At 57.3% G+C, this 57526-nt stretch carries 52 protein-coding genes and 2 pseudogenes (2 of these 54 running past the window's edge); 30 read left to right on the top strand and 24 right to left on the bottom strand.

Translation table 11 applies throughout. The features are described from left to right. The 3 genes in view from MUY35_RS04390 to MUY35_RS04380 are tightly spaced (at most 2 nt apart) and all read left to right on the top strand, a layout consistent with a single transcriptional unit that may run on beyond the window. On the top strand, nucleotides 1-472 hold the 3' end of the coding sequence (locus MUY35_RS04390) for a multicopper oxidase family protein (RefSeq protein ID WP_248364194.1). 920 nt of this gene lie to the left of the window's left edge; the window shows 472 of its 1392 coding nt (coding positions 921-1392); its start codon lies beyond the left edge, outside the window; its stop codon occupies nucleotides 470-472. Continuing rightward, entirely contained in the window at nucleotides 469-948 is a 480-nt protein-coding gene (locus MUY35_RS04385) for a cytochrome c (protein WP_248364193.1), read from the top strand. Before MUY35_RS04390 ends, MUY35_RS04385 begins: the two co-directional genes overlap by 4 nt. Nucleotides 949-950: 2 nt before the next feature. Continuing rightward, a complete protein-coding gene (locus tag MUY35_RS04380) occupies nucleotides 951-1679 on the top strand; it encodes a DsbA family protein (RefSeq protein ID WP_247034221.1) in 729 nt (242 codons plus the stop codon). Nucleotides 1680-1738: 59 nt separating this feature from the next. On the opposite strand, the gene MUY35_RS04375 is transcribed toward MUY35_RS04380, so the two are convergent. Continuing rightward, on the bottom strand, nucleotides 1739-1945 hold the full coding sequence (locus MUY35_RS04375; protein WP_248364192.1) for a heavy-metal-associated domain-containing protein: 207 nt from the start codon (nucleotides 1943-1945) through the stop codon (nucleotides 1739-1741). 139 nt (nucleotides 1946-2084) lie between these two features. On the opposite strand from MUY35_RS04375, the gene MUY35_RS04370 reads away from it, so the two are divergent. The 6 genes and pseudogenes from MUY35_RS04370 to MUY35_RS04345 form a co-directional block, all read left to right on the top strand. After that, entirely contained in the window at nucleotides 2085-4592 is a 2508-nt protein-coding gene (locus tag MUY35_RS04370; protein WP_248364191.1) for a heavy metal translocating P-type ATPase, read from the top strand. A gap of 13 nt (nucleotides 4593-4605) precedes the next feature. Next, nucleotides 4606-5025, top strand: coding sequence for a Cu(I)-responsive transcriptional regulator (gene cueR / locus MUY35_RS04365; protein WP_247038660.1), 420 nt, complete (start codon nucleotides 4606-4608; stop codon nucleotides 5023-5025). A 678-nt stretch (nucleotides 5026-5703) separates the two neighbouring features. Then, nucleotides 5704-6213, top strand: coding sequence for a hypothetical protein (locus tag MUY35_RS04360; RefSeq protein WP_248364190.1), 510 nt, complete (start codon nucleotides 5704-5706; stop codon nucleotides 6211-6213). Between the two features lies 1 nt (nucleotide 6214). Continuing rightward, the gene (locus MUY35_RS04355) at nucleotides 6215-6649 is read left to right on the top strand and encodes a hypothetical protein (RefSeq protein ID WP_248364189.1); all 435 of its coding nucleotides are present in this window, start codon (nucleotides 6215-6217) and stop codon (nucleotides 6647-6649) included. A 348-nt stretch (nucleotides 6650-6997) separates the two neighbouring features. Beyond that, nucleotides 6998-7870 (top strand): site-specific integrase, encoded by an 873-nt coding sequence (locus tag MUY35_RS04350; RefSeq protein ID WP_248364188.1) that lies wholly within the window; start codon nucleotides 6998-7000, stop codon nucleotides 7868-7870. 11 nt (nucleotides 7871-7881) lie between these two features. Beyond that, a pseudogene (locus MUY35_RS04345) lies at nucleotides 7882-9060 on the top strand (IS91 family transposase); the annotation flags it as partial. Between the two features lie 471 nt (nucleotides 9061-9531). Here MUY35_RS04345 and MUY35_RS04340 read toward each other — a convergent pair. Continuing rightward, nucleotides 9532-10935 carry a hypothetical protein gene (locus MUY35_RS04340; protein ID WP_248364186.1) on the bottom strand — a complete coding sequence of 468 codons (1404 nt, stop codon included), beginning with the start codon at nucleotides 10933-10935 and terminating at the stop codon, nucleotides 9532-9534. Nucleotides 10936-11046: 111 nt separating this feature from the next. On the opposite strand from MUY35_RS04340, the gene MUY35_RS04335 reads away from it, so the two are divergent. From MUY35_RS04335 to MUY35_RS04305, 7 genes are all read left to right on the top strand, one after another. Continuing rightward, entirely contained in the window at nucleotides 11047-12432 is a 1386-nt protein-coding gene (locus MUY35_RS04335) for an IS1182 family transposase (RefSeq protein WP_248364184.1), read from the top strand. A 139-nt stretch (nucleotides 12433-12571) separates the two neighbouring features. Next, entirely contained in the window at nucleotides 12572-13585 is a 1014-nt protein-coding gene (locus MUY35_RS04330) for an IS110 family transposase (protein ID WP_248364183.1), read from the top strand. A 356-nt stretch (nucleotides 13586-13941) separates the two neighbouring features. Next, nucleotides 13942-14517 carry a transposase gene (locus MUY35_RS04325; protein WP_248364182.1) on the top strand — a complete coding sequence of 192 codons (576 nt, stop codon included), beginning with the start codon at nucleotides 13942-13944 and terminating at the stop codon, nucleotides 14515-14517. 666 nt (nucleotides 14518-15183) lie between these two features. Continuing rightward, nucleotides 15184-15867, top strand: a complete 684-nt coding sequence (locus MUY35_RS04320; protein WP_248364181.1) for a hypothetical protein — start codon at nucleotides 15184-15186, stop codon at nucleotides 15865-15867. Further along, entirely contained in the window at nucleotides 15867-18062 is a 2196-nt protein-coding gene (locus tag MUY35_RS04315; protein ID WP_248364180.1) for a hypothetical protein, read from the top strand. Before MUY35_RS04320 ends, MUY35_RS04315 begins: the two co-directional genes overlap by 1 nt. Before the next feature lie 2 nt (nucleotides 18063-18064). Beyond that, nucleotides 18065-19042, top strand: a complete 978-nt coding sequence (locus MUY35_RS04310; RefSeq protein WP_248364179.1) for a TniB family NTP-binding protein — start codon at nucleotides 18065-18067, stop codon at nucleotides 19040-19042. Beyond that, a complete protein-coding gene (locus MUY35_RS04305) occupies nucleotides 19039-20511 on the top strand; it encodes a TniQ family protein (RefSeq protein ID WP_248364178.1) in 1473 nt (490 codons plus the stop codon). Before MUY35_RS04310 ends, MUY35_RS04305 begins: the two co-directional genes overlap by 4 nt. Before the next feature lie 241 nt (nucleotides 20512-20752). On the opposite strand, the gene MUY35_RS04300 is transcribed toward MUY35_RS04305, so the two are convergent. Beyond that, complete coding sequence (locus MUY35_RS04300) at nucleotides 20753-21511, bottom strand: alpha/beta fold hydrolase (protein ID WP_248364177.1); 759 nt, start codon at nucleotides 21509-21511, stop codon at nucleotides 20753-20755. Between the two features lie 123 nt (nucleotides 21512-21634). Between MUY35_RS04300 and MUY35_RS04295 the strand changes: the two genes are divergently transcribed. Next, nucleotides 21635-21997: a hypothetical protein gene (locus MUY35_RS04295; protein ID WP_248364175.1), complete on the top strand. Its 363-nt coding sequence runs from the start codon at nucleotides 21635-21637 to the stop codon at nucleotides 21995-21997. A gap of 122 nt (nucleotides 21998-22119) precedes the next feature. Here the strand turns inward: MUY35_RS04295 and glyA are convergent, their stop codons facing one another. Further along, a complete protein-coding gene (glyA, locus tag MUY35_RS04290) occupies nucleotides 22120-23412 on the bottom strand; it encodes a serine hydroxymethyltransferase (RefSeq protein WP_248364173.1) in 1293 nt (430 codons plus the stop codon). Nucleotides 23413-23580: 168 nt separating this feature from the next. Here glyA and MUY35_RS04285 point away from each other — a divergent pair, with 168 nt between their 5' ends. Continuing rightward, entirely contained in the window at nucleotides 23581-24342 is a 762-nt protein-coding gene (locus MUY35_RS04285; RefSeq protein ID WP_248364171.1) for an NAD kinase, read from the top strand. 9 nt (nucleotides 24343-24351) lie between these two features. Here the strand turns inward: MUY35_RS04285 and MUY35_RS04280 are convergent, their stop codons facing one another. The 3 genes from MUY35_RS04280 to MUY35_RS04270 form a co-directional block, all read right to left on the bottom strand. After that, nucleotides 24352-25833, bottom strand: a complete 1482-nt coding sequence (locus MUY35_RS04280; RefSeq protein ID WP_248364169.1) for a sigma-54 dependent transcriptional regulator — start codon at nucleotides 25831-25833, stop codon at nucleotides 24352-24354. Nucleotides 25834-25964: 131 nt separating this feature from the next. Beyond that, a complete protein-coding gene (locus tag MUY35_RS04275; RefSeq protein ID WP_248364168.1) occupies nucleotides 25965-27854 on the bottom strand; it encodes a propionyl-CoA synthetase in 1890 nt (629 codons plus the stop codon). A 230-nt stretch (nucleotides 27855-28084) separates the two neighbouring features. Then, nucleotides 28085-30385, bottom strand: coding sequence for an NADP-dependent malic enzyme (locus tag MUY35_RS04270; RefSeq protein ID WP_248364167.1), 2301 nt, complete (start codon nucleotides 30383-30385; stop codon nucleotides 28085-28087). A 180-nt stretch (nucleotides 30386-30565) separates the two neighbouring features. Between MUY35_RS04270 and MUY35_RS04265 the strand changes: the two genes are divergently transcribed. The 4 genes from MUY35_RS04265 to upp are packed head-to-tail and all read left to right on the top strand — an operon-like array spanning nucleotide 30566 to nucleotide 33783. After that, entirely contained in the window at nucleotides 30566-30958 is a 393-nt protein-coding gene (locus MUY35_RS04265; protein WP_248364166.1) for a cytidine deaminase, read from the top strand. Then, nucleotides 30955-32169, top strand: coding sequence for a phosphopentomutase (locus tag MUY35_RS04260; RefSeq protein ID WP_248364165.1), 1215 nt, complete (start codon nucleotides 30955-30957; stop codon nucleotides 32167-32169). Before MUY35_RS04265 ends, MUY35_RS04260 begins: the two co-directional genes overlap by 4 nt. After that, nucleotides 32166-33158: an adenosine deaminase gene (locus MUY35_RS04255; protein ID WP_248364164.1), complete on the top strand. Its 993-nt coding sequence runs from the start codon at nucleotides 32166-32168 to the stop codon at nucleotides 33156-33158. The genes MUY35_RS04260 and MUY35_RS04255 overlap by 4 nt, the downstream gene beginning before the upstream one ends. Next, nucleotides 33151-33783 (top strand): uracil phosphoribosyltransferase, encoded by a 633-nt coding sequence (upp, locus tag MUY35_RS04250; protein ID WP_248364163.1) that lies wholly within the window; start codon nucleotides 33151-33153, stop codon nucleotides 33781-33783. Before MUY35_RS04255 ends, upp begins: the two co-directional genes overlap by 8 nt. A gap of 24 nt (nucleotides 33784-33807) precedes the next feature. Here upp and MUY35_RS04245 read toward each other — a convergent pair whose 3' ends face one another. Both MUY35_RS04245 and MUY35_RS04240 read right to left on the bottom strand, forming a co-directional pair. Further along, a complete protein-coding gene (locus MUY35_RS04245; RefSeq protein WP_248364161.1) occupies nucleotides 33808-34824 on the bottom strand; it encodes a hypothetical protein in 1017 nt (338 codons plus the stop codon). An 81-nt stretch (nucleotides 34825-34905) separates the two neighbouring features. Further along, complete coding sequence (locus tag MUY35_RS04240; protein WP_248364159.1) at nucleotides 34906-36552, bottom strand: AMP-binding protein; 1647 nt, start codon at nucleotides 36550-36552, stop codon at nucleotides 34906-34908. A gap of 118 nt (nucleotides 36553-36670) precedes the next feature. Between MUY35_RS04240 and MUY35_RS04235 the strand changes: the two genes are divergently transcribed. Together MUY35_RS04235 and MUY35_RS04230 are read left to right on the top strand one after the other, a co-directional pair. After that, entirely contained in the window at nucleotides 36671-37576 is a 906-nt protein-coding gene (locus MUY35_RS04235) for a DMT family transporter (protein WP_248364157.1), read from the top strand. Nucleotides 37577-37596: 20 nt separating this feature from the next. After that, nucleotides 37597-38244, top strand: a complete 648-nt coding sequence (locus tag MUY35_RS04230; protein WP_248364155.1) for a sulfotransferase family 2 domain-containing protein — start codon at nucleotides 37597-37599, stop codon at nucleotides 38242-38244. Between the two features lie 80 nt (nucleotides 38245-38324). Here MUY35_RS04230 and MUY35_RS04225 read toward each other — a convergent pair whose 3' ends face one another. The 7 genes from MUY35_RS04225 to MUY35_RS04195 all read right to left on the bottom strand — a co-directional run bounded on the left by MUY35_RS04225 (nucleotide 38325) and on the right by MUY35_RS04195 (nucleotide 45476). Further along, on the bottom strand, nucleotides 38325-40529 hold the full coding sequence (locus MUY35_RS04225; RefSeq protein ID WP_248364154.1) for a 3-hydroxyacyl-CoA dehydrogenase NAD-binding domain-containing protein: 2205 nt from the start codon (nucleotides 40527-40529) through the stop codon (nucleotides 38325-38327). Nucleotides 40530-40544: 15 nt separating this feature from the next. Further along, the gene (locus tag MUY35_RS04220; RefSeq protein ID WP_248364153.1) at nucleotides 40545-41750 is read right to left on the bottom strand and encodes an acetyl-CoA C-acetyltransferase; all 1206 of its coding nucleotides are present in this window, start codon (nucleotides 41748-41750) and stop codon (nucleotides 40545-40547) included. Nucleotides 41751-41767: 17 nt separating this feature from the next. Beyond that, complete coding sequence (locus tag MUY35_RS04215) at nucleotides 41768-42403, bottom strand: glutathione S-transferase family protein (protein ID WP_248364152.1); 636 nt, start codon at nucleotides 42401-42403, stop codon at nucleotides 41768-41770. Between the two features lie 28 nt (nucleotides 42404-42431). Continuing rightward, nucleotides 42432-42644: a hypothetical protein gene (locus tag MUY35_RS04210; RefSeq protein WP_248364151.1), complete on the bottom strand. Its 213-nt coding sequence runs from the start codon at nucleotides 42642-42644 to the stop codon at nucleotides 42432-42434. Nucleotides 42645-42671: 27 nt separating this feature from the next. Beyond that, complete coding sequence (locus MUY35_RS04205) at nucleotides 42672-44444, bottom strand: acyl-CoA dehydrogenase C-terminal domain-containing protein (RefSeq protein WP_248364150.1); 1773 nt, start codon at nucleotides 44442-44444, stop codon at nucleotides 42672-42674. Nucleotides 44445-44455: 11 nt separating this feature from the next. Beyond that, entirely contained in the window at nucleotides 44456-44857 is a 402-nt protein-coding gene (locus MUY35_RS04200) for a MerR family DNA-binding transcriptional regulator (protein ID WP_248364149.1), read from the bottom strand. A 250-nt stretch (nucleotides 44858-45107) separates the two neighbouring features. Beyond that, complete coding sequence (locus MUY35_RS04195; protein WP_248364148.1) at nucleotides 45108-45476, bottom strand: MerR family DNA-binding transcriptional regulator; 369 nt, start codon at nucleotides 45474-45476, stop codon at nucleotides 45108-45110. A 190-nt stretch (nucleotides 45477-45666) separates the two neighbouring features. Between MUY35_RS04195 and MUY35_RS04190 the strand changes: the two genes are divergently transcribed. From MUY35_RS04190 to MUY35_RS04180, 3 genes are read left to right on the top strand one after another with little or no spacing between them, the layout of a single operon-like run. Beyond that, entirely contained in the window at nucleotides 45667-46158 is a 492-nt protein-coding gene (locus MUY35_RS04190; protein WP_248364146.1) for a PaaI family thioesterase, read from the top strand. A gap of 8 nt (nucleotides 46159-46166) precedes the next feature. Then, on the top strand, nucleotides 46167-46670 hold the full coding sequence (locus tag MUY35_RS04185) for a PaaI family thioesterase (RefSeq protein ID WP_248364310.1): 504 nt from the start codon (nucleotides 46167-46169) through the stop codon (nucleotides 46668-46670). Then, nucleotides 46667-47980 carry an MATE family efflux transporter gene (locus MUY35_RS04180; protein WP_248364144.1) on the top strand — a complete coding sequence of 438 codons (1314 nt, stop codon included), beginning with the start codon at nucleotides 46667-46669 and terminating at the stop codon, nucleotides 47978-47980. Before MUY35_RS04185 ends, MUY35_RS04180 begins: the two co-directional genes overlap by 4 nt. On the opposite strand, the gene arsC is transcribed toward MUY35_RS04180, so the two are convergent. The 3 genes from arsC to MUY35_RS04165 are packed head-to-tail and all read right to left on the bottom strand — an operon-like array spanning nucleotide 47977 to nucleotide 49714. Further along, the gene (arsC, locus tag MUY35_RS04175; RefSeq protein ID WP_248364142.1) at nucleotides 47977-48318 is read right to left on the bottom strand and encodes an arsenate reductase (glutaredoxin); all 342 of its coding nucleotides are present in this window, start codon (nucleotides 48316-48318) and stop codon (nucleotides 47977-47979) included. The genes MUY35_RS04180 and arsC overlap by 4 nt on opposite strands. Then, a complete protein-coding gene (locus MUY35_RS04170) occupies nucleotides 48315-49379 on the bottom strand; it encodes a quinone-dependent dihydroorotate dehydrogenase (RefSeq protein WP_248364141.1) in 1065 nt (354 codons plus the stop codon). Before MUY35_RS04170 ends, arsC begins: the two co-directional genes overlap by 4 nt. Then, a complete protein-coding gene (locus tag MUY35_RS04165) occupies nucleotides 49376-49714 on the bottom strand; it encodes a DUF952 domain-containing protein (RefSeq protein ID WP_248364140.1) in 339 nt (112 codons plus the stop codon). Before MUY35_RS04165 ends, MUY35_RS04170 begins: the two co-directional genes overlap by 4 nt. A 179-nt stretch (nucleotides 49715-49893) precedes the next feature. Between MUY35_RS04165 and MUY35_RS04160 the strand changes: the two genes are divergently transcribed. Beyond that, nucleotides 49894-51453: a bifunctional metallophosphatase/5'-nucleotidase gene (locus MUY35_RS04160; protein ID WP_248364139.1), complete on the top strand. Its 1560-nt coding sequence runs from the start codon at nucleotides 49894-49896 to the stop codon at nucleotides 51451-51453. 78 nt (nucleotides 51454-51531) lie between these two features. On the opposite strand, the gene MUY35_RS04155 is transcribed toward MUY35_RS04160, so the two are convergent. Beyond that, nucleotides 51532-52074: a flavodoxin domain-containing protein gene (locus tag MUY35_RS04155; protein ID WP_248364138.1), complete on the bottom strand. Its 543-nt coding sequence runs from the start codon at nucleotides 52072-52074 to the stop codon at nucleotides 51532-51534. A 66-nt stretch (nucleotides 52075-52140) separates the two neighbouring features. Between MUY35_RS04155 and MUY35_RS04150 the strand changes: the two are divergent. Both MUY35_RS04150 and MUY35_RS04145 read left to right on the top strand, forming a co-directional pair. Beyond that, nucleotides 52141-52242: pseudogene (locus tag MUY35_RS04150) on the top strand (SOS response-associated peptidase); the annotation flags it as partial. Between the two features lie 47 nt (nucleotides 52243-52289). Beyond that, entirely contained in the window at nucleotides 52290-53816 is a 1527-nt protein-coding gene (locus MUY35_RS04145) for a malonyl-CoA synthase (RefSeq protein ID WP_248364137.1), read from the top strand. On the opposite strand, the gene MUY35_RS04140 is transcribed toward MUY35_RS04145, so the two are convergent. The 4 genes in view from MUY35_RS04140 to MUY35_RS04125 are tightly spaced (at most 5 nt apart) and all read right to left on the bottom strand, a layout consistent with a single transcriptional unit that may run on beyond the window. Further along, complete coding sequence (locus MUY35_RS04140; RefSeq protein WP_248364136.1) at nucleotides 53813-55141, bottom strand: FAD-dependent oxidoreductase; 1329 nt, start codon at nucleotides 55139-55141, stop codon at nucleotides 53813-53815. The genes MUY35_RS04145 and MUY35_RS04140 overlap by 4 nt on opposite strands. Before the next feature lie 5 nt (nucleotides 55142-55146). Continuing rightward, nucleotides 55147-56493, bottom strand: a complete 1347-nt coding sequence (locus MUY35_RS04135; RefSeq protein ID WP_248364135.1) for a glutamine synthetase family protein — start codon at nucleotides 56491-56493, stop codon at nucleotides 55147-55149. Beyond that, nucleotides 56490-57302 (bottom strand): ABC transporter permease, encoded by an 813-nt coding sequence (locus tag MUY35_RS04130; protein ID WP_248364133.1) that lies wholly within the window; start codon nucleotides 57300-57302, stop codon nucleotides 56490-56492. The genes MUY35_RS04135 and MUY35_RS04130 overlap by 4 nt, the downstream gene beginning before the upstream one ends. Next, nucleotides 57299-57526: the 3' portion of an ABC transporter permease subunit gene (locus MUY35_RS04125; protein ID WP_248364131.1), read on the bottom strand. It continues 663 nt past the right edge of the window; only the last 228 of its 891 coding nucleotides appear in the window; its start codon lies off the right edge, out of view — the gene reads right to left on this strand; its stop codon occupies nucleotides 57299-57301. Before MUY35_RS04125 ends, MUY35_RS04130 begins: the two co-directional genes overlap by 4 nt.

The raw sequence follows: 57526 nt of genomic DNA, 5'->3' as shown, positions 1-57526 counted from the left end.
ACCACCGCGTCCCTTGCCTCCGAACCCGGGAATGGATGTGTCCGGCACCAAAAAGGCCGTGACGGCGCGTCTTAACATGCAGGGCGGCGCAATGGGTACGCTGGATGCGGCCATTCTGAATGGCGAACGCAAGAGCTTCCGCCAACTGATCGAGGCGAACCAGTTCTGGTCCTTCAACGGAACGATAGGGATGACCGATGTACCGCTCGTGAGCGTTTCAAAGGGTGAGACAATTAAGCTGGATATCTACAATGACACCTCATTTCCCCATGCAATGCACCTGCACGGAATGCATTTCCGCGAGGTGACCAAGGACGCGGGCCTTGGTCACCTCCGTGACACCCTGCTAATGTTCGGCGGCGAGACTCGAACCATCGCCTTCACCGCAGACAATCCGGGAAAATGGCTTTTCCACTGTCATATGTTGAGCCACGCTGCTTCCGGTATGATGACCTGGCTTGAGGTGACATGATGCGGAAATACTTGATCCTTTCTGCCGGACTTATGTGCTCAATCGCGGCTGGCGCATGGTTGATGACGCAAGCTGTTGCGCAAACGAATGATCTTTCTGCGAGTGTTGATCTGGCGCAGGGCGAGCAATACTATCAGGACTACTGTGCCTCCTGCCACGGCGCGAACCTCGAGGGTCAACCCGATTGGCGTTCACCCGGACCGGATGGCGTGTTGCCCGCTCCACCGCATGACGAGACGGGCCATACATGGCATCATCCAGACAGCGTGCTCTTCGATTACACCAAGCTTGGCGGCAAGGCCGCCCTTGCCGCACAGGGCGTCGATTTTGAAAGCGGCATGCCCGGCTTCGGCGATCAACTGACCGACGATCAGATCTGGAACATACTCGCCTATATCAAATCAACATGGCCAGACCGGCAGCGCGAGTTGCAGGCTGGGCGCAGCGCCGCCGATCGCCAGAGACAAGGAAATTGAGAATGCACCGAACGAAAAGCACCGCCTTGGCGCTTGGCTTGGCCATTGCGCCGATCGCCAGCTTCGCACAGGAGTTGAGCGATGCGCGGATCAAAGAGCTGGCGCTGGAAGCGATCCGTGAAAACCCTCAGATCATCATGGAAGCAGTCCAGTTGCTCGAACAGGCGCAGGCGGCCTCCCAGGCTGAGACGGCAGCGGACGTTCTTAAAAACCAGCGCCAGTTGCTCGAGCATGATCCGAACGCGCCAATTCTGGGAAATCCCGAGGGCGATGTAACCGTCGTGGAGTTCTTCGACTACAACTGCCCTTACTGCAAGCGGGCCATGTCCGAAGTTCAAGGACTGCTCGACGCCGACCCGAATGTCCGGCTCGTCTATCGTGAATGGCCCATTCTCAGCGATGGTTCGGTATTTGCAGCCAAAGCCGCACTGGCGGCAAGAGAGCAGGGCAAATACGATGAGCTTCACTGGGCGTTGATGGGCATGAAAGAACGCGCCGAAGAAGCGTCAGTCATGCGCTTGGCCGAGGAAATCGGGCTTGATGTCGAGCAGCTTCGTGTCGATATGGAAGCACCCGAGGTGCAGGAGCATATCGACGTGTCAATGCGTCTGACACAAGCGCTTGGCTTCAACGGAACGCCATCTTTCGTGATTGGCGAAGACCTCGTGCCCGGCTTTGTCGAGCAGGAGCAACTTGAGGCTCTGGTCGACAAGACACGGGAAAGCGACTGATCTCGCGCCTCAGATCACGTGATGAAATGGCGCCGAACTCATCGGCGCCAATTTCCGTATCAGGTCGCGGCCGGTGCCTTTACGTCATATCCGGCATCGCGAATTGCTTCGGAAACGGCTCGCTCGCTCAAGAAGCTCTCCACCTCCACAATATGCGCCCTAAGGTCACAGGAAACCTTGGCGGTTGGGTCGATTGTCTTGATTGCCTTTTCGATGGCAGCGGTGCAGTGCCCGCAGTTCATATCCGGAATGCTCAATCTGGTCATGTCTGTCTCCTCTGAATGTTCCTTTAAGTGAGGTCTTCCACCGCGGGAAGGTCAAGGGCCGAGGAAATACCCGCAACCCTATTGACCTTCCAGTAAGTGGAACCCCTATCTATGGGTTAAACATACTCAGGAGTCGTCCATGTCAACCTCTCAAACCCTTCGGCTTTCCGTGCAAAACATGACCTGCGCCTCCTGCGTCGGACGGGTCGAGCGAACCCTGTCGGCGCTTCCGGGTGTTAATGACGTCCATGTGAATCTCGCCAGCGAGACCGTGCAGGCGACGGTCGATGCACCTGAGCGGTTATCCGACATCATGTTGGCGCTCGACGGGGTGGGCTATCCTGCGCGGACCGAAAGTGTGCGTCTGAATGTGGCCTCAATGTCCTGCGCCTCTTGTGTAGGGCGGGTGGACAAGGCGTTGGCGGCGGTGCCGGGCGTCCTGGATGTCAACGTTAACCTCGCCTCGGAAACCGCGACCGTCAGCTACGCCGAAGGTGTCGTGGCGCTGGCCGATCTGCTGAAGGCGGCCGAGGAGGCGGGCTATCCGGCGGAACCGGCAGAAGAGACCGTTGCCGAGGATCGCAGCGCCCGCAAAGACATCGAGGCCAGGGCGATGGCGCGAAAAACCGCGCTGGCCGCCGCCTTTGCCATGCCGGTCTTTTTACTGGAAATGGGCGCGCATGTGGTGCCGGGGGCGCATGACCTGATCGGGCGCACCATCGGGCATCAGACAAGCTGGCTGATTCAGTTCGTACTGACCTCGGTTGTTTTGGCCTGGCCGGGTCGCGCCTTCTACACCAAGGGCTTTCCGGCTCTCTTCAAGGGCGCGCCGGACATGAACAGCCTTGTCGCGGTCGGCACCTCGGCGGCATATCTCTATTCGTTGGTGGCGCTGTTTGCCCCGGATCTGCTGCCCGAAGCCTCGCGGGCCGTCTATTTCGAAGCGGCGGCAGTGATTGTGGTGTTGATCCTTCTGGGTCGCTGGATGGAGGCCCGCGCAAAGGGACGCACCGGGGCCGCGATCCAGAAGCTGCTGGGCCTGCAGGCGCGTACCGCGCGGGTTCTGGTGGATGGGGAACCGCAGGATGTTGCCATCGAACGTATCCGCGCGGGCGATATCCTTGTCGTGCGCCCCGGCGAGCGGATTGCCGTGGACGGCGAAGTGACTGAAGGCAGTGCCCATGTCGACGAAAGCATGATTACCGGCGAACCTGTGCCGGTGGCAAAGTCCGCGGGCGATCCGGTCACCGGCGGTACCGTCAACGGCACCGGCAGCTTCCAGTTCCGGGCCACCCGCGTCGGCGCCGATACCACTTTGGCGCAGATCATCCGCATGGTCGAAGAGGCGCAGGGGGCCAAGCTGCCGATTCAGGGAATGGTGGACCGGATCACGCTGTGGTTCGTGCCTGCAGTGATGGTATTTGCGGCGCTGACCGTTCTGGTCTGGCTGGTCGTCGGCCCTTCCCCAGCGCTTTCCTATGCTCTTGTGGCCGGCGTGTCCGTGCTGATCATCGCTTGCCCCTGTGCGATGGGTTTGGCCACGCCGACCTCGATCATGGTCGGCACCGGACGTGCGGCGCAGATGGGAGTGCTGTTTCGCAAGGGTGATGCGCTGCAGCAATTGCCCAACGTCAGCGTTGTGGCCGTCGACAAGACCGGCACCGTGACCGAGGGCCGCCCCGAACTGACCGATCTGGTTTTGTCCGACGGGTTCGAGAGGGCCGAGGTCTTGGCGCTTATCGCCGCGGTCGAAGAGCAGTCGGAACATCCTGTCGCCGATGCTATCGTTCGGGCCGCGCGTGCTGAAAACGTCGCACGACATGAGATCGAAAAATTCAAATCTATCACCGGACACGGCGTACGTGCAGATGTGGCTGGACGTGACGTCTTGGTCGGGGCCGACCGCTTGATGACACGCGAAGGGGTGGAAATTGGCCTGCTGGCCGATGAAGAACGGCGTCTCGCAGAACAAGGCCGCACCGCGCTTTTCGCAGCCATCGACGGGCGTTTGGCCGCCGTGATTGCTGTGGCCGACCCCGTGAAACCTGCCAGTGCTGCGGCCATCCGCGCGCTGCACGATTTGGGGCTGAAGGTCGCCATGATCACTGGTGACAAACGCGAAACCGCAGAAACAATCGCACGAGAAACAGGCATCGACCACGTGATTGCAGGCGTATTGCCGGATGGCAAAGTCGCAGCACTGGACGAATTGCGCGGGAACGGGCGGCAAATCGCCTTCGTCGGCGACGGGATCAACGATGCCCCGGCTCTCGCCCATGCAGATGTAGGCATCGCCATCGGAACCGGAACCGATGTGGCCATCGAATCCGCCGACGTTGTGCTGATGTCGGGCGATCTGCGCGGTGTGGTTAATGCGTTCGAAGTCTCCACCCGCACCATGCGCAACATTCGGCAAAACCTGTTCTGGGCCTTCGGCTACAATGTCGCGCTGATCCCCGTGGCGGCGGGTGTCCTTTATCCGGTAGCCGGTCTGTTGCTGTCGCCCGTCTTGGCTGCGGGAGCGATGGCGCTCTCCTCGGTCTTTGTTCTGACCAACGCATTGCGGCTTCGCAGCGTTCGCCCCGCCATGGACGAGACTAAGAATGTTCACCCCGCAGCCAGCCTTTCCCCTGTTCCAGCCGAATAAGAAGGATATCAAAATGAATATCGGAGATGTCGCAAACCGATCTGGATTACCAGCCAAGACAATCCGCTACTATGAGGATATCGGATTGGTAACGCCGTTGCGCAGCGCCAATGGCTATCGCAGCTTTCGTGACCGCGACGTACACAAGTTGGCATTCTTGGGACGAGCCCGAGCACTCGGATTTAGCATTGAAGATTGCCGGAATCTGCTGAAGCTCTACGAGGACGATGATCGCAGCAGCGCTGAGGTCAAGCAGATCGCCGAAGAGCATCTTGATCAGATTGACGGGAAAATAAACGAGTTGACAGAAATGCGCGCAACGCTGGCGCGCCTGGTGGATGCTTGCGCGGGAGATCACCGACCCAACTGCCCCATCTTGGCCGATCTTGCAAAAACACCGGAGGAAATCGCATTGCTGAACGAGACCAGTTAGGACGGGCAGGCGGGTATAGATTTGGCTGCTGGGGCCGATCGACGCGACCAAGACGTACGAGTCATGCGCCAAAGGGAAGGTAACAAGCGGCGCAAGAACGCATATGACCGCATCCGCGCTTTTGTCACCATATATGCCGCCGCAAACCAACCAAACAAAGCCTGATCCTAGATCCCGAGGATTTCCAATATCCTCAGGACCGGCAAAGGCATTTGTCTGTATGACTTGGATCAGGCATGAACAGAGGGTTCACTTCGTAAGTGAGTCCTGAGCTCCCTCCATATCATCTACGAGGCGCCCCCGAGAATTGGACCTCCAGCAGACAGTTTAGTCCAACGAAATACGGTGAGAAAGAAATGCACCCTGGTGCAAATTTGCAATTTCCTTCAATCATTTCGGTTTGCGAAAAACTGGTAAATGAATGTCGGTTATGGAAGGCCGAGCCTAATGAAATAACGCGAAATCTGAACATGTGAGCCTTGCGAAAAAGCTAGCTCTCCGCGGTGTCGCCGCATAAAATCATGCTTTTAAGATTTTTTCGTAGCCCCCAGCCAGGGAGGATCGTTTCTTTGCACCATCCTAAGCTGATCGGCTTGGCCAATGGATGTAGTTATCAGTGAACTTCATCAGAATGCCTCTCCGGTCTGTTGTAAATGGCGAAAGTGACGGAGGAAGATGATGCCCATATTCTCAGAATACAGAGCCAAATTGTACGAGTACGCGCTCAAACAGCCGCGATACGACCTGGCTAACGTCACAACAACACCGCCACACCTCATGCAGATGATCTGCGAGCGATCTGGTCGTAAAACGCAGCTCACGAATGCTGACATTGTCGACAACTTGGCACCGACATTTGACGAAGCTCGTAAGCTCGATGTGCTGCGTGCGAGCGCGCTCAGGCATGCGCTGGATCTCTTAGACGAAGGCCAGGACCGCATTCACAAGAGCTCTCTGGTGCCGGAGGTTACTGACTTCATTTACGACAAACTGCCGGGTGGGCAGCCCATGTACTACTTCAACCTCTGGGACGTGATCAAAGCTCTGCGGCCTACCGCTGTTGAAGCTCGTGAAGCTGAAAAGCCAGCTCTTGAGCTGAAGCAAGAATGGCAGGGCTTTCTGAACAGCCTGACACCGCCACTGTCTTCTGATGGCACTGAATGGAACGATGAAGACCTGGATTTTTGATATGAAACGACGTTCAGATGAAATCGACCCGGTGAAGTTCCCTCAGCTGTTTTACTTGTTGTGGTACAAAACGGACGTCATCACACCCTGGCACGCGCTTGAAGCGTACAAACGCCAATGGCGCTTTGTGAACTATGAAATGATGCACAACGATGAACGCTTGCTGCTCATCGAGCTGATTGACGAATTATCGTGTGGTGTTTTTGAACCATGGTTTGATGAACAAGGACATGATCGGCGCCCGGTCACCATTGAGATGAAGATGATGACTTACGAAGAGTTGATGGAAGATCGAACCGAGTTCATCGGTCCGCCACAACCGTCAAAATTTCAAGTCAAGCTGACGGCTGCGGAAGAGCAGAAGCTTCAAGAATTTGCTGATCGCATGGTCTCCTATCAAATGGCAAAAAGATCAGATGGCACAAGCTCAGACTGACATATGTATGACAGCTGGTGGTTGCATTTAACGGGCGTCGATTTCCTTAACAAATGAAACCGTTAGCAGAATTTGACCGGCTCTCGGTTGATCGGGTCGAGGGAGTGATAACACATTGTCGTTCATTTCTTGTCTGGTCGTTGTGGGTCGTCAGCGGCATGTCACTTCTCGCAGCGGACATTCATAGTCGGGAGTATGATTGTCCGGAGTGCTGGACGAGGACGAAACCGCTCTCGCGGTATTGGCGCTCGTGGTGGGTGAAGCGCGCTGATTTGAGCTGTGGCTTTTGTGGATAGGCACTTGTTTTGGACGATTGGGACCTTCTCAATCTGACGACAGGAGGTTTCGATGCCAGACCATTATGTTCCCAGACTACGCCAGCGTTTTGTTGAAGACATGCAGATCAAGGGGCTGCAGCCCAAGACGCAGACAATGTACTTGCGGGCCATGCGTGACTTCACACGGTTCCTGGGGCACGCGCCGGATAGTGCGACGCCGGAAGAGCTGCGGGCGTTTCAACTGGATATGAAGGAACGGGGCGTCGGAGCACCAACGTTCAATAATCGGCTTACAGTGCTCAGCTTCTTTTACGCGACCACGTGCCCGCGGTCTGAGATGAAGCAGCATATGCGTTATCGGCGGGCAGCAAAGAAGATCCCGGTGGTGCTGAGTGCCGAGGAAGTTGCGCGCATTCTGGAAGCGGCACCTGGGCCAGGGCTCCGATATCGCGCGGCCTTCGGCGTTGCCTATGGCGGCGGATTGCGAGCGAGTGAGGTCACCCACCTGAAGGTTGGCGATATCGACAGCGACCGGATGTTGATCCGGGTCGATCAGGGCAAGGGCGGCAAGGACCGCCATGTGATGTTGTCGCCAAGCCTGCTGGATCTTCTGCGCTATTATTACCGCGAAGCACGTCCAGGGGGTTGGCTCTTTCCGGGCCGTAATCGGGTCGATCCAATCTCGACGCGGCAGTTCAATAGGGCGTTTGGGGTCGCCTGTGACTTTGCGGAGATCAAGAAGGCGGTATCACCCCATACGCTGCGGCACAGCTTTGCAACGCATCTGCTTGAGGGTGGGACCGACATTCGGGTGATCCAGGTGCTGCTGGGTCATGCCAAGCTGGAAACGACAACGATCTATACACAGGTGGCAACCAAGACGATCCAAGATGTGACAAGCCCGCTTGATCTATTGCAGCGGCGCGAGACAGGTTCAGGTTAGATCCAGCCTTCGTGCCTCGACCTAAGCTGGAGGTCGCGGATATCTTCCGGGCCCATGGTACAGCCTATCGCCGGAGCCGCGCCGGACACCTGAGCTTGCCGCAGTTGAAGGTGATGTCCGCGATTGAGACTTGCCGGACTGCAGCCCTTGGCGGGCATGTGGCTGCCTGCACCAAGTGCGATCATCAGCATATCGCCTATAACTCGTGCCGGAACCGGCATTGTCCAAAGTGTCAGGGCGCTGCGGCACAGGACTGGATGCAGGCTCGGATGGAAGACCTGTTGCCCGTCGAATACTTCCATGTGGTCTTCACCCTGCCGTCGCAAATCGCCGACATTGCCTGCCAGAACAAGGCGGCGGCCTATGACTTGCTGTTCAAAGCATCAGCTCAGACGCTGCTGACCATTGCAGCTGATACAAAGTACCTGGGTGTGAAGATCGCCATGACATCGGTTCTGCATACGTGGGGTTCGGCAATGACCCATCACCCGCACGTGCATGTTATCGTGCCGGGAGGCGGGCTGTCGCCAGATGGCACCCGCTGGAGCACCTGCCGCCCAGGCTTCTTCCTGCCCGTGAAGGTGCTATCACGGCTGTTCAGGCGCTTGTTTACCGAAGGGCTGAGCACATTGCACAAAGCAGGCAAGCTGCGCTTCTTCGGCGAACTGGCAAAGCTGGCCGACCCCGATACCTTCACCGCATATCTCACACCGCTGCGCAAAACCAACTGGGTCGTTTATGCCAAACCACCCTTCGGCGGGCCTGAGGCCGTGCTGGCGTATTTGAGCCGCTACACGCACCGCGTGGCGATCTCAAACCACCGCCTGATCAGCACTGATGCCAACACCGTGACTTTCCGCTGGAAAGACTATCGCATCAAACGGGGCGACAGGATGAAGATCATGCAACTGCCCACGGACGAGTTCATCCGCCGCTTTCTGATCCATGTCCTGCCCTCCGGCTTCCACCGCATCCGCCACACCGGCTTCCTCGCAAACGGCATCCGGCGCGACAGGATCGCAAAGATCAGGCGTTTACTTGATGCGGAACCTAACCAGACGCCGGTTGAGGGAGACAGTGACGATCCCGAAGATAAGGATGTTCATCAGTCTTGCCCCAAATGCGGTGGCGCGATGATCGTCATTGAGACTTTCTTGCGGGGGCAACCACCAAAGTCCCGCGCCCCACCATGGGAGCCCGCCGCAGGATACGACGCCCAAACCCGGCCCTCCCTTGCGCAGGCACCGGACCAGTCAGTGCGGCCAAATCGCCAAAACCTTCTCTGCAAACGGCCTGTGGCGGAAAGATGCGAGATCAATTGGCCAGGCCGGGCTGGCAAACGCGATATACTTGCATTGCGCGTCGTCACTCCAACCGTGGTTACGCACAAGGATCACCGCAGCCGTAGCCCACAATCCCCATAGCACCAAACGCCGCCCGCGCTTTCTTCCTTGTCAGATTTGTCGCCGCTGCAGCTCACGCTGACAGAAGCCACAAACCTTAGACTTAGTGAGCTTTCGCGGCGCTTGTGCTAATGGCTGCTTTCGGGAGCTGGCCAAAAAAACGTTGGCTCTACCCGGGGACAGAACCATATGCCGATGCTCACAAAGATAACCGCTGGTCGACACAATGACATCTACTAGGCCGCATGCCTCGGCTTTTCACGAAGTGGGTGGCAACTTGCCAGCTTTCTGTGCAATCCTCACCTCCAGTCTTCGCAATATCAGGGCTAACACTTCGATCAGTAGGGCGAGACCAAAGCCAAGCAACACACCGGCAATGACGTAAAGGGAGTTAACACGGTCTTCAAAATTCCTTGGCATCAAAAGCATCTCCATAGATCGCCCTCGGGAGCCAGAGACATCCTTCAAAGATGTGTTTTGCGGCCAAGCACGCCTTATTTCGGCGAGGGTGCCGTCCACCAACTCAGTATCTAGTCTCGATGCTGCCCGAACTGGATGATCTACCCGAATGCGTGATCGTACTTCATTCGCAATAAAAAATTCATCTAAGCTTTCTAGCTCAGGATAGTCGAAAGATTTAGACTTCTGGAAGAAGCCGGCTGGCTGCCGCTCGAATCTATCGTAATCGATATCTGAAAAACTTTTCCAGAAGGCCAATCCGTTTATGCTAGGCAAACTCAAGTTCAGCTTTGTAATCACTGGCGTCAAGAAATATGGGAGATACCATGGGTGACCCCACTCAAGCACATGTTCATGGACTCTGATCCTAATCCGGCCCTGAATCGATCCATTCTGACTGTTCGTGAACTTCTCATTACCCCAAAATTCATCATCAGTGAATGATGGAGTTTGCCAGTATGAGAAATCATCCTTTCGAATGCTTAGATGTACTAGCGTTCCAGTATACCAGCCTTTGGCGAGCGGCAGTTGATCGCCAAAGTCCTCAATCTCTGCATTGTCGAGCCGATTTACGCGAACTTGTGAGAAATCACCGGTTCGGGAAGACATTTCAATTTTGCGAGAAGAGCTGACATAAAGGTAGTGCTCTGTACATCCATCTGAAACGCTTCCAGTTAGTTGAATGTTGAGATAAATACCTGATCCGACTTTCTCCAGTTCCGATGTGATGGTTGAACCTGCGCAGTTAGCGATATGGGAAACCGACAACTCTTCGGCCGCAAACACACTCCTACGAGTAATATCTTCAATTGGGTGCGTGGGTACAATGTTGTTGCTAATCTTCTGCTCGACCTCATCATTCGAAAAAGCATTCTGGATGAGAAGGTCGCTTCCTATCAAGAGGAAGGCTAACCCAGCGGTGCCAAAAAACACTTCGCTCAGGAAGAACCCGTTTCGCTTCAGCCAGTCTATGCCCGGAATTTTCATGGGGAAATTGTGACGTCCCGCCCGCTCGGTTGCAACGCTTTTTGACCCGATCAGGCTCTGCTGACGCCCGCGCTTACTCTCAAGCTGTGAAGAACGTTCGTTTTTGGCCCGGCACAACAAGCCACATAATTTGCTAAAAAATGCCTTGCCGCAAATCCTTTGATAGAACCTCATTTGACTTAGCCACTTTTCATACCGGTCAAAGAAAGCGGTCACTCTTTCACCTTGCAGCACCGGTCAGATTGGGCTTATTTCGTTGAAAAACTCGTGCTTGATCGAAGCGTAAGTTGCTGATTCAATTCTTCTGACCAGCGGGAGAGTTGAGCAATGTTAGGACCGAGACAAGAAGCACAAGCAGCGCTGTTTTACGAGTTCTCGCTGGAGGATCACGTCCCCCAAGATCATCTGCTGCGATCCATCGATCGGTTCGTCGACCTGAGCAGCATCCGCGCCCATCTTGCGGGTTTTTACAGTCACACCGGCCGTCCGTCTGCCGATCCCGAACTGCTGATCCGCATGCTCCTGGTCGGCGACTGTTTCGGTATCCGGTCCGAGCGACGCCTCTGCGAGGAGGTGCATTTGAACCTCGCGTATCGCTGGTTTTGCCGGCTCGCCCTGGCTGATCGGGTTCCGGATCACTCGACCTTCTCGAAGAACCGGCACGGTCGCTTCCGTGACAGCGAACTGCTGCGTCACTTGTTCGAGACAACGTGGCGCGGTGCATTGCTGAGGGCCCTGGTCAGTGGCCAGCGCATGGCAATCGATGCTAGCCTGATCGAGGCGGATGCCAACAAGCAGAACTCCACACCGAAGGAGGACTGGGACGTCTCGCAGATCGACCCGGCCGCGGCGCCCCGCGCGGTTCGCGAGTATCTCGACACGCTGGACGAGGCTGCCTTCGGGGCCGCCAGCGAGGTCCAGCCCAAGTTCACCTCGCATTCCGACCCGGCCAGCCAGTGGACGGCAGCTCGTAAGGGCCCAGCGTTCTTCAGCTATTCCGACAACTACCTGATCGACACGGACCATGGCGTCATCGTGGATGTGGAGGCCACAAGATCTATCCGCCAGGCCGAGGTCGGGTCGACCAAGACCATGCTCGAGCGGGTGAAGGGCACATTCGATCTGCACCCCGAGCGCCTGATCGCGGACACCGCCTATGGCACCGGGCCGATGCTGGGTTGGCTGGTCGACCGCAAGATTGCGCCGCATATCCCGGTCTTCGACAAGTCTGGCCGCAACGACGGCACCTGGACCCGCGCCGACTTCGAGTGGGACGCTGACAACGACCAATACATCTGCCCCGAGGGCCAGGAGTTGAAGCAGTTCCGCCGAAATTATTCCGACCCGAACCGGGGACCGGCCGGCAAAGGGCGGGCCAAATACCGTGTCCTGAAACCGACCTGTCAGGCGTGTCCGTCGAAACAGAAATGCTGCCCGAACGCCGATGCCAGATCGATCACCCGCGAGGAAAACGAAGACGCCCGCCAGGTTACCCGTGATATAGCCAAGACTAGGCAATACGTGATCTCCATGAAGCTCCGGAAGAAGGTCGAGATGCTGTTTGCCCACCTCAAACGCATCCTGGGACTTGGACGGCTCCGATTGCGCGGCCCATGCGGCGCAAATGACGAATTCCTCCTCGCCGCCACCGCCCAGAACCTCCGGAAACTGGCCAAGATCTTTCCTGCACCGCAGCAAATGCAAAAAGCCTGAAGATAAAGGCGCTTGCGCTCTATATTTGGCACCATTTCCTGCAGTTACAACACCGTGTTTTTCCACATGGTGTAATCTGAATCTGGCTCTGCAAACCGTCTGGTAGACTGTATTCGCAACCCTATGGAGGAGTGAATAAATGGAGTATTTTGCTGGATTGGATGTCTCGATGGAAGAGACGCACGTTTGTGTTTTGGATCGTGACGGCGTGTTGATCCGAGAAGGAAAGGCACGTTCGTCACCAGATGCGATTAGTGATTTTCTCGCGGCTGGTCCAACTTGCGCAGGCGTTGTGTTTGAGACCGGCAGAATGGCACCGATGCTGTATCACGGGCTTACTGCACGCGGCATTCCAATCCAATGCATTGAAAGCAGACAAGCCTATCAGGCCCTCAAATCACTGGCCGGTCACAAGTCAGACCGAAATGACGCCCGCGGCCTGGCACATCTGGCGCGGACCGGGTTCTACAAACCTACCCACGTCAAATCGCTGTCTGCTCATGCGATACGGTCACTGATCGCAGCACGCAAGAAATTGGTCGGGCAGCGCGTGACAATCGACAATCAGATCCGTGGGCTGGTGGTCGTATTTGGTGTACGGTTGCCACGGGCACTGTCGCCTGCGTTCAAAGATGCCGCTCTGAAAGTGAGTAATGGGGTTCCAGGTCTTCATGCTGCATTGAACGGATTGTTTGCAGCGCGCGAAGCAATATTGGCGGCCGTTGCTGCAATTGATGCCGATATTAAAAAGATGGCCCGTAAATCGAAAACCTGCTCACGTCTTATGACCGTCCCGGGTGTCGGGCCGATCACGGCACTGGCTTTTGCGGCCGCAATAGATGATCCGTCGAGGTTCCGACGATCGCGCGATGTCGGGCCGTACCTTGGGCTTGTCCCAAGGCGGCATCAGTCCGGAGAAGTAGACTATGTCGGCAGCATCTCGAAACGGGGTGATATCAGGGTTCGAACGCTCCTGTACGAGGCGGCCAATGTCATGCTGACGAGGTATGCTGGCCCGCTCAAATTGAAGGAATGGGCGCTTGCGATTGGTGCGCGCTCAACAATGAGGAAGGCACGTGTGGCCCTCGCCAGACGCCTCGCTATCATCCTGCACGCGATGATGCGCGACCAAACCGAATTCCAGTTCGCATAAGGATCACCAGAGCGACAATCACGAGGATTCCAAATCAAAGTTCCCATCTGGGACGATGCCCGAGGGAGGGCGTGAGACACGGCGTCGATTCTGTAGCAACAACCAAGACCAACGGTATGATTGCGGTTTCCACCTTGCCGACCCACACCCAGCCAACCCCATTATGAACCCAAGAGTTCGAAGAGAACAAAGGCAACCTCTGACATCACAATACGATATTCGGAAACCCGTATTGACGGATTAGAGAACAGAATCGGCTCACAGCCGACCTTCGCCGCACGTTGCATGAAATGCTGCTTTACGGAATGGCGTTGCTGCTCTTTTAGAGCCTGAATAACTCTCGTAATGGAGTGAGCATGCAGTCTGGTTTGTCCATACACGATATTGAGCGCATCCATTGGATGTCGCTGGCTCATCGACTTCCTGAAGGCGGGGTAAAAGCTAAGTTTCAAGATAGTGATTCTTGTGTTGATCATTTCGAGGCAGTGCGGTGGCAGTCCGGGGTGTTCTGCCCGCGGTGCGATGCACACGATATCGCACCGAAAAGTGCGCGAAAAACATATCGCTGCCGAAAATGTGCCTACCATTTTTCCGCGACAGCCGGAACTTTTGCACATGGCGCCAACAAAAAACTGCTCACATATTTCTTAGCTGCCGAGGACATCATAAAACACAAAGCAACGATGAGCAGCTTCGACATCATCGGGGCGCATGATTTCAAAGATCGCCATGGATTGGCCTATGAAACTGCGCGCCGTCTTCTCAAATTGTTGACGGATGAACTTCTGCTTGAAGATGGTGGTCTCATTGGCCGCTGCATCTGCTCAGAGGAAATCAACCTACCACCAGATATTGAGTTGGGTGGACGTGATCATTTCTTCTGGCTGCTTGAAGCCCTTCAGTCACACGGTACCGGTCAGTCAGGCATTTGAACAAAGTAGACAGTCCGTCCACATCTCGTTTTTGCTGACCTATTCCCAGATTTAAAGTCTCACCATAGGTATCGGTCAAAGGATGTTCATGTCTGATGTGAATGCGAAAACGAACTAAGCTTTGAAAATCTGGGGCACCTGTGTGTTTGAGATTTTAATAGCAGTCAAGATTTTCGCTAAGTACATGAATTGAATATAAAATATGACTCGACTCAACGATGCGAAAGTGCATTTTGAGCCTGTCTTGAAATGAACGGTCCTTTAAGGGCCATGATCAGATATCCGGTCACGGAGACGTAAACAAATACCGCGTCGTGTACGTGGCGTGACGAAGTGAGGGCCCTTGGGCCCAGACGTTGATTGCTACACCGAAAAGGTCCTCGAGGCCCTTTGGAAAGTAAGTCCTGTTCATCACTTCATAAATAAAAATCACCGCCCAGGATCTTGCTGGCGCGGACCGGTGGAGACGTGCCCAATGGGTGACGAGACAAAACATCAAGCGGCCATCCCGAGGTCAATAAGTGGTAACCGAGGTGCAAGGTGTTTGCCCGGCAGACAACCCAAATGTGGTGTTTGTCGCATTGCGTACGGGCGCTGCGAGGCCATGGGAAAACGCTCTGAAGGAAGTTCATTCGGCGGCCGCCACGGTGCTGGAGGCACAGGGTTATGAGCGCAGCCAGAAAGCACTTGATGCTGACGCCGGCGAAGAGCCGCGCTGTCCGCAAGATTCCAAAATCTTCAAAAGGCCATTTCGTCGGTGAGTTTGTCTATAACAATATCAATGGCAAACCTCAGCGCATTGGATTTGCCAGCTACACGGAATTCAAGACGGCGATCTGCCTAATTTATCGCGACGACTTTGCCGATATCGAAGAGCAGTTGGCATCACTGCCATTTAGCCATCCCAGAGGCACCTCGAGTGAGCATTTCTTCGATTTTAGATTCACTACAAAGGGTGGTCAAAGAATTTGCATCTCTGTTAAACCGGAACGGATTGCCACAACTTATGCCTACCAAGCAACGATCGGCGCTGTGAAGAGTGCCGCGATTGGCAATATTTGCGATGCTGTTGCAACGGTGACTGAGCGTAATATCAGTCCGATTGAACTGCATAACGTTGAACTTTATCACGCAGCGAGAAAACCGGAGCCCGAGATCGACGCCATTGTTGTCGACGGACTGGCTCAGCTTGAAACTACGGTGTCAATTAGCGAATTTCTTGAGGGCATCGGCCTTTCAGGGCGAGGGTTCTTTAGTGTCGCGCGAGCCATTCGTGCAGGGCATGCGCGCCTTTTCACACCTGAAAAAATCCGAGGGAAGACTCTGATTGAACGCGGAGCGGTTTCGTAATGGCTGCGCCGTTCAAGAAAAAAACCAAGGTTCTGCTTGAGAAAGATTGTGAGTTTGCTGTCGGCATACGTAATGGACGCGTTCTTGAGCTGCGCCCTGAAGGGTACCTGATCTTTTGGGACGAATGGACGGACCCTGAAACTGGTGAGTGTAATGAGAGCACGGCTGGTGTCATTTCTTACGATGCCATCGTAACAGAAAACAATTACGGCAACCTGAAGGTTCTGCAGAGGCCTTTGGCAAAACAGTTCCGCCGCCAAGAAATCCGTCGGGTTGAGCGTATGCCTATCGAGATTGCTCGGCAGCGCTTTAAGAAGCAGTATGTTTTGGCGATCCAAGACCTGGTTGATGCTGGAGAACTTCAACTGATCCGTGATGATTTCTGTGATAAAATCATCAAGATCGTCGCGGCAGGCAAAAACAGGTACGATGAGTATTTGGCCGCACTTTCTATTCGAGGGCGCAAGCGCGGAGGTGCGCGAGCCACAAAATCAAAGAGGGAAATCGAGAAGTCTGTTGAATTCCATCAAGGGTTCAAATGCGGTCAAACCATGTGGAAATGGTATTGGCAGTGGCGCACTGATGGCGATGACGGTCTCTTCGACAAGTATCGGAACTGCGGGAAGTACCAACGGTATGATGACCTAACCGACAACTTCATTGAGAGTATTCTGGGCAACCTTTGGGACCAAGAGCGTGTAACGATCAAGTCGCTCGTCGAAAGCGTCCAAGCCGCCATAGACGCTGAAAACGAACGACGCGAGCGTCTGCTGGTTCCTGCTGCTAAGATGAAGCGGGTCGGCTATGACTACATTCTTCGATTGATCAAAGAGCATGCCCCACTTGACCACAAAATCCGCAAGCATGGTTGGGACAAGGCCTACAAAGACCTTCACACGCTTGGCGTGGGTATTGAAACCTCGCGAGCACTGCAGAGGGTCGAGATTGATGAATACACGGTTGATCTGTTTGTACTCATGCAAAAAACGGACCTGTTCGAACATCTGCCGCAATCTATCAAAGACATTTTGAGCCTGGATGGTCTTGCGCGGCGTGTCACGTTGTCTGCAGCACTTGATGTTCACACGCGCTGCTTCGTTGCACTTCAGATTGTACCGGAGGGCATTGAAAGCCCCCTGAAACAAACTGTGGAAATGATCTATTCTGATAAAAATCCAATTGCAGACGCAGCAGGTGCAAAATTCGGCTGGCCGATGGCAGGGGCGCCTGAAACCATCGTGCTCGATCGAGGCTCTGCGTACGTCACGGATGATGCTTATGACGTTCTCGCCAGCCTCGGCATCACCAATCTTGGTGCGCCCGCTGGTAAGCCCTGGTTAAAACCTTTCATTGAGCGCGTTTTCAGGACAATCCACAGCGACCTGCTGCTGCGCTTCTCGGGGCGTGCATTCAGTAATGTTGTCGAGCGCGAAGAAAATGACGCTGCGGGCCGAGCGACCCTTACTTTGGAAGCGTTTCTGGTGTGGTTGGTGCGTTGGACAGTCGATGCCTATCACACAAAAAAGCACCCGGCGCTTGGCATGTCGCCTAAGCGGGCCTGGGAAAAGTCAATCAAGGAATGCACGCCACGCTCACTCAGCAGTGACGAAATGCGTGAAGTCTTTGGTGTGCCGGGTCGCCGTAAGCTCAGTCAGGCAGGACTTCGGGTGTGCCATGTCGACTATCAGTCAGATTTCCTCATGGAGCAGTTCGTCAATTCAAATGCAGAGTATTTTGAGTTTCTCCGATGGGATGGCGACATTGGCACAATCAGTGCGCGCTGCGATGACGGGCCTTGGTACACGGTGCTGGCAAAAGACGAGCAGTGGATCGGCAAGAACGATATCGATCTGCGCGAATGGCTTCAGGAACAGCAAGAGGAAGACCCCGACGAACTACGCGCACGCCGCGATTTCATCAATGACGCCACCAGAGAGTCGGTTCGACTGAAGCAGTTGAAGGGATTGATTTCTCTCCCCAAAACGCCGGCAGAACTTCGGAAAGACGTCCAACGCTTCGTTCGCCACGCAGACACGGCGGAGCGCCGTCACAAGGCAGGGCCTTATCGTGGGCTGCTTGATGACGTTGATGACGGTGCGCGCGATCACCCCAGAGACAATAACCACGTGGCCGAGGCCGCACATGAACATGTGTGCGACGGCGGCACAGATTTTGACGACGATTCAATGGAGTAAGAATGAACGAGATGACCAACTTTACCCCCGTTTCTTTAAACGAAAAGCTGGCTTGGCTTGATGAAAGGTATTGGAAATTCGGAGCGGAACGCGATCTTGAAGATTATCTGATAGATATTTTTCAGATGGATGACGACGGCGAGCGGACGGCTGAGCCGCGTTTTGATCCGCTGACCGGTGAGACCAAGGGCCTGATGGTCCTTGGCCAATCTGGAGGCGGAAAGACGGCGCTGATGATGCGCGCGCTACGCGTTGATCCCGTCTTGACGGAATTCAAAATCAATCAGGGCGGCAACACCCTCTACATCACGGTCCCGCCAGAAGCGACGATCAAAAAACTCGCGGAGATCATTTTGGCGAAAACGGGCTATGACAAGATCAATGCAAAGCTGCGTGCCGCTGACGCCTGGGAGATAGCGAGGCATCGTTTTGGCCTCGTTGGGATCAAAGCCTTAATCATCGACGAGTGCCATCACATTTTTCGACCTGGGGCAGGGCGGGACATTCCCGGTGCTATTCAAGCGCTGAAACACATCATGCAATCGCAAGATCGTGTTGCCCTCATTATTTCCGGAGTGCCAAGTTTGAAGTCAGCGATCCTTGCAGAGGCGTCTGGTGAAACAATGCGGCGCTTCAACGAGTTGTCTCTAAGTGGGCTACGCCCAGGTTCTCGCGGAGCGAATACATTTGGCAAGAATTTTATGAGGTGCGCGCAGATATTAGGGGTCCAGGTCTCAGAGAACGACGCGTTGCCTCAGCGTATTCTTTTCGCAGAACATGGGCAGATCGGCAAAAGTGTAGCTCTAGGAAAAGACATTTTGCGCTCTGTGCTCGTGAGGAAGCAGGAGACGGTCACCCTCGAAGCTGCCGAGCGGGTCTACCGCAAATCTAATTCAGGCCTCGAAATGACACCTTTTGACCGCGCTGAGTGGGATGTTGTTAAGGCAGAGTTGACCGCCGTTGGGTGGGGACAGTCATGACTCTTTGGCCAAGTCTTCCCTATAATTCAGAAGAAACCTTGCTTTCTTTTGCAGACCGTTTGTCGGTAATGCACACCGGCTGCGGCATGGAGCGTCTGTTGAGAGACCTCGGCATCAACATCGAACATTTCATTTCCGGCCGCGAGGAAGCCGTCGGAGCCTTTGCCGAAGCGTCGGGCCTACGCGTGCATGACGTTCAGAAAGGGGCCATCCGGGTGTTTCCGCGCGGAGCGTCGTTTCGGGGCGAATATATCTCCAAAACGTTCTTGAGCCCACGTGCTGCCCGCTATTGTCCCTCCTGTTTGGCAGAAGACGGTCAAATGGCAGATCATAGGTTCCGCCTTATTTGGGGCTTTCGTCATGTGGCCAGATGTGACCGCCATTCGTCTTGGTTAGTTGATGCCGCTTACAAGAACGAAACGAGCCTGCGCCTTGCCATGGGTAGTGAAATGCCTGAAGAACCCCAGGCCGCAAAGTCAGGGACACCGGACTACCTATTTTGGTTAAGAACGCGTCTCGATGGTGGCTCGCTTCCTGGCAATCACTGGATCGACAGTCAAACCCTTGAGCAGGTTCTTGCTGCATCTGAAATGCTAGGCGCAACATTGGAGCATGGGCATCGTGTCGCTACAAAGAAGCTATCCGCTGCGCAGACTGAAGAAGCTACTGATATTGGTTTCTCCATCTACAGGGAAGGACTTGAGGCGGTCGCTGACGCATTGGATACGATCCGGATGACTTCACCGGCATCGGCAGTACAGGCCGGACCGCTCGCGCATTATGGTAAGCTCTATGATTGGTTGCATCGCCGGAGCAACACGGTTGACCCAGGGCCGATCCGCGACATCCTACGGGACCATATTGTTAAGAACTCTGCTGTCGAACCAGGTACCAAGGTTCTTGGTGTCGAGGTAACAGAACGCAAATACCATACCCTGCAAAGCTTATCCGCTGAGGTCGACATTCCTCGGGTGCGGTTGTCACGCGTTCTGAAAAGGCTGGGGCAGCTGCCAGAAGATGCGACGGAAGTTGACTGCGGCAATGCAGTCTTTGAGGCAGCGAAGACCGTACCAATGGTCGAGGCATTTAAGTCTGCGGTTCGGTTGCAGGACGTTCCTGATTATCTTGGCGCTTCCAAAGGTCAATTCGAAGCGCTGTATCGGATAGATATCGTTAAGCCGCTGATACCACGGACGGGCCGCGGTTCAGTTCGGCACGTTGTTTTTTCACGAGCGCACCTTGATGATTTTTTGCGGAGTCTGGAGGAATTGCCGCTTCTTGCGGATGACGCTGAAGGCGATTTTCATCCTATTGCTTATGCTTGCCAGCGTGGTGCTGGGCTGTTCGAAGATGTCTTCGTCGACATCCAAGCTGGTAAGATCTGTGGATACCGCCATTCTGATAAGGTTGGCATTGGTTCTGTCTACGTAGACGTCAGTTCGCTTTCGAAGTTCAAAAAGTCAGCCTGATACCTTCAAATGCCTTCAGATCGAGGGCCCGCTTCGGCGGGCTTTTTTTGTTGTCTTTTGTATGATTTCGCGGAATCTTTCCCCGATTTTCGCGGGATCTTTGATCCCATTATGAATTAACTGAAAATAAGTCATTGTAGTTGCGTGGTAAATTTTGCAATTTCGAGACAACCTTGCCCCGATTCACACCCCCACCAACATTTTTTGACGGCACTTTGTGGCGATTGGTGCGATGTATTTGTCAGGTGCTTAAGAAGGCCAGCGCCGAGGCCTCGAACTCGCGTGGCTTTTCGGCGTGCAACCAATGCCCGGCCTGCGGAATTTTGGCGTGTTTGGCCTTCGGAAAAAGACCTTTAATGATGGCGCGGTGTTCTGGTTGGACGTAGTCAGACGTTGCCCCGGACAAAAAAAGCGTCGGTCCGTCAAACTGGCCTTGGTGGTCCGGGAACCCGATGATCTGATCCATGTCCCGCTCCAGCACGTCAAGGTTCAGGCGCCATTCTTGCGCCTTTACATCAAGTGACTGTAACAGGAACGCCCGTACGGAAGGCTCGTCAATCACTTGCGCCAATTGCCGGTCTGCATCGCCCCGCGTATTGACCTGCGACAGATCAATGCCGCGCATGGCGGTGATCATTGATTGCTGGCTATGGCCATAGGCAATGGGCGCGATATCCGCGACCAAAAGGCGGCGGACCATATCTGCCTGCGCCATCGCAAAGACCATCGCGGCCTTGCCCCCCATCGAATGCCCGATCACATCCGCCGTGCCGCCAATCGCGGTCACGACCTCAGCCAGATCGTCGGCAAGGTCGGGGTAGCTGTGACTATCTGTCCACGGGCTAAGGCCGTGATTGCGCATATCCACGCTGACAACCCGGCGGTCCACCGACAGTCGTTTGGCGATCACGCCCCAATTGCGGGCCGAGCCAAAAAGGCCGTGGGCAATCAGGATCGGAGGCTGCACCGTGTCGGTGCCATATGTTTGCATCTCGAGCATGTGGTTTGATAACGCGCGCGCGCGCGCGCTTGAACCCCTTTTTGTGCGGTTAAGCCCTTTCGGACACATCGATGATGTCGGTAAGGTGGCGGCGAAGAAAAATCGTGAAAGGCGAAGCGCGAGGTGGATTTTCACGCACGAACAGATCGGCTGGCCCAGCTGCTGGAAGAGCGGTTGGACATTCGCGGCGCGGGGTTTGAGACCAAGCTTCGCCGCGCAGGACGTCTGTTGCCGCGTCATCTGCGCCGCGAGGGTGAGGTCTTGAGCGAAGCCTTGCGGTTGTCATCCCACCCCCGATTGGGACGGCAGGTCGACACCAAACGGCTCGCGAAAGCCGCCGACGCGATTGAAAGCTATCTGCTTGATTTGGACGCCTGGGACCGGCGGCGGGGCATTGCGGTAAATGTCTCGGCAAGCGTTTTACTGAACATTCTGGTCGTCGCAGCACTGGTCGCTGGGGTGATCATCTGGCGGGGGTTGGTTTGATTATAGAACCTGTAGCCGCGACCCAAATATTGAAAAAGTGAAGGCCCCAGCACTACGCTAGGGCCTTGTTTCGTTCCCAGTGTGGGAAAAGTGATACCAGAAATTTCCGGCGGCTCAGTTCATCAAAGGTTTGGATACAGTGGGAACCGGGCGCATAGCTTGGCGACCTTGGCTTTCACAGCCTCTTCGACCGCACCGTTGCCGTCTTCTCCATTGGCGGCCAACCCATCAACCACCTCAACGATCAAATCGCCGATCTCGCGGAATTCTGCCTCGCCGAAACCACGTGTGGTGCCGGCAGGGGTGCCCAGACGAATGCCCGAGGTTACGGTGGGCTTTTCGGGGTCAAACGGAATGCCGTTTTTGTTGCAGGTGATATGCGCACGCCCCAGCGCCTTGTCGACGATATTGCCCGTCACGCTTTTGGGGCGCAGATCGACCAGCATCACGTGCGTGTCGGTGCCGCCAGTCACGATGTCCAGCCCGCCCTTCATCAATTGGTCAGCCAGGGCCACCGCATTGGCGCGGACCTGTTTCTGATAGGTCTTGAACTCAGGGCGCAGGGCTTCACCAAATGCCACCGCCTTGGCGGCGATCACGTGCATCAAGGGCCCGCCCTGAATGCCAGGGAAGATGGCCGAGTTGATTTTCTTGGCCAGATCCTCGCGATTGGTCAGGATCATCCCGCCGCGCGGACCGCGCAGGGTTTTGTGCGTCGTGGTGGTCGCCACATCAGCATAGGGGAAGGGCGATGGGTGTTCGCCCGCAGCCACCAGTCCAGCGAAGTGCGCCATGTCGACCAGCAGGAAGGCGCCCACGCTGTCGGCCACATCACGGAACTTGGCAAAGTCGATCTGGCGCGGGATGGCTGAGCCACCGGCGATGATCAGCTTGGGCTTATGTTCTTTGGCAAGGTCGGCAAGCTGATCATAGTCGATCAGGTTGTCCTGCTTGCGCACGCCATATTGCACGGCGTTGAACCATTTGCCCGACTGGTTGGGGGCTGCGCCGTGGGTCAGGTGTCCGCCGGAAGCAAGGTTCATGCCAAGGATCGTGTCACCCGGCTGGATCATTGCCATGAAGGCCCCTTGGTTTGCCTGACTGCCCGAATTTGGCTGAACGTTCGCAAACTCACATCCGAACAATTCCTTGGCGCGATCAATCGCCAGATTTTCCGCAACGTCGACATATTGGCACCCGCCATAATAGCGACGACCTGGATAGCCCTCGGCATATTTGTTGGTCAGGACCGAGCCTTGCGCCTCCATCACGGCGGCGGACACGATGTTTTCCGAGGCGATCAGCTCAATCTCGTCGCGTTGGCGACCCAGCTCGTCAGTGATCGAGCCATAAAGCTCGGGGTCGCGAGAGGCGAGGGATTCGGTGAAGAAACCTTGGTCACGGGTGGCAGTCATGCGCGTATTCCTTGGGTTGGAAGCCAGTTATTGGATTTCCTATCGGAAACACCATCAAACGCAAAGACCGGAAAGCGACGTGGCCGGATAAAGACGCGGCAATTTCTGGCACTTTGCGGAAACATGTGTTTCTTTCGGAAACGAAGGCAGTCAATCGGGAAACCAATCATGAGCCGCAAGATCGCATTTGTCGCAAGCGACGCAGAAATCGCGCAGGCGGCGCTGGACGAATTGGTGACGCGATATGGCACCGTGGAACCCGACAAGTCCGACATCATCGTGGCGCTTGGGGGGGACGGGTTCATGCTGGAAACGCTGCACGACACCCAAGACCTGCCCGCGCCTGTTTACGGGATGAATTGCGGCACAGTCGGGTTTTTGATGAACGAGTATTCGCCAGATGACCTGATTGAACGTCTGATTGCTGCTGAAGAAGAGGTGATCAACCCGCTATCCATGCGCGCAATAGACGCCCATGGAAAAGTGCATACGGGGCTGGCAATCAACGAAGTCAGCTTGCTGCGGATCGGCCCGCAAGCCGCCAAGCTGCGAATCTCGGTTGATGGGCGGATTCGATTGCCAGAACTGGCCTGCGACGGCGCGCTTCTTTGTACGCCCGCGGGATCGACCGCCTATAACTATTCCGCGCATGGTCCGATCCTGCCAATCGGATCAGATGTTCTGGCCCTGACGGCCGTGGCTGCGTTTCGTCCGCGTCGTTGGCGCGGCGCGTTGCTGCCAAAAAATGCGTTGGTGCGGTTTGATGTGTTGCAACATGAAAAACGCCCTGTGATGGCCGATGCGGACGGCCGGTCCGTTCGCAACGTTGTGTCGGTCGAGATTACGTCGAATGCTAAGATTTCCCATCGCATCCTGTTTGATCCGGGCCACGGGCTGGAAGAACGTTTGATCCGCGAACAGTTCGTCTGACCAACGCTGCTAGCCGCGCGCCCAACTTTCCCGCTTGCGATAGATCGTTGATGGCGAAACGTCCAAGATTTGCGCAGCCCGCGGGATCGAGCCACCCTGCGACCGGATCGTTTCTTCAATCGCAACACGTTCGATGTCAGCTAGTGATCGTCCCAGCAACCCCGTGCCAGCCAATAATTGCTCTGGGTGTAGTGTTTGGGGGCGAACCGGATGCTCAGCCAGAAGGTCAACCGGTAACATATCGGCGGTGACCAGTTCCGAGTCATGGTGCAAGACGATATTCCAGATGACGTTGATCAACTGACGCACATTGCCGGGCCAAGGGTGCGCCTTCAGGATGTCGGCAGCAGCGGATGTGAAACCTCGGAAGCGCCGCCCCTCTTGGCGGGATGTTTGCGCCAGTTTGTTGTTGGCGATGGCAAGTATATCCCCGCCGCGATCACGCAAAGCGGGCAGCGAGATCGGCACCACATGCAGCCGATAATACAGGTCCTCGCGCAGCCGCCCCGCATTGATTTCAGCCCGGGCGTTTTCGGTGCTGGTACAGATGATGCGTGCGTCAACTTTTGCGGCATCAACGGTGCCAAAGGCCGCAATCTCTCTGCTATCCAGAAACCGCATCAACTGCTTTTGAACGCGCAGGTCTGTGCGTGCAATTTCGTCCAGAAACAGCGTCCCGCCGTTGGCAGCGCTGGCACCACAACCCGCGCTATTTCGATGGTCGGAAAATAGCTGCTTGGTCAGAGTGCCTGCTTCCAGGCGCGCGCAATTGATGACGACGAACGGACCTGCGGACCGTCCACTTTCCGCATGAAGGGCGCGAGCCAGAAGTTCTTTCCCTGTGCCCGTTTCACCTTCAATAAAGACGGGCGCGTCTGACGGTGCGATGGTGTCCAGTGCGTGCAGTACCGGTTTCATAGACAGGTCTGACAAAACCATGCCATGCCTGACCCAAGCTTCATCGGGACTAACCGACGCGATTGAGCTGGCGGGTTTCAGGCCAGCGCGCCGCGTGGCGGGCTTCGCGGTTTTCAGAACTGACACCGGATCCATCGCACGCCGAACCACCTTTTTTAGCGCATTGGCGACCGTCTTTTGCAGACGGTTTTGGGTGAATGGGACAAAGATGCAGTCCAGCGCGCCCAATCGCATGGCTTCGGCCGCATCGTTGATTTCGTCGCTTTGCGACACGACGATGATTGCCTGATCAGGATTTCGCTTCAACAGATCCCGGATCAGCGGCAGCACGTTGCGATTGTTCACGCGCAACGGCAGGACAATGATGTCGACGGCGCTGTCGTCGGCGATGACTTTCGCTTCGGAGATCGAATTGGCATAGGCGACTTGGCATTCAAGGTCATCAAAAACCGTTGCCGGAAACAGGTCGGCGATATCGGGTGGTGCCAGAACCATTGCCAAAGGGGGCGCACTGTCTGTGTTGGGATCAGCAGCGGTCAAATTGGCGGTGCTGGGATTGTTGCGTTCGTCCATCACCATCATTCCCCGATATCTATGCACATTCTGCGGTGCCCGGTTTGGTTCTAGCGAAGTGATTGTTGAAATGCCAAAAAAAACGCCTCCAAACTAGGTTCGGAGGCGTTTTCCCCATTCCCAGGCGGTCGTTACTTGGAATACCCAAGGCTTTGCAGCGCTTCCTGGATTTCTTCCAGAATGGCCGGATCATCAATCGTAGCGGGCATTTTGTAGTCCTTGCCGTCGGCGATCGAAACCATGGTCGCGCGCAAAATCTTGCCCGACCGTGTCTTTGGCAGCCGGTCCACAACGATGCACAGCTTGAACGCGGCCACAGGGCCGATCTTTTCACGCACCAGCTTGACGCATTCTGCGGTCACGTCTTCTTCCGGGCGGTCGGTGCCTGCGTTCAGGCAGATCATGCCCAACGGCAACTGGCCCTTCAGCTGGTCAGTGACGCCGATCACGGCGCATTCGGCCACATCAGGGTGGCTTGCCAACACCTCTTCCATGCCGCCGGTCGACAAGCGGTGACCTGCGACATTGATCACATCGTCGGTGCGGGCCATGATGTACAGGTATCCGTCCTCGTCCTTGTATCCCGCGTCGCCTGTTTCGTAATAGCCGGGGAACGTGTTCAGATAGCTGGACTTGAAGCGATCTTCTGCGTTCCACAGCGTCGGCAACGTGCCGGGGGGGAGGGGGAGCTTGATGGCGATGGCGCCCAATTCGCCTGCTGCCATCGGGTGGCCGCCTTCGTCCAGAATTTGCACGTCATAACCCGGCATCGGCACAGAGGGCGAGCCAAGCTTGGTCGGCAGTTCCTCGATCCCCAGCGGGTTCGCGGCGATGGCGAAGCCGGTTTCGGTCTGCCACCAGTGATCGACCACCGGCACCTGCAACTGTTCCTGCGCCCAGACGATGGTGTCCGGGTCAGCGCGTTCACCGGCCAGATAGACTTGTTTCATGCACGACAGATCATACTTCCTCACGAACTCGCCTTTGGGGTCTTCGCGTTTCACCGCGCGAAAAGCAGTGGGGGCAGTAAAGAAGCTCTTAACCTTGTGTTCCGAGATCACCCGCCAGAAAGTGCCCGCATCGGGTGTGCCGACGGGCTTGCCCTCGAATACGATGGTGGTGTTGCCGTGGATCAGCGGGCCATAGGTGATATAGCTGTGCCCCACGACCCAACCCACGTCGGACGCCGCCCAGAACACATCGCCGGGATCGACGTTGTAGATGTTTTTCATCGTCCAGTTCAGCGCGACCAGATGACCGCCAGTATGACGAATGACGCCTTTCGGCTGGCCGGTGGTGCCCGAAGTATACAGAATGTAGGCCGGGTGGTTGCCTTCGACCGGCAGGCAATCGGCGGGGGTGGCACCTGCTTCCAGCTCGGTCCAGTCGTAATCGCGACCGGAGGTCAAGTCGGCGATGGCCTCTTCCCGCTGAAGAATCACGGTGAAGTCCGGCTTGTGTTCGGCGATATCAATCGCGCCATCCAGAAGCGGCTTGTAGGCGATGACGCGGCCCGGCTCGATCCCGCAAGATGCGGCGATGATCGCTTTGGGTTTGGCGTCGTCGATGCGCACCGCCAGTTCGGTCGACGCAAAGCCGCCAAACACCACCGAATGCACCGCGCCGATACGGGTGACAGCCAGCATGGCCATCAAAGCTTCAGGTACCATCGGCATATAGATGATGACCCGATCGCCCTTTTCGACGCCTTTCGCTTTCAACGCACCTGCAAACGATGCGACACGGTCTTTCAACTGGGCAAAAGTGATCTTGGCCTGACGTCCGGTGATTGGGCTGTCATAGATGATTGCCACCTGATCGCCGCGCCCGCCTTCGACGTGGCGGTCCACCGCGTTGTAGCAGGTGTTCACCATTCCGTCCGAGAACCACTCGTACAGCGGCGCGTTGTCGTCAAAGAGAGCTTTTGACGGGGGGCTGTCCCAAGTGATCGCGCGGGCCGCATCCATCCAGAAGGCTTCTGGGTCGGTCTGCCAGGCTGCGTATACGTCTTTGTATGCCATGGTGCACTTCCTCCAATTTCCCTTGGTATGATGTGTTACGCCCCCAACTATCGTTAGGGCAAGCGCGGCGTTTGGCCTGCGGCTGTTTGTCCGCAAAAATTTGCAATCGCACTCTCTTTTGCCTGCAAATTTTTGCAAACCTCAGCGAAATAGGTGGTCAAAATTTGAAAATGGTGGAGTTTGCAAAACTGCAAACTCCACCTTGCAAATATTAGCAGCGCCGAGTCGCCTTATCCATACCTCGCCACAGGCGTGCCAGCGACCGCGGACATATTTAGCAATCCGCGCGCGGTGATTGATGGCGTGACAATATGGCTGCGGTTGCCCATGCCCATCAGGATCGGTCCAACTTCAAGCCCGCCGCCCTTCACCTTCAACGTATTGCGAACGGCGCTGGCGGCGTCCGCATTGGCAAACACCAAAACATTGGCAGGGCCGTCGAAACGAGCATCCGGGAAGATGTGGCGGCGCACGTCTGCGTCCAAAGCCGCATCTACATGCATTTCGCCCTCATACGCAAAATCGCGTGGTTGACTGTTTAGAATATCCAAAGCACCCCGCGCCCGCACCCCACTGTCACCAGAATGGTTGCCAAACTGAGAATAGGAACACAGGGCGATTTTCGGCTCGACCCCGAACCGGCGCACATGCCGGGCCGCCGCACAGACGGTTTCTGCGATCTGTTCTGCGGTCGGTGTGTTGTGCACATGCGTGTCTGCAATGAAAATCGGCCCGTCTTGCAGGATCATCAGGCTAAGTGCGCCGATCGGATGCAATTCGTCCGTGCCCAAAATCTGCTTGATGTAATTCAGATGCCACAAAAACTGTCCGAACGTGCCAGCGATGACACTGTCAGCATGGCCCAGATGCACCATGATTGCACCGATGGCTGTGGTATTTGTGCGCAGAATGGCCTTTGCAAGATCCGGTGTCGTGCCGTGCCGTGCCATGATCTGATGATATGCACCCCAATAGTCGCGATACCGGTCATCGCGTTCCGGGTTCACGATCTGGAAATCCTTGCCCGGTTTGATCGACAGGCCGGCGCGTTCGCAACGCAAGGCGATCACATCTGGCCGCCCGATCAGGATGGGCGCATCGGTTGTTTCCTCCAACATCGCATTGGCGGCGCGCAGGACGCGTTCATCTTCGCCCTCGGCAAAGACGATGTTGCGTTTTGCGGTCGCTGCGGCCTCGAAGACCGGGCGCATGATCAAGGCCGAGCGGAAAACCGAGCCGTCCAGTGTCTCTTTATATGCTTCAATATCGTCAACCGGGAGGGTGGCCACGCCGCTTTCCATCGCGGCCTTCGCAACCGCACTGGCGACCACACCCATCAGGCGCGGATCGAACGGTTTCGGGATCAGATAATCTTCGCCGAAACTCAGCTGTTCGCCCTTATAGGCGGCGGCGGCTTCGGCAGATGTGGTTGCGCGGGCAAGGGCCGCGATACCTTCGATGCACCCCAGTTGCATCGCGTCATTGATTTCGGTCGCGCCGACGTCAAGCGCGCCCCGGAAAATGAATGGGAAGCACAATACGTTGTTGACCTGATTGGGAAAGTCAGACCGGCCTGTCGCGATGATGGCGTCGGGCGCGACGGCCCGCACATCATCCGGCATGATCTCGGGTGTTGGGTTGGCAAGGGCGAACACGATGGGCTGTTTGGCCATCTTTGCGACCATCGCGGGTTTCAGCACGCCGGGGCCTGACAAACCAAGGAACAGGTCTGCACCCTCGATCACATCGTCCAAAGTGGCCGTGGATGTGCCTTGGGCATAGGCCGCCTTCTGCGGCGTCATATCGGCCTCGCGACCTTTATAGACCAACCCTGCAATATCGCATAACCAGACGTTTTCACGCTTTACACCCAGTTTCAGCAACATGTTCAGACAGGCAATACCAGCCGCACCGCCGCCAGCGGACACAACCTTGATCTGGTCGAAAGACTTACCCGTCACCCTCAGCGCGTTCGTGGCTGCTGCGCCGACGACAATGGCGGTGCCGTGCTGATCATCGTGGAAAACCGGGATGTTCATCCGTTCGCGGCAGATTTGTTCAACGATGAAACAATCTGGTGCCTTGATATCTTCAAGATTGATCGCGCCAAAGCTGGGTTCCATCGCACAAACGATATCGGCCAGCTTTTCGGGGTCATTTTCGTCCAGCTCAATATCGAAGCAGTCAATGTTGGCGAATTTCTTGAACAAAACCGCCTTGCCTTCCATCACGGGCTTAGATGCCAGCGCGCCGATATTGCCCAAACCCAGCACCGCAGTCCCGTTCGAAACCACTGCAACCAGATTGCCGCGGGTGGTGTAGCGGCTTGCGGAGGAGGGATCTTTCTGAATTTCCAAACAAGCTTCGGCCACCCCCGGCGAATAGGCTAAGCTTAGGTCGCGTCCGTTTGCCATGGGCTTTGTTGCGCGGATTTCCAGCTTGCCTGGTTTCGGAAACTCATGATAATCCAACGCGCGTTTGCGGGGGTAATTGTCTTCGCTCAAGGTATCCTCCTGCGGGAAGTTTAGCATTAAACCATCTGCTGTCCTGCCCTACAATAAGGGGCCAAGCGCAATCAAGCCTGCTTGCGCAACCATAGGATAGCGCAGGTATTGGCTGGCTCGTCAACACGCGCGCGGTTTGGCCTTGCATCCGGCGGCACCTCGCGCCACGGTGTTTGGACATCAAACCATGACTGATCAGGAGGTCCGATGTCGCTGTTGGACGCTGCAAAAACTGCCCGTGAAAATGCCTATGTGCCGTATTCGAACTTCAAAGTTGGGGCGGCGCTGCGCTGTGCCTCGGGGGCGGTTTATGCGGGCTGCAATGTTGAAAACGTGGCTTATCCCGAAGGCACTTGCGCCGAAGCGGGCGCAATCGCGGCGATGGCCTTGGCAGGTGATCGCAAGGTGGTCGAGGTTGTGGTGATCGCCGATGCGCCACTGCCGGTCACACCCTGCGGCGGTTGTCGCCAGAAATTGGCGGAATTCGCAGACGCGGATGCGACTGTCACCATGATGACGATGAGCGGCGAAAGCCTGACTATGACCATGTCCGAGCTGTTACCGGGCGCCTTCGGACCCGAGCATATGGTGAACACATGACCCGCGCCTTTTTGATCGTATTGGACAGTGCCGGTTGTGGCGGCGCACCCGATGCGCACGCTTTCTTCAATGACAAGACGGTGCCCGACACCGGGGCCAACACACTGGCCCACATCGCGCAAGCCTGCGCCGCTGGTCGGGCTGAAGAAGGGCGCAGCGGGCCGTTGAAGATGCCCAATCTGGATGGGCTGGGTTTGGGGGCCGCGATCCGTCTGTCCTCGGGTGACGAAACGCCGGGGTTGACCGCAACCCCGCAAGGGTTGTGGGGCGCGGCCGAAGAGATATCGAAGGGCAAGGACACCCCATCAGGCCATTGGGAAATCGCCGGGGTGCCGGTGCCATGGGATTGGGGCTATTTCCCGGACACGCAGCCCGCTTTTCCTGAGGAGCTAACACAGAAAATCTGCCAGATCGCGGGCGTGGATGGCATTCTGGGCAACAAACATGCCTCGGGCACCGAAATTCTTGACGAATTGGGGGCCGAGCACCTGCGCACGGGCTGGCCCATCGTTTACACCTCGGTCGACAGCGTCATACAGATCGCCGCTCATGAAGAGGTATTTGGCCTCGACCGGCTGATTGATCTGTGCGAGGCGATCGCGCCAATGGTCCACGCCATGCAGGTGGGCCGCGCCATTGCGCGCCCCTTTCTTGGGTCGGAAGCTGATGGGTTCAAACGCACCACAAACCGCCGTGATTTTGCCATGATGCCACCCAGCCCGACCTTGTGTGACTGGGTGCAAGAAGCGGGCCGCAAAGTGCATGCGATTGGCAAGATCGGCGACATTTTTGCCCATCGCGGGATTGATACGCTGAAGAAGGGTGCGGACGCCGACCTGATGGAGCATCTGGTTGCGTCGATGGATACGGCGCAGGATGGCGATCTGGTATTTGCCAATTTTGTTGAGTTCGACTCCAGATATGGTCACCGTCGCGACGTGTCTGGCTATGCCCGCGCGTTGGAATGGTTTGACGGCGAACTGCCGCGCCTGTTCGAAAAAATGCGCGAAGGCGATTTGCTGATCTTCACCGCCGATCACGGCAATGACCCGACTTGGGTCGGCACCGATCACACCCGCGAACGGGTGCCGGTGATTGGTGCGGGCGTCGGTCTGCACGAGGTCGGTTTGTGTGGCTTTTCAGATATCGGCGCGTCGGTCGCGGCGCATCTGGGTCTGGACACACGTGGGGCAGGGACGTCGTTTCTATGAGTTTCAAATCGCTGCCGAAGGTCGAGCTGCACACCCATATCGAAGGTGCCGCCCCACCCGATTTTATCCGGGGTTTGGCAAAAGAGAAAAGCGTCGATTTGTCAGCCATTTTTGCCGAGGATGGCGGATATGCCTATCGGGATTTCTGGCATTTTCTGGAAGTTTACGAAGCCGCGACCTCGGTTTTGAAAAGCCCCGAAGATTACGCCCGTCTGACCAAGGCCGTTTTGGAAAACTGCGCCGAGGCGGGGGTGGTTTATGTTGAAACCTTCATCTCTCCGGACTTTTGCGGCGCGCGCGACGTCGGCGCTTGGCGCGACTACCTTGCCGCCATTGTCGAAGCCGCCGCCGAAGCCGAACGCGACACTGGAGTCACCCTGCGCGGCATCGTCACCGCCGTGCGTCATTTCGGCCCTGACGCCGCCCGTGAAACCGCGCGCTGTGCACAGGAAACAGCTGGCGATTTCATCCCCGGCTTTGGCATGGGTGGCGATGAAAAGTCAGGCAAACAAGGTGATTTTGCCTATGCCTTTGATATGGCGCGCGAAGCTGGTTTGCAGCTGACCACGCACGCGGGCGAATGGAATGGTCCGGACGAGGTGCGCGCCGCTTTGGATGATCTGAAGGTCCAGCGCATCGGCCATGGGGTGCGGGCAATCGAAGATTTAGCGCTGGTGGATCGTTTGATCGAGGACGGCATCACGCTTGAGGTCTGTCCGGGATCAAACGTCTTTCTGGGCGTCTATCCCGACCTTGCCGCACATCCCATTGCCAAGCTGCGTGACCGCGGCGTGAAGGTCACCGTGTCGACCGATGATCCGCCCTTCTTCCGCACCAATATGGTGAAAGAATACGAAGACCTGTCGCGCCAGTTCGGCTGGGATGATGCGGACTTCAAAGACCTGAACCTGACCGCGATTGACGCGGCTTTCTGTGATGAAAATACCCGCACGCGCGTGCGCGAAATACTGGAGACTCAAGATGTATGACCATCTAACCGTCGTGAAACACCCGTTGATCCAGCACAAACTGACACTGATGCGAGACGAGGCGACACCGACCAATCATTTTCGACAGCTTCTGCGCGAGATTAGTCAGCTTCTGGCCTATGAGGTGACGCGCGAGTTGCCGATGGTAAACAAACGGATCACCACCCCGATGCAAGACATGGATGCGCCGGTTTTGGCTGGGCGCAAGCTGGCTTTGGTGTCGATCCTACGCGCGGGCAATGGATTGCTGGACGGTGTTTTGGAGCTGATCCCTTCGGCACGAGTTGGGTTCGTCGGGTTGTACCGTGACGAAGAAACGCTGCAACCGGTTCAGTATTATTTCAAAGTGCCCGAGGCGTTGGAGGACCGGTTGGTCATCGCAGTTGACCCCATGTTGGCGACAGGCAACAGTTCGGCCGCGGCGATTGATTTGTTGAAGAAGGCGGGTGCACGCAATATCCGCTTTATGTGTCTTTTGGCGGCACCGGAAGGTGTGGCGCGCATGAAAGAGGCTCATCCCGATGTGCCGATTATCACCGCCGCGCTGGATGAAAAGCTGAATGAAAAGGGCTATATCGTGCCCGGCCTTGGCGACGCTGGCGACCGGATGTATGGGACGAAATAGGTCTGGGGGACGTGGGTGCGGTTGCTATTCGCCGCAAATGCCTTGCAGGCGAACCCAGTTTGCATCTGTAAGCAACGGCGTTGCGTCGGCCAACGCAACGGGATCGGCTTCGATCAGATCAAGCGTGCTTTCCCCCGTCAGATCCAGCGCATAGGCGTAAGGCGTTGAGCGAACGCCCGCTTTTTCGAACCGGGTAAGCAGCGCGCTGTGATCCAGCGGGGCCGGGGCGGCGATCAACAAATCCTCTGCGTAGCTGTCGATCACGCCGTCGGGCAGATCACCTGTCGTCAGAAGTTGAGCGGTGGCCTTTAGCCCAGCATGTTCCAGCAGGGCATTCATCGGGTCGGTGGCCTGCCTGCGCATATCCTCGGCCAATAGAAACCCGGCGACCACGTCTGGTTCTTCGTAATCTTCGATCAGGGCGCGGTTCAGAAGCGTGATATGCCCCGGCAAATGTGTCGCCGTCTGCACGCCACCTGACAGCACGATCACGCGGGGTGCGGCGGTGTCCAGCACCCGGGCGGTAAGCCGGTCAAGCGCGCTTTGTCCGATCTGCCCATCGCATTGCTGCCCGGCCACCCGGCCAATTCGGTTCAGGATACGTTGCCCGATGGCGTCCCGCGTCGGATCGGGCACCACCGATACCGTGTAGTCGCGAAGCGCATTGGGCAGCCAAAACACACAAAGCGCAACCAACAGGCCAATAATGCCAGCAGTGACCCAATGGCGCAGGCGTCCGGGATGTGGGCGGCGTCTTTCAACGACCGTGCGCACCTTCTCAATCGCCTTGATCAGCGTGTCGTCCTCGATTTCCAGATCTTCCGTCGCATCCTCGCCGGGTGAAAAAAGCGCCGGGCGCTCTGCGGGGTTCAGGCGGATAACGGCGGGCAGGGACCAATGCGCCAGCGCGGTGCCATGCTGATCCGAGATCACCAATGTGGCATCGCCAAGCGATAGGATAACGTCGCGGCGCTGCGCCTCGGGTGAAGCGCGCCACAACCCGGCTGCTTCCAGCCGTTCATATTTCGTGAGGGCCGTCATTTTTTGGACGGGTCTCGCCTGCTCGTTATTGTTGCGGTCAGGATACTCGCTCGAAACCGTTCGGGCAATGCGCGTGACGGGTCAGTTTTTGTTCCTTAAGCGATCGCGCAGTTCAAACTTCTGTATTTTACCGGTCGAGGTCTTGGGAAGCTCGCAAAACTCGATCTTTTTTGGGGTTTTGAACCCGGCCAGCCGTTCGCGAACGAAGGCGATCAACTCGTCTTCCGTCACGTTGGCACCATCCTTAAGTTCCACAAAAGCGCAAGGCACTTCGCCCCACGTGTCATCAGGCTTGGCGACCACGGCACACAAGCTGACGGCGGGGTGGTGCATCAACGCGCCCTCAACCTCGACCGAGCTGACGTTTTCGCCGCCCGAGATGATGATATCCTTGGCCCGGTCTGTGATGCGGATATAGCCGTCCGGTGTCTGGTGCGCGATATCACCTGAATGGAAATAGCCGCCCTTGAACGCCTCGCGCGTGGCGTCGGGGTTCTTCAAATAACCTTTCATCACCGAATTGCCGCGGATCATAATTTCGCCGATAGTTTCGCCGTCCATCGCGACCTGTTCCATCGTGTCGCTGGTCAGGACGGTGATATCCTCCATCTGCGGCATCGCGACGCCTGTGCGCGCTTTTAAGGACGACTTCTCGCTTTGTGGCAGGTCGTTCCATTCCGGGCCGTTCCACAGGCATTCGGTAATATGCCCATAGGTTTCGGTCAGGCCGTAAACCTGCGTGATGTTGAAGCCCAACGGCTCGATCGCAGCTAGGGTGGCAGCGGCGGGTGGGGCACCAGCCGTGAACACGTCCACCACGTGGTCGAAGGGGCGGCGATCTTTGTCAGGCGCATTCACGATCATGTTCAGCACTATTGGTGCCCCCCCGAAATGGGTTACGCCTTCATCCGCAATCGCATCATAGATCGCCTTGGCCGTAACATCGCGGCAACAGATGATCGTGCCGCCAAGCGCGGGCATCATCCATGAGTGGTTCCAATTGTTGCAGTGAAACAAAGGCACAATGGTCAGGTAGCGCGGGTAAAGCGTCATGCCCCAACTGATTGGCGTGCCCATCGTCATCAAGTACGCGCCGCGATGGTGATAGACGACGCCCTTTGGCCGCCCCGTCGTGCCAGAGGTATAGTTCAGCGCAAGGCTTTCCCATTCGTCCTGCGGCATGATCCAGTCGAAATCGGCATCGCCGCCTGCGACAAGGCTTTCGTATTCCGGATGGCGACCGGTTGCGGGAAAGCCTGCGTCGGGGTCCGCGACCTCGATAATCTTGGGCGTGGCGGATGCGCCGTCTGCCTTCATCTGCGCGATGGCCTGTTCAGCCAGTGGCAGAAACTGGGTGTCGACCAGTACCGCGCGGGCTTGCCCATGGGCGAAGATAAAGGCAACGGTGTCCACATCCAACCGGGTGTTGATCGTATTCAAGACCGCCCCACAGGCCGGAATGGCGAAGCTGGCTTCGACATGCGGCAGCACGTTGGGCAAAAGCGTCGCGACCACATCGCCGGGTACAATCCCCTGCTGCGCCAATGCCGACGCAAGGCGGGACACTCGTTCGAAATAGGCCGCATAGGTCAGCCGCCGTTTGCCATAGACCAACGCCTCGCGATTGGGAAAGACGCGGGCGGCCCGTCTGAGGTGAGACAAGGGCGTCAATGGAACAAAATTCGCCGCGCATTTTTCCAACCCGGTCTCATCCGCCATCCAGCCCATATGCCTCACTCCCTGTCTTGTCGCGCGTCGTTTGTCGTGTATGTCGTTATTGAAGCAGACCAGAACGACACCTTAGTGGTCAATGCCTTGGATACGCACAAAGCAGGCGGAAAACGACATGACGGGCAATCGAACATTCGCGGCGGCTGGCGCAATTTGCCTGGCCATGTTCCTTTTGGGGTTCTTTGACAACTTCGTCGCCCTGATCGCGCGTGACCTAGGGCTGTGGCAATTCCACCTGATGCGGGCGATCATGGCCGTGGGCATACTGGGTCTGCTATCATGGATCGGGCGTGCCCACCTGACCCCCATGCGCCGCTGGGCCGTGATGGTGCGCGGCGGTTTTGCGGCGCTGGCAATGCTGATCTATTTCGGCTGTCTGGCGTTTTTGCCCATCGGACAGGTCGCGGCGGGGCTGTTCACAGCGCCCATCTGGATTTTGCTTGTCGGTGCGTTGTTTCTGGGCCAACCCGTGGGTCTGACGCGCATCAGTGCGGCATTGGTCGGGTTTGCAGGCGTTCTGATCGTCCTGAACCCGTTTGCTGACGGCCTTGATCCTGTCGCCATTGTTCCTCTTGCGGCGGGTTTTTTCTATGCCATCGGGGGGATTGCCACCCGGCAATGGTGCGAAGGTGAAAGCGCAATGTCGATGCTGCTGTATTTCTTTCTGGCGTTGGGCCTTTTCGGGCTTGTCGGATGTGTCGCGCTGATGATCTGGCCGCAGAGCGTGCCCGCAGGGGCCGAGGGATTCATTTTGCGCGGACTGGTCTGGCCTACGCCGCAAGCGTGGGGTTTGACTGTCATGCAAGCGGTCGGGTCGCTGATCGCTGTGGGGCTTGTTTTCAAGGGCTATCAACTGGCCGACGCTGCGCAAGTCGGCATTTACGAATACCTGTTGCTGCCCTTCGTGGCTGGGTGGAGCTTCGTGCTTTTCGGTGATCCAGTGTCGCTTAGGTCTGTTTTGGGTATGGTCTTGATCATTGTCTCTGGCGCCATCATCTCGCTGCGCTCGCGCCCGGCCTGAAAGCCCGCTAACATCGCGCCATGATCATTTCGCACGGCCGTCGTTATATTTTCGTTCACCCACCCAAAACCGGGGGCACATCGCTTGCGTTGGCGCTAGAGGCGCGGGCGATGAAAGACGACATTCTGTTGGGCGACACGCCCAAGGCAGTTCGTCGTCGGCGACGGTTAAAGCACGTCGCGTCCTCGGGTCGGCTTTGGAAGCATTCTACGTTGCGCGATATTGACGGATTGGTGACGCAAGAACAGATCGACAGTTATTTCGTCGTCACTTTGGTGCGCAATCCGTGGGACAGGCTGGTCAGCTATTATCATTGGCTGAAAGCACAGCATTTCGACCACCCGGCGGTCGATCTAGCACATGCCCTGACCTTCTCAGAGTTTCTGAACCACCAATTCACCAAGGACAGCTTTGCCGGCGCGCCGTTTGCCTCGTATGTCACGGATCAGACAGGGCATGAGCGGTGCGATCTTTTCGCTCGGATGGAGGCGTTGCCTGCTGACCTTGCACCGTTCGAGGCTCATTTGGGCTTCCAATTCGGCCCCTTGCCGCACGAGAACCGATCTGACCGAAACCCCGATTATCGCAGCTATTACAATGATAACGATGCGGCATTGGTCGATGATATTTGCGCGCGCGACATCAAGCGGTTTGGATATGATTTCTAGGCCGTTGATCGTCTGATCCCGACAAACGAAGAACGGCCCGAGCATCGCCCGGGCCGTTTTCTTTTTCGCAATGCAATCGGTTAGGCTGCGTCTTGCGCGGTGTCGAACCTGCCATAGAACGTTTCGCCCTTGTCGGCCAGATCGCGCAAAAGGGCAGGCGTCGTGAACCTAGCGCCATATTCTGCAGTCAGGCTGTCGCAAATCTCGACCGCTTTGTCCGCGCCGATCATGTCAAGCCAGCTGAACGGACCGCCAGACCAAGGCGCAAAGCCCCATGCCAGGATCGCGCCCACGTCGCCTTCGCGGATGTCTTCCAACACGCCTTCTTCCAGCGCGCGGACAGCTTCCAGCACTTGCGCCATCATCAGGCGATGCTTGACTTCGGTCAAGTCGGGCTGGTCGTCTGCATGCGGGAACTTGCCTTCAAGACCTTCCCACAGACCCGCGCGTTTGCCCTTGTCGTCATAGTCATAGAAGCCCGCGTTGGCCTTGCGACCCAAGCGGCCTTCGTCGGCCATCCAGAAGATGATGTCGTCCACAGCTGCATCCGGGTAGTCGTCGCCCATCGCGGCCTTGGTGGCCTTGGCGATTTTCACACCCAGATCAATCGAGGTTTCATCGACCAGTTGCAGTGGTCCCACCGGGAAGCCCAGCAGTTTCGCGGCACCTTCGACCAGAGCAGGGCTGACGCCCTCGCCAACCATGCGCATCCCTTCGTTGATGTAGGGAATGATGCAGCGGTTGCAGTAGAAGAAGCGCGCGTCGTTGACTACAATCGGCGTCTTGCGGATTTGGCGCACATAGTCGAGCGCCTTGGCGACCGCACGCGGGCCGGTTTCCTTGCCCTTGATGATCTCGACCAGCATCATGCGCTCGACGGGGCTGAAGAAGTGGATGCCGATGAACTGATCCGGGCGTTCAGACGCCTTTGCCAGCTCGGTGATCGGCAGGGTCGAGGTGTTGGTGGCATAGATGCAGTCTGTGCCCACCACGGCCTCGACCTTTTTGGTCATTTCGGCCTTTACGCCCACGTCCTCGAACACCGCTTCGATGATCAGGTCCGCACCCTTGAGGGCCTCCAGATCAGTGGTGGCGGTGATGGCCGACAGAACGGCCTCTTTCTTCTCAGGCGTGGCTTTCTTGCGGGCGATGCCTTTGTCCAGATAGCCCTCGGAATAGGCTTTGCCTCGGTCGGCCGCTTCTTGGGTTTGGTCGATCAGAACGACCTCCATCCCGGCCATGGCGGATACCAGCGCGATGCCAGCCCCCATCATGCCTGCGCCCAACACGCCGACTTTCTGGACCGACTGGTCAGCCACGTCTTTCGGACGCACAGCGCCTTTTTCAAGCGCTTGCTTGTTGATGAAGAGCGAGCGGATCATCGCGCTGGATGACGGGTTCATCAGCACGTTCACGAACCAGCGACATTCCACGCGCAGCGCGTCGTCAAAGGGCACCATCGCGCCTTCATAGACCGCTGCCAGCAGAGCCTTGGCGGCAGGATAGACGCCGTTGGTCTTGCCGTGAATCATCGCAGCCGCACCAACGAAGGTTTGGAACCCAGCGGGGTGATAGGGCGCGCCGCCGGGCATTTTATAACCCTTCGCATCCCACGGTTTCACGATGTCCGCGTCGGTGGCGTTCAGAACCCACTCTTTCGCGCGGGCTTGCAGTTCATCGGGCGCGACAACCTCGTCGATCAGGCCAGCCGCTTTCGCTTTGTCTGGCGAAACAGTCTTGCCTTCCAAAAGGAATGGCGCCGCCGCCATCGCGCCCATTTTGCGCACAAGACGGGTGGTGCCGCCTGCGCCGGGGAAGATGCCGACCATGATTTCCGGCAGGCCGATCTTGGCCTTCGGGTTGTCGGCGGCGATAATGCGGTGACAGGCCAGCGGGATTTCCAGACCGATGCCAAGCGCGATGCCGGGCAGGGCGGCGACAATCGGTTTGCCGCCCTTGTTGGTTTTGGGGTCCATGCCTGCGCGTTCGATCTTGCGCAGCACACCGTGCATACCCATGACACCGTCAAACAGACCCTTTGCCGGGTTGTCGCCCGCATCATTCTTCATCTGCGCGATGACGTTCAGGTCCATTCCACCGGCAAAGTCCTTCTTCGCCGAGGTGATGATCGCGCCTTTCACGGCGTCGTCTGCCAGAACGGTGTCGATATGGGCGTCCAGCTCGCGAAGCGCGTCATAGGACAGCACGTTCATGGATTTGTTGGGGACATCCCAAGTGATGGTGGCGACGCCATCGGCGTCCACGGAATAGTGAAAATCAGCCATTTTAACGTCTCCTTCTTACACGCGTTCAAGAATGGTTGCGGCACCCATGCCCGAGCCGATGCAAAGCGTGGCCAGACCGGTTTCTTTGTCAGAACGCTCCATTTCGTCCAGCAGGGCGCTGAGGATCATCGCACCAGTGCCGCCCAGCGGGTGGCCCATGGCGATGGCGCCGCCGTTGACGTTTACCTTGTTCGTGTCGGCGTCGAAGGCTTGGATGAAACGCAGAACGACGGAGGCAAACGCCTCGTTCACCTCGAACAAGTCGATGTCGCCGAAATCCATGCCGGCAGCTTGCAGCACGCGTTCTGTGGCCGGAACAGGACCGGTCAGCATGATCGTGGGATCGGTGCCCACTTTTGATGTCGCTTTGACCCGCGCCCGCGGTTTCAGCCCGTGGCGTTCGCCGAATTCCTTGTTGCCGATCAGGATGGCGGCAGAGCCATCCGCGATACCCGACGAGTTGCCCGCGTGGTGCACGTGGTTGATACGCTCAAGATGCGGGTATTTCAGCAATGCCACAGCGTCAAAGCCCGGCATCACTTCGCCCATCGCTTTGAATGAGGGGTTCAGACCGCCCAGCGTTTGCATGGTGGTCTCGCGGATCATTTGATCCTCGGACATGATCTCAAGGCCGTTCTGGTCTTTCACTGGAATGATTGCCTTGAATCGTCCATCGGCACGGGCCGCGGCAGCGCGTTTCTGGCTTTCCACCGCATAGGTGTCGCAGTCGTCGCGGCTAAAGCCAAATTCGGTTGCAATTATGTCGGCCGAGATGCCTTGCGGCACAAAATAGGCTTTCATCGCCAGGAAGGGATCAGCAGCTATCGCGCCACCGTCCATGCCCATCGGCACCCGGCTCATGCTTTCCACACCACCGGCGATATAGCCGTCACCTGCGCCGCCTTTGACTTGGTTGGCGGCCATGTTCACGGCTTCCAGGCCTGAGGCGCAGAAGCGGTTGATCGAGACACCCGGAATACGTTCGTCCAGATCGGAATACAGCACGGCGGAACGCGCAAGGCATGCTCCCTGTTCGCCCACTTGGGTAACGTTGCCCCAGATCACATCCTCGACGGCGTGGCCGTCCAGATTGTTGCGCTCTTTCAGCGCGTTCAGTGCAATAGCGGACAGGCGCACGGCGGTCACCTCGTGCAAGGTGCCGTCTTTCTTGCCTTTGCCACGCGGGGTGCGCACGGCGTCATAGATATAGGCGTCGGTCATCATTCGTCCTTTCGAGATCACGCGCGGTCCGCAGGGGAGCCGGGCATCAGGTCATAGGGGTGTTTCCAGCCGGGCGTTTCCGAAATACGGGTGAGCCAAGCGTCAATTGCGGGCCATTCGGCGCGGTCGAAGCCGAAGGGTTCAGAGTAAAACAGGTAGCCACAGCATGAGATATCAGCGAGCGTGATGGCGTCGCCAACCAGCCAGTTGCGGCTTGAAAGTTCGCCTTCCAGCACTTTGTATGCGCCCTTCAAACGGGCCTGATTGAAAGCGATCACTTCGGCGGGGCGTTTGTCTTCGGGCAGGAAATTCATCAGGAACCGGGTCGTGCCCGCCACGGACGACATCTTGTGATTGTCCCAAAACTGCCAGCGCAGGATTTCACGCCGTTCATTGGCGCTACGCCCGCCCAGCTTGCCGGATTTAGAGGACACATAGTCCTGAATGACGCCAGACTGGGACAGTGTCACATCTCCGTCAATCATCACCGGCACCTCGCCCATCGGGTTCAGTTCGCGAAACTCCGGGCTGCGGGTTTCGCCGTTGAAGAAGTCGACGAAGACGGGTTCCCATTCCAGCTCGGACAATTCCAGTGTCAAAGCGGCTTTATAGGCGTTTCCGCTTTCACCGAAGCAATAGAGTTTGATCGTCATCGTTCCCTCCCGTTGAACGTGGCCCGCATCAGCGTTTGCGTGCGTCCAGTTCAGAGTTGAACAGCCGCAGACGGGCCGTCAGGTTTTCTTCGTCCGTTACACTGTCGAAATGCTCAAACAGGAAGGACAGGGCTTCACCTTCGTCAAGCCCTGCCTCTTTCGCGAAACGCCTGAGCCGACGATAGCCATCCTCTGTCATGGCACAGGGGAAGCGGCGGGTCAGTTTGAAACGTTTCGGCATGATCTCTCCTTGCTTTGTTTGCCCGGCTCAGAACGCGTCCGCGTCCAAAGCCATCACGGTGTCCGCGCCGCTTTCGATCCGCGCCAGATGCATGGCGGTGGCGGGCAGGCGGCGTGCCATATAGTAGCGCGCGGTGGTCAGCTTGGTCTCGTAAAACGTGGCGTCAGCTGCGCCGTTTGCAAGGGCGTCCAGCGCAGCGCGCGCCTGTTGTGCCCAAGCGTAGCCCAAGCAGACATGACCAAACAGGTGCATGAAATCATAGCTGCCAGCGAGCGCGTTGTTGGGATTTTTCATGCCGTTTTGCATGAAATACATCGACGCGGCTTGCAGGTGCTTTGACGCTTCTTTCAGCGGCTCGATGAAATCCGTCATTTCGTCGCCGTCCTGTCCCTTGCAATAGGACTTGATCAACTCAAAGAACGCCATGATCGGCTTGCCACCATCTGCGGCCAACTTGCGACCCACAAGGTCCAGCGCCTGCACGCCATTTGCGCCTTCATAGATCTGCGCGATGCGGGCGTCGCGCACGAACTGGCTCATGCCATGTTCTTCGATGTAACCGTGGCCGCCATAGACCTGCTGGGCCAGAACGGTCATATCAAAGCCCTGATCCGTCAGGAAGCCTTTCAGGACGGGTGTCATAAGGCTGATAAGGCCGTCTGCTTGCTGGTCGCCCGAACGATGTGCCTGGTCGATCAACAATGCGCCCCACAACAGGAAACCGCGGGCACCTTCGATGAAGCTTTTCTGGTCCATCAGCGAGCGGCGAATATCAGGGTGCACGATCAGCGGATCGGCGGGGCCATCCGGATTTTTTAAACCTGTCACGTCGCGCCCTTGCAGACGGTCCTTGGCATAGATCACGGCGTTCTGATAAGCGGCTTCGGCCTGTGCCAAGCCTTGCATGCCCACACCCAGACGGGCCTCGTTCATCATGGTGAACATGGCGCGCATGCCTTTGTGCATGTCACCCAGCAGATAACCCGTCGCCTCGTCATAGTTCATGACGCAGGTCGCGTTGCCGTGGATGCCCATCTTGTGCTCGATATTGCCGACCGTCACGCCGTTGCGCGACCCGACCGAGCCATCTTCGTTCAGGTTGAACTTCGGCACGATGAACAGCGAGACGCCTTTGATGCCGTCAGGCCCACCAGGGATTTTCGCCAGCACAAGGTGGATGACGTTCTCTGACATGTCGTGATCGCCCGCCGAGATAAAAATCTTCTGGCCCGACACCTTATAGCTGCCATCGTCCTGCGGTTCGGCTTTGGTCCGCATCAGGCCCAGATCGGTGCCGCAATGCGGTTCGGTCAGGTTCATCGTGCCGGTCCATTCACAGCTGACCATCTTGGGCAGATAGGTTGCTTTCTGCTCGTCCGTGCCGTGCGCCAAAATGGCCGACGCGGCACCGTGAGTCAGGCCCTGATACATGGTGAACGCTTGGTTGGCGGCGGAAAACATCTCGCCCACAGCCGTGCCCAGCAGAACGGGCATGTTCTGGCCGCCGAATTCTTCGGGCATGTCCAGCCCAGTCCAGCCACCTTCTTTCATCTGCTCAAACGCGGCCTTGAATCCAGTGGGGGTATAAACCACGCCATTTTCCAGGCGGCACCCTTCATGGTCGCCGGTAATGTTCAAGGGCGTAAGAACCTCGCTCGCGACTTTGCCGGCTTCTTCCAGAACAGCGCCCGTGAAATCGGGCTCCAGTTCGTCATATCCGGGGATGTCTTGTTTGTCTGCCTTGAGCACTTCATGCAGAAGGAAGGCCATGTCCTTGGTCGGAGCGGTGTAGCTGGGCATAGAGGTCGTCCTTATTTCGGGTCTGAATTGTCATCGTCGAACGTGGCGATCTTTTCGCTCACCCAGTTCAACTGCTCTGTCAGATCGTCGATGGCGTCGTCCAATTCCTCGCGCTGGCGTTTAAGCCCCTCAAGATGACCTTGTGCCACCTCATAAGTGCGTTCGAGTTGGGTCTTCTGCTGGTCGCCGCGATCGTAAAGGTCCAGCAACTGCCGGATCTCTTCAAGCGAGAACCCAAAGCGTTTGCCGCGCAGGATCAGTTTCAGACGCGCACGGTCGCGCTTGGTGAACAGCCGTTTCTGGCCTTCGCGGATGGGCGCGATCAGCTCTTTTGCTTCATAAAAGCGTAGCGTCCTAGCCGTCACATCAAAGGCATCGCACATCTGGCGAATGGTCATAAGTTCGTCGGTCATACTATTCTCCAATCACTACCCGACGCCGGTCGTATGATCTAACCAGCTCGTCATACTATGTAAGCTTACGTTGACGTAAATGTAACGTGGCGTCAGAGGTTTTGTTGTCGTTACGTAACGTCGAAAAAAGACGACATGACGCAAGGGCATGTTTTTCAAGAAGAAATGAGGTTCCGCTAGGTTAGCGAAAAAACACGTCTACTGCGGTGAAGACCGGAAATCGCACAAAATAAAGGGGAAACACCCCGAATTAGTCCAGCGCTTTGGCCGCGTCATCGCGCAGTTTTTGCAGATCGGCGATGCTTTCTACCAGTTGCGACTGCTGAGTGCGCAGATCGGCCAATTGGCGGTCTGCCAGCTCAACCCAAGCCCGGTTTTGCGCCTCGGTGCCTTTTTCATCATAGATCAACAGCCACTGGCGAAGTTCTTCCAGCGAAAATCCAAACCGCCGTCCCCGTAAAATCAGCGTCATGCGGGCGACCTCGCGCGGGGTGTAGAACCGGGTGCGGCCTTCCTTTTCCGGGCTCAGAAGCTCAATGTATTCATAGTATCTGAGCGTGCGCGGGGTTACGTCAAACTTCGCGCACATTTCCTTGAAGGTCAGGCGGTCTTCGGTCATCTGTGCCCCATTTCCAGTCTTCATACGACCTAACGTAAAGGACCGGCGCAGAGGGCGCAATTGCGTAAAAGCACCTGCTTGTACTTTGGGAACGTCAGTTCATGAAACCGGGTGCCAAGGCGAAGTAAGGGGTGGACGCGCCATTTCCAAGGGCCAATAAAAGGCAGGAAATGCCAAAGGAGAATGCGGGATGATTAAGAACCTGACGCCAGAGAAAAAGGCGGAAATCGCTCGGAAATTCACCGAGGCCATTCCGCATTGCGGTGCATTGGGGATGACGCTGGACCATCTGGGCGACGGCGAGGCGGTGATGTCGATGCCTTACGATGCACGTTTTATCGGTGATCCGCGCACGGGTGTCATCCACGGCGGCGCGGTGTCGGCGCTGATGGATACGTGCTGTGGAACCGCAGTAATGAGCCACCCTGACGCCCCCGCGATCACTGCCACGATTGATCTGCGCATTGATTATATGCGCCCCGCCACGCCCGGCCAGAAGATCACCGCCCGCGCGACCTGCTATCACGTCACGCGATCAGTCGCGTTTGTGCGTGCCGTCGCCTTGGACGAAGACGAAAATCGCCCAGTGGCAACCGCGACAGGAGCCTTTTCGGCAGATGGTGATCCAAAACGACGGTCCACCGAAATCTCGGTTGAGATCAGCGGAGGTGACAAGCCATGAAAGGTACTGTGAAACGCCCCCGCCCAGAACCCGTCGAAGTGGTCAAGAAACGCCGCGATGCCACCTTATCTGCTCTTGTCGACAGCGTTCCCTATTTGAAATTTCTGGGTATCAGCGTGGAACGTCATGGGGATGAACTGACAGCTATCCTTCCGTTCTCGGACAAGCTGATTGGCAACCCGCTGCTGCCGGCAATTCATGGCGGTGTCACGGCGGCATTTCTGGAAACTGCGGCAGTGATAGAACTCAGCTGGGTATCGCTTTGGGAAGATATGGAGTCGGGCAAGCTGGATCCCGGCACGCTTGGCCCGGACAACCTGCCGTATCTGCCCAAGACCATCGACTTCTCAATCGACTATCTGCGGTCTGGCCTGCCGCGCGACGCCTATGCGCGGGCGCGGATCGTTCGGCAAGGGCGGCGCTATGCGTCGGTGCATGTTGAAGCATGGCAGGACAACCGCAACAAACTGTATGCGCAGGCCACGGGTCATTTCCTGATGCCCACGAAATGACAACCCGCCCTGCGCAGATCACCCACCGCCGCATCTTTGCGGTTGCGGGGCCGATCGTCCTGTCCAACGTCACGGTACCCATTTTGGGCATCGTGGACACCGGTGTCATCGGCCAGTTAGGCGAGGCAGCACCGATTGGCGCGGTTGGTATTGGCGCGGTTGTGATCACGACCTTCTATTGGTTGTTCGGCTTTCTCAGGATGGGCACCACCGGCCTGACCGCGCAGGCGCATGGTGCCGGACGCACGGGCGAGGTGTCGGCGATGCTGACCCGCGCCATGATGATTGCGGGGGTGGCCGGTCTTGCGTTGGTTGTGCTGCAGCTCCCGCTGTTTTGGGCGGCTTTCCAGATCGCGCCCGCCTCGGCTGAAGTTGAGCGCATGGCGCAAGACTATCTTTCCATTCGGATCTGGGGTGCGCCCTTCGCCATTTCGATTTATGCGCTGACAGGCTGGCTGATTGCGCTGGAACGCGCCAAGTCGGTGCTGGTGCTGCAAGTCGCGTTGAACGGCATCAACATCGTGCTGGACCTGTGGTTCGTTCTTGGTCTGGGCTGGGGGATCGAAGGTGTGGCCGTGGCTACCTTGATCGCGGAATTTGGCGGCGCGGTGCTGGGCCTGTGGCTGTGCCGTGATGCCTTCCACAACCCGGCCTGGCGCGACCGCACACGGGTGCTGGACCGCGCGACCTTGACGCGCATGGCCGTCGTCAATTCGGACATCATGATCCGCTCGCTGCTGCTGACTGCGATCTTCACCAGCTTCATGTTCTTTGGCGCGCGTTTCTCGGACGTCGAACTTGCGGCCAACCAGATCCTTTTGCAATTTCTGCACGTGACGGCCTATGCGATGGACGGGTTTGCCTTCGGGGCGGAAACCTTCGTTGGCCAAGCGCTGGGCGCGCGCAATAAGGCTGGGCTGCGCCGCGCTGCGATCATGTCCAGCCAGTGGGGGGCGGGCATTTCTTGTGTGCTGGCATTGGGGTTCCTGTTGTTCGGGGGGATGGCCATTGACCTGATGACCACCGCAGAAGAGGTGCGCGCCACTGCGCGGGTCTTCCTGATCTATATGGTCTTCGCGCCTTTGCTCGGCTGGCCGTCTTGGATGCTGGACGGGATATTCATCGGTGCAACCCGCACCGCCGATATGCGCAACATGATGATCGTATCCGCGGTGATCTATATCATCGCTGTGCTGAGCCTGATGCCGATTTTCGGCAATCACGGGCTATGGTTGGCGTTGCTTGTTTCGTACATCGCGCGCGGCGTGACGCTGGGTCTGCGTTATCCTGCGTTGGAGGTGGCGACCTAAAGAATGTCGATTACGCTTTCAGGTGGGCGACCGATCCGGGCTTTTCCGTCTTTGATCACAATGGGGCGTTCGATCAGGATCGGGTGCGCGACCATCGCGGCGATCAGATCATTGTCGGGGGTGTCTGCGCTTAGCCCAAGCTCTTTAAACTGCTTTTCGCCTTTGCGCATGATCGCGATTGGGGGGACCGCCAGCGCGGTCAGAACTGCGCGCAGCGTGGCCTCGTCCGGCGCGTCGTCAAGATAGCGGCGCACGACCACATCCTCGCCACGCTCTTCAAGGATTGCCAGTGTCTGGCGCGATTTTGAACAGCGCGGGTTGTGCCAAATCTCGGTCATAGCCAGTCCTTCCGACCTGTGCCGACAGCATCTGAGACATGGTCAAAGCCATCGCGTTCCAAAAGCTTATCAAGACCCAAGGCGATCTCTTCCACGAGGCTGAGCCCCTTATAGGCCAGCGAAGAATAAAGTTGCACGATCGAGGCGCCAGCGCGGATTTTCTGATAGGCATCGTCGGCCGAAGCGATCCCGCCGACGCCGATCAGGGGCATCTTGCCGTCTGTCAATTCGGACAAGCGGGCCAGAACGCGGGTCGATCTCTCAAACAGGGGCGGGCCAGACAGGCCACCGGCCTCTGCCTTAAACGGGCTTTTCAGACCTTCGCGTGACAGGGTGGTGTTGGTGGCGATGACGGCATCGACGTTAACCTCAAGCGCGACGCCTGCAACTTCGGACAGTTCCTCGTCGCTGAGGTCGGGGGCGATTTTCAGAAAGATTGGCGTGTATTTGTCCTGCCCTTCGCGGGCTTCAAGCACGCCGGACAACAGCCCGCGCAGCGCATCAGCGCCTTGCAAATCGCGCAGCTTTTCGGTGTTGGGCGAACTGACATTGATGGTGGCAAAATCCACATGCGGGCCGCAGGTTTCAAACACGTGCACATAATCGGCGGCACGATCTTCGCTGTCCTTATTGGCCCCAAGGTTCAATCCAACGGGTACCGGGCGGCGGCGCGAGCGGCGGGTTAGCCGCGCGGCGGCGGCCTCCATCCCTTCATTGTTAAAACCGAAGCGGTTGATGACGGCCTGATCTTCCGTCAGTCGGAACAGGCGGGGCTTGGGATTGCCCCGTTGCGGACGCGGCGTCACCGCCCCGACCTCGACAAACCCGAACCCGGCTTGGGTCAACGCGTCAACCACGGTTGCATTCTTATCGTAACCTGCCGCAAGTCCCACTGGGTTCAAAAGGTCCATCCCGCAGAACTTGGTCTTAAGCCGGTCTGTCGTGACCATCCCCGAAAGCGGCACAATGCCTGCTTTCATCGCCATCAGCGCCAAGCCATGCGATCGTTCGGGATCCACCTGATGAAGTGCCTTAAGCGCAATTTTCTCGATCAGGTTCATGCAAGGCTCTCGGGAAATTTGTGCCCATCGGGGCCAAGAGGTAGCGCGCGATGCCATAAAGCTTCGGACAACATTAATTCGCGATAAAGATGCGGAAACAGGGTACCGCCGCGCGCGGGCTCCCATTTCAGGGCGTCACCCATGGCGTCTGCTTCAAATGCTACCAGCACCAAGCCGTCCTCACCCGCGAAATGCTTTGCAGCAGTTTCTTGCGCCTGTTCAGCGGTTGAGAAATGGATATAGCCGTCGTCCAAATCAATGGGGGCACCCATTGTCTTGCCTGAGGTCTGAAATGCCTGCCATTCGGCGGCGCGTAGAATTTTGTATATCTGCATGCCCCTGATGTGACTCGCGGGGCAACATTCGTCAAGACATGTAGGATTTGACTAGGAAAGGCGCACGAAGGCACGTCATTCTACCGTTACGTCAACCTGCCATCTTAAGCGCGGTCTTTGACAAGGCAGGCCGACTCGCGTCAACCTGTTCGCAATATACCAATAACAGGGGGTTCCCAATGATAACGCGTTTTTTGACAACGGTTGCAGCACTGGCGGTGACAGCTGGCACGGCGGCTGCGGACTATACGCTGACCGTACTACACACCAACGACTTTCATGCCCGGTTCGAGCCGATCAGCAAATACGATTCCGGCTGTTCGGCAGAAGATAACACAGCAGGCGAGTGCTTTGGCGGTTCAGCCCGTCTGGTCAGCGCACTGGCCGAGGCGCGCGCACGGTCCAACAACTCGATCCTCGTGGACGGTGGCGACCAATTCCAGGGCACGCTGTTTTATACCTATTACAAGGGCAAACTGGCTGCCGAAATGATGAACAAGATGGGCTATGACGCGATGACTGTGGGCAACCACGAGTTTGACGATGGCCCAGAAGTTCTAAGCGGCTTTATGGATGCGGTGGATTTTCCCGTGTTGATGTCAAACGCCGATGTCTCGGGTGAAGAACTGCTGGCCGGTAAGCTTGCAAAGTCCGCCGTGATCGAACGTGGCGGCGAAAAGCTGGGCCTGATCGGCCTAACCCCGCAAGACACCGACGAACTGGCGTCGCCCGGACCCAACGTGATTTTTACCGATCCGGTACAAGCGGTGCAGGGCGAGGTCGACAAGCTGACCGCCGAAGGCGTGAACAAGATCATCGTGCTAAGCCATTCGGGCTATCGCGTTGACCAGACGATTGCCGAGGGAACGACGGGTGTCGATATCATTGTGGGCGGCCATACCAACACGCTTCTGTCCAACACAAACGAAAGTGCCGAGGGGCCTTACCCGACAATGGTCGGCTCGACCGCGATCGTGTCGGCCTATGCCTATGGCAAGTTTCTTGGCGAGCTAAATGTAACGTTCGACGATGAGGGCAATATCACAGAAGCCACAGGCGAGCCGATCATCATGGACGGAGCTGTCGCTGAAGACGAGGCGACTGTTGCGCGCATCACAGAAGCTGCAGCACCGCTTGAGGAAATCCGCAACAAAGTGGTGGCTGAAACAGCCGAGTTGATCGACGGTGAACGGGACAGCTGTCGCGCCAAGGAATGCGCCATGGGCAACATCATCGCCGATGCGATGCTGGACCGGGTGAAAGATCAAGGCATTGAGATCGCACTTGCGAATGGCGGTGGTATCCGCGCGTCAATTGATGCGGGTGAGGTGACGATGGGCGAAGTGCTGACCGTGCTTCCGTTTCAGAACACTCTGTCGACCTTCCAAGTGTCCGGCGCGACAATTCTCGAGGCGCTGGAGAATGGCGTCAGCCAACATGAAGAAGGCGCGGGCCGCTTTCTCCAGGTTGCCGGTCTAAAATACGCGTTTGATGTGTCGAAGCCGGCAGGCGAACGTGTGTCGGACGTGATGGTAGGCGAGGCGCCGATTGATCCAGAGAAGACCTATGGCGTTGTGTCTAACAACTACGTGCGCAACGGCGGCGACGGCTTTAAAATGTTCCTCGACGCTGAGAACGCTTATGATTTTGGTCCTGATCTGGCGGATGTAACCGCCGAATACATGGCCAAGATGGGTCCGGTCACACCGATGCTGGATGGGCGCATTACCCAGAAGTAAGTCGGGTTATTAAAGCATTTCCCCCGCGGTGCGAACGGCGGGGGATATTCGTAGTCAGACGACGCGGCAGCGGGCAATCTAGCCTTCAGCCCACCGTTTTGTCGCCAATAGGATGCGCGCACCGAACCGACGGGCGTTATCAAGATCGTCTGCGGGCAGGTCATCGGCTTCACCCAGTTGTTCCGTCACCATCAAACCCAGCCAACTTCCATCTCGATTCACGCCGGGCCTGTTTGGTTTGACCGGCGCGCCGATGTCGGATTGACCGACCCAGATCATACCCATTTGGGCGGCAAAGGTGGATAGCCGCTGCAATGTGGCAAGTTTGTCGCCCGACGGGTGGATGCCCGTTGTGAAGCCTGCGGCGATTTTATCGACCCACAGCCCGTCCTCCCACCTTGTGTCGACCTCTTCGAGAAATTGGCTGAAACGGGCGGCGGCGGATCCCATATAGGTGGGCGCGCCGAAGATGATGGCATCGGCGGCGTCAAGCGCGGCCCAATCGTCATTGGATATTGCCTCGACATTGATCAGGCGCGCAGATGTGCCAATCCCGTCTGCAATCGCTGCGGCGATGCGTTTGGTGTGACCAAATCCCGAGAAATAGGGCAAGCAAATCATTCGATTTTTCATTCCGCCAAGATGACGCAACTGGCGACGGTGTCAAAGGCAAGTTAGGTTGACGGCATGTGTGGAGGAAATGCCATGACTCTGCCGCTGGATGCGATGGTGAAACTTTTTGCGGCGCAACCTGCGAATAGTCTGCCAGACGTCCCAAACGTCAATGTTTACGTAACCACGCAAGGCTAATCCGCACCTGTTGTCAGGAGGACGAAATGTACGATCTGAACCATCTTGCCCAAGCCATCTCGCGCGCCTCGGACGGGCGCCATGACGCGGTTTTTCTGACCGATGGGCAGGCGGGGAATACCACAACCTATGGCGCGTTTTGGGCAAATGCGGAACGGATGGCGGCGGCGTTGGTTGGCTTGGGGTTGCAACCAGGTGACCGAGTGGCCGTGCAGGCGCCCAAAGAAACAGCGATGTTGGAACTCTACGTGGGCACGGTGCTGGCAGGTGGTGTCTTCCTGCCGCTGAATACGGCCTATACACCGGACGAGGTCGCGTATTTTCTTGGCGACGCAAGCCCGCGCGTTTTCGTCTGCGACACGGCGAAGCTGGAGGCCCTGAGCCCTGTGGCGCAAAATGCCGAGGTGGAACATGTCCTAACACTGGGCATAGGCGAGGCGGGCAGTTTGGTTGATCTTCGCGATGCGCAATCGCACGGCTTCAATGCTGTCGCACGTGAGCCGCTGGATCTGGCCGCGATCCTCTATACCTCGGGTACGACGGGGCGCTCGAAGGGTGCGATGTTGACCCATCGGGCGTTGGCCTCAAACAGCGAAACGCTCAGTGATTACTGGCGGTTTACCGACACAGACGTTTTGATCCACGCGCTTCCAATCTTCCACACCCATGGCTTGTTCGTCGCGACCAACGTGACGCTGATGGCAGGTGGATCAGCGGTCTTTCTGCCGGGGTTCGATGCCGACGCGATCATCGCCGCCATGCCGAAGGCGACCGCGTTGATGGGCGTGCCGACCTACTATACCCGGCTTTTGAAAGACCCGCGTTTGGCGGATGCGTCAAAGAATATGCGGCTGTTTGTGTCAGGCTCGGCCCCGCTTTTGGCGGAAACCCACGACCGGTGGCGCGAGGTCACAGGCCACGCAATCCTAGAGCGTTACGGTATGACCGAGACGAACATGAACACCTCGAACCCCTATGATGGCGACCGCCGCGCGGGAACAGTGGGCCTGCCACTGCCGGGGGTCGAGGTGAAAGTCTGTGACCCCGACACTGACGCGACCTTGCCCGAGGGTGAAATTGGCGTGCTTGAAGTGCGCGGCGACAATGTCTTTGCGGGCTATTGGCAGATGCCCGACAAAACTGCCGAAGAATTGCGGCCTGATGGGTGGTTCATCACCGGCGATCTGGCGATGATTGACGCAGATGGCTATGTTACCATCGTCGGGCGCGGCAATGATTTGATCATCACAGGCGGCTTCAATGTCTACCCGAAAGAGGTTGAAGCCGTCATCGACGATCTGCCGGGCGTGCTGGAAAGCGCCGTCATCGGCGTGCCGCATGAGGATTTTGGCGAGGGCGTTGTCGCCGTGGTCGTCGCGCAGCCGGTCGCGTCCATGGATGAAGCCGCAATCATGGCGGGCGTTGCGGGCAAACTTGCCAAGTTCAAACAGCCCAAGCGCGCAATCATCGTGGACGAGCTGCCCCGCAACACGATGGGTAAAGTGCAGAAAAACGTGATGCGCCAGACCTATGCGGATGTGCTGAAAGCTTAAGGCTTGGGCGGTGGACCATCCTTCAGGCGGTAACCCAACACCGCCCCATGCAAATAGCTGCGTCGCAGCCGTGGGAACGGAAAGCGGGGCAGGGTGCGGGTATGGACGGGTAGCTCGCCCCCGCGCCCAAGTGCCATATCCGCCAGCCGTGCGCCCACCCACGTGCCCATCGCGACCCCGTTGCCGTGATAGTTCATTCCGGCCCAAGCATTGTCCCAATCGCCGACCGGGCCAGCATAGGGCAACAGATCGCGCGAAAGGCTGACGAGGCCTGACCAGAAATGTGGTGTCTCGATATCGGCCCAAGCGGGGAACATGGCCGCGAGTTCTCTGTTCAGGCGCGCGCGCATTGCCGCTTGCCCCTGCGCGCTTGCCCCCACATTTCCGCGCGCACCGAACAGGAAACGCCGGTCGGGCAAAAGGCGGAAATAATGCAGCAGGTGGCGGCTGTCATAGGCCATCAGATCGGTGGTCCAGCCTTGCGCGGCGATCTCGTCATCTGTCAGCGGACGGGTCACGAGGATGTTGGACTGCAGCGGCAGGTATCGCCCGGTCATCCAATCTGGCAGGCCGTCGGTCCCATACCCGTTGGTGGCAAGGATCAGCTTTTGGGTCGTCAGTCGTCCGGTTGGCGTTTCAAGCAGATAACCGAAGTCGGTCTGGGTGATATTCAACACCGGGCTATCTGCATGAATTGTCACCCCGGCGTCATTGGCCGCGTTCGTTAGTCCAGAGGCGTATGCCCCGGGGTTTAGGGCAAAGCCCAACGGCACATGAAGCCCGCCATGAAAGGTGCCAGCCATGCCGCGTGCGGCCAGTTCAGCGCATTCGATCAGCGTGGCCCTTACGCCATAGGCTGCCCATTCTTCCTGTTCAGCGCGCAGGTCGGACATGATGCGGGGATGGTGGGCCAGTTGCAGTTCACCATTGGAATGGGTGTCGGCATCTATGTCGTGGGCGTCCAGAAGGTGGGCCACAAGATCAATCGCATCGCGCTGGGCGTTGAAATAGGCCTGTGCTGCGTCCGCGCCAAAGCGCTTCCGGATCGCGCTAAGGCCCAGCTTGTCACCGCCGATGCAACAAAACCCGCCATTGCGACCGGACGCGCCCCAACCGGGGCTATGCGCTTCCAGCAGAGTGACCTGAACGCCCGCTTGCGCCAAGTGAAGCGCGGCAGAGAGACCGGTATAGCCACCGCCGATGACCGCCACTTCGGCGCGAGCATCACCTTCCAGCGACGGCCAATCCCCTTGCGGCACGGGCCAGATACATTCGGCCCGTGCGGCGCCGGAATACGCGTAGTCTTCGTAAATACGGCGCGTCATGGGCCTTAGAGGCGGCCAAGATAGGCGCGATATTCAACATGACTGATTTCATTGGTCAGTTGGTCGATTTCATCCAATCGCACGGCGGAATAGATGTCGCGGTAGCGTTCGCCAAAGATGTCGGCGGCGATGTCGGATTGCGAGAACCGGTCGACAGCGCGGATCCAGTCTGCGGTCAAACGTGGTGCGGTCTCGGCGTTTGGGTCATCCAAGGGCAACGGCAGGTCTGGTTTCGTTTCCAACCCATGCAGAATGCCGCCGAGAATGGCGGTGATGACCAGATAGGGGTTCACATCCGCCCCTGCGATGCGGTGCTCCAGCCTTGCGCCGGGGCCCGAGACCTCAGGCAGGCGGACACCGGCGGCGCGGTTGTCATAGCCCCAATCGGGGGCCGAGGGGGCAAAGCTCATCGGGCGATAGCGGCGATAGGAGTTCAGGTGCGGTGCAAAGATGGCCTGCAGATCGCGCATGGTGTCAAGCGACCCACCCACCGCTGCGCGCAGCGTATCAGACGCCTCTCCGCTGCCATCGTCAAAGATGTTCTTGCCCTCACGATCCACGACCGAGGCGTGCAGATGCATCCCATTGCCGGGGTGATCGGCATAGGGTTTGGCCATAAACGTGGCCTCCATCCCGTGATTGCGTGCGACACCGCGCACCAGCCGCTTGAACAACAACGCCGTGTCGGCGGCCTTCATCACGTCATCGGTATGGTGGAAGTTCACCTCGAACTGACCGGGGCCGTATTCGGCGATCAGCGTATCGGTGGCGATACCTTGAATGGCCGAAACCTCAAGAATGTCGTCCAACACATCTTGGGTGCGTTCCAGCACCTCAAGGTCATAGTTCTGCGCGTCCGGGCTGCGGTCGGGCGGGGTTGGGGGTTCGTCTTCGCTCTGGCGCGGTTGGATCAGATAGAATTCCAGCTCGCTCGCCAAGACAGGATGCCAACCTTTGTCGTGGAACCGGTCAACCATGTTTGCCAGCAACTTGCGCGAGGATAATTCACTGATCTTGCCGGTATCCGGGTCAAGCATTTCGACCTGAACCTGCGCCATGTTGCCTTTGGCCCACGGCACTGGTTTCAGCGATCCGGGGATCGGCACGATGCGTCCGTCCGGGTCGCCGACAACGATGCCCAACCCGGTTTCTGTCACCTCTGCGCCCAAGATATTCGGCACATAGGTCGAATGGGGCAGGCGCACGGCACCTTCCGTCAGCTTCTTTTCGTCATCGCCCGGCAGCCATTTGCCCCGCAGAACGGCATTGATGTCACACAACATCAGCTCAAGCCGGTCCGGTCGGCCATGGGTTTTGCAATACTGCGCGTATTCCTCAAGAAAATCGCTCATATGATGGCCTCTTGTTCGTCTTTCTGACGTTTGGCAATGGATCGTTTCGAGGTGAGCGAGGCACCAATCACACCCACTGTCACAAGGCCGATCATGATCGTGGACAGGGCGTTGATTTCAGGACTGACCCCCAGACGCACCGCCGAGAAGATTTTGATCGGAAGGGTGGTCGAGCTTGGGCCCGAGGTGAATGAGGCGATCACCAGATCGTCCAGCGATAGGGTGAAGGCCAACAGCCAACCCGATACGACCGCGGGCATGATGATGGGTAGGGTGACAAGGCGAAACGCCTCAAACCCCGTGCAGCCCAGATCAAGCGCGGCCTCTTCCAGTGACTGGTCGAAGGTCACAAGGCGCGATGACACCACGACAGACACAAAACACATCGAGAATGTGGTGTGTGCAAGCACGATCGTCAGCACCCCGCGATCCAACCCGATTGCGATGAATAGCAAAAGCAGCGACAGACCGGTGATGACTTCAGGCATCACGAGGGGCGCATAGATCATGCCCGAAAACACTGTGCGACCGGGGAAGCGGCCCGCCCGCACCATGACATAAGCGGCCATGGTGCCCAAAACGGTGGCAATGGACGACGACATCACAGCCACTTTCAGCGTGACCCATGCCGCGTCCAGAAACGCCTCGTTGCGGAACAGCTCGCCATACCACTTGGTCGAAAAGCCCGACCAGACGGTGACAAGTTTGCCTGCGTTGAACGAATAGGTGATCAGAATGATCATCGGGATATAGAGGAACGCAAAGCCCAGCGTCAGGGATACGGTGTTGAACCAGGATAGACGCCTCATTTCTCGGCCTCCCGCTGTTTTTCTTCGTTCCGTTGGAACAGAACGATGGGGATGATCAGAAGCAGCAAAAGGACGACGGCGACCGCCGAGGCAACCGGCCAGTCGCGGTTCGAGAAGAACTCCTCCCACAAGACCTTACCGATCATCAGGGTTTTCGATCCGCCCAGAAGGGCCGGAATGACAAACTCACCCATGGCCGGGATGAAGACGAGGAACGATCCCGC

This window comes from Aliiroseovarius sp. S1339 (assembly GCF_023195695.1).
Classification (GTDB): Bacteria; Pseudomonadota; Alphaproteobacteria; order Rhodobacterales; family Rhodobacteraceae; genus Aliiroseovarius.
The sequence above is the reverse complement of the archived record's forward strand: the minus strand, read 5'-3'. Positions and strand labels throughout refer to the sequence as shown.

Coding starts and splice junctions, on each gene's coding strand:
- MUY35_RS04305 (WP_248364178.1), top strand. CDS start 19,039: ATGACTCTTTGGCCAAGTCTTCCCTATAATTCAGAAGAAACCTTGCTT.
- MUY35_RS04300 (WP_248364177.1), bottom strand. CDS start 21,511: ATGCTCGAGATGCAAACATATGGCACCGACACGGTGCAGCCTCCGATC.
- MUY35_RS04350 (WP_248364188.1), top strand. CDS start 6,998: ATGCCAGACCATTATGTTCCCAGACTACGCCAGCGTTTTGTTGAAGAC.
- MUY35_RS04155 (WP_248364138.1), bottom strand. CDS start 52,074: ATGATTTGCTTGCCCTATTTCTCGGGATTTGGTCACACCAAACGCATC.
- MUY35_RS04360 (WP_248364190.1), top strand. CDS start 5,704: ATGCCCATATTCTCAGAATACAGAGCCAAATTGTACGAGTACGCGCTC.
- MUY35_RS04190 (WP_248364146.1), top strand. CDS start 45,667: ATGATTAAGAACCTGACGCCAGAGAAAAAGGCGGAAATCGCTCGGAAA.
- glyA (WP_248364173.1), bottom strand. CDS start 23,412: ATGACTGCCACCCGTGACCAAGGTTTCTTCACCGAATCCCTCGCCTCT.
- upp (WP_248364163.1), top strand. CDS start 33,151: ATGTATGACCATCTAACCGTCGTGAAACACCCGTTGATCCAGCACAAA.
- MUY35_RS04310 (WP_248364179.1), top strand. CDS start 18,065: ATGAACGAGATGACCAACTTTACCCCCGTTTCTTTAAACGAAAAGCTG.
- MUY35_RS04255 (WP_248364164.1), top strand. CDS start 32,166: ATGAGTTTCAAATCGCTGCCGAAGGTCGAGCTGCACACCCATATCGAA.
- MUY35_RS04285 (WP_248364171.1), top strand. CDS start 23,581: ATGAGCCGCAAGATCGCATTTGTCGCAAGCGACGCAGAAATCGCGCAG.
- MUY35_RS04245 (WP_248364161.1), bottom strand. CDS start 34,824: ATGACGGCCCTCACGAAATATGAACGGCTGGAAGCAGCCGGGTTGTGG.
- MUY35_RS04335 (WP_248364184.1), top strand. CDS start 11,047: ATGTTAGGACCGAGACAAGAAGCACAAGCAGCGCTGTTTTACGAGTTC.
- MUY35_RS04260 (WP_248364165.1), top strand. CDS start 30,955: ATGACCCGCGCCTTTTTGATCGTATTGGACAGTGCCGGTTGTGGCGGC.
- MUY35_RS04200 (WP_248364149.1), bottom strand. CDS start 44,857: ATGACCGACGAACTTATGACCATTCGCCAGATGTGCGATGCCTTTGAT.
- MUY35_RS04270 (WP_248364167.1), bottom strand. CDS start 30,385: ATGCTAAACTTCCCGCAGGAGGATACCTTGAGCGAAGACAATTACCCC.
- MUY35_RS04135 (WP_248364135.1), bottom strand. CDS start 56,493: ATGAGCGATTTTCTTGAGGAATACGCGCAGTATTGCAAAACCCATGGC.
- MUY35_RS04265 (WP_248364166.1), top strand. CDS start 30,566: ATGTCGCTGTTGGACGCTGCAAAAACTGCCCGTGAAAATGCCTATGTG.
- MUY35_RS04370 (WP_248364191.1), top strand. CDS start 2,085: ATGTCAACCTCTCAAACCCTTCGGCTTTCCGTGCAAAACATGACCTGC.
- cueR (WP_247038660.1), top strand. CDS start 4,606: ATGAATATCGGAGATGTCGCAAACCGATCTGGATTACCAGCCAAGACA.
- MUY35_RS04195 (WP_248364148.1), bottom strand. CDS start 45,476: ATGACCGAAGACCGCCTGACCTTCAAGGAAATGTGCGCGAAGTTTGAC.
- MUY35_RS04210 (WP_248364151.1), bottom strand. CDS start 42,644: ATGCCGAAACGTTTCAAACTGACCCGCCGCTTCCCCTGTGCCATGACA.
- MUY35_RS04180 (WP_248364144.1), top strand. CDS start 46,667: ATGACAACCCGCCCTGCGCAGATCACCCACCGCCGCATCTTTGCGGTT.
- MUY35_RS04275 (WP_248364168.1), bottom strand. CDS start 27,854: ATGGCATACAAAGACGTATACGCAGCCTGGCAGACCGACCCAGAAGCC.
- MUY35_RS04385 (WP_248364193.1), top strand. CDS start 469: ATGATGCGGAAATACTTGATCCTTTCTGCCGGACTTATGTGCTCAATC.
- MUY35_RS04325 (WP_248364182.1), top strand. CDS start 13,942: ATGCAGTCTGGTTTGTCCATACACGATATTGAGCGCATCCATTGGATG.
- MUY35_RS04170 (WP_248364141.1), bottom strand. CDS start 49,379: ATGAACCTGATCGAGAAAATTGCGCTTAAGGCACTTCATCAGGTGGAT.
- MUY35_RS04225 (WP_248364154.1), bottom strand. CDS start 40,529: ATGGCTGATTTTCACTATTCCGTGGACGCCGATGGCGTCGCCACCATC.
- MUY35_RS04220 (WP_248364153.1), bottom strand. CDS start 41,750: ATGACCGACGCCTATATCTATGACGCCGTGCGCACCCCGCGTGGCAAA.
- MUY35_RS04375 (WP_248364192.1), bottom strand. CDS start 1,945: ATGACCAGATTGAGCATTCCGGATATGAACTGCGGGCACTGCACCGCT.
- MUY35_RS04215 (WP_248364152.1), bottom strand. CDS start 42,403: ATGACGATCAAACTCTATTGCTTCGGTGAAAGCGGAAACGCCTATAAA.
- MUY35_RS04160 (WP_248364139.1), top strand. CDS start 49,894: ATGATAACGCGTTTTTTGACAACGGTTGCAGCACTGGCGGTGACAGCT.
- MUY35_RS04315 (WP_248364180.1), top strand. CDS start 15,867: ATGGCTGCGCCGTTCAAGAAAAAAACCAAGGTTCTGCTTGAGAAAGAT.
- MUY35_RS04330 (WP_248364183.1), top strand. CDS start 12,572: ATGGAGTATTTTGCTGGATTGGATGTCTCGATGGAAGAGACGCACGTT.
- MUY35_RS04235 (WP_248364157.1), top strand. CDS start 36,671: ATGACGGGCAATCGAACATTCGCGGCGGCTGGCGCAATTTGCCTGGCC.
- MUY35_RS04140 (WP_248364136.1), bottom strand. CDS start 55,141: ATGACGCGCCGTATTTACGAAGACTACGCGTATTCCGGCGCCGCACGG.
- MUY35_RS04280 (WP_248364169.1), bottom strand. CDS start 25,833: ATGGACGAACGCAACAATCCCAGCACCGCCAATTTGACCGCTGCTGAT.
- MUY35_RS04380 (WP_247034221.1), top strand. CDS start 951: ATGCACCGAACGAAAAGCACCGCCTTGGCGCTTGGCTTGGCCATTGCG.
- MUY35_RS04355 (WP_248364189.1), top strand. CDS start 6,215: ATGAAACGACGTTCAGATGAAATCGACCCGGTGAAGTTCCCTCAGCTG.
- MUY35_RS04145 (WP_248364137.1), top strand. CDS start 52,290: ATGTACGATCTGAACCATCTTGCCCAAGCCATCTCGCGCGCCTCGGAC.
- MUY35_RS04205 (WP_248364150.1), bottom strand. CDS start 44,444: ATGCCCAGCTACACCGCTCCGACCAAGGACATGGCCTTCCTTCTGCAT.
- MUY35_RS04230 (WP_248364155.1), top strand. CDS start 37,597: ATGATCATTTCGCACGGCCGTCGTTATATTTTCGTTCACCCACCCAAA.
- MUY35_RS04130 (WP_248364133.1), bottom strand. CDS start 57,302: ATGAGGCGTCTATCCTGGTTCAACACCGTATCCCTGACGCTGGGCTTT.
- arsC (WP_248364142.1), bottom strand. CDS start 48,318: ATGACCGAGATTTGGCACAACCCGCGCTGTTCAAAATCGCGCCAGACA.
- MUY35_RS04165 (WP_248364140.1), bottom strand. CDS start 49,714: ATGCAGATATACAAAATTCTACGCGCCGCCGAATGGCAGGCATTTCAG.
- MUY35_RS04240 (WP_248364159.1), bottom strand. CDS start 36,552: ATGGGCTGGATGGCGGATGAGACCGGGTTGGAAAAATGCGCGGCGAAT.
- MUY35_RS04320 (WP_248364181.1), top strand. CDS start 15,184: ATGAGCGCAGCCAGAAAGCACTTGATGCTGACGCCGGCGAAGAGCCGC.